The following is a 57,671-nucleotide window of genomic DNA, read 5'->3' as shown; positions in this document are numbered from 1 at the left end:
CAGGTTCAATACTACATTTATCAATCCAAGATCGGATGCCGTTACTATGCCTAATCCGGGCAGTTCTTTCGGCGGACAGGTAAAAGGTGCCCTGAATTCAATTAAACCAGGTGCAACAGTAATTTTCAAAGACATTGTAGTTGAAGGTCCTGATGGAAGACAAAAAAGTCTGGATGCAATAACATTTATAGCTAAATAGATTCATGATGAAACAATTTCTATACACTATTATTTTGCTGTTTTTAGGAACAGCATCTTTTGCCCAGACCCCGGTTTCGGCAGCAGGTACTCCTGTTCTTAAAAAGACAAAGATCAAAACACCTCCTAAGGATGGATTTTATGCCAGAAGAGATGTTGATAGTAGTGTAATGGTTCCTATGGCCGATGTAAGAGAGGAAGATGTATATTATTCCAAAAGGGTTTGGCGGGAAATTGATCTGCGTGATACGATCAACTCCATACTCAATGCAGATAAGTCAAAACTGATAGAAATATTGATGGATGCTGTAGCTAATGAAGAACTGACCGTTTATTCTGCCAAGGATACTGCTGCCGGAAAACTGCTGGAAGACAATGATGCTTTTAAAATCGCTCTGTCTGCTCAGGATGCCCTGAGGAGTGCAAGAGGAACCTCTGAGGGTGATGCTGATGCAACCGGTAAGATCGGAGCTCCTATTATGAAACGTTTAAGACCTGATGAGTTTATGAAATACAGGATCAAAGAAGATTGGATCCTTGACATTAAAAGATCTGTATTTGAGCCGCGTATTATAGGGATAGCACCAATGAAACTGGTAGAAGGTAACTGGCAGCCCGTGTTCTGGATCTATTATGATGACGCAAGACCACTGCTGAGCAAGTCGCGATTGATTAATCCTAACAATGATGCTTCTGTGCTTACCTATGATGATTTTTTCATCAGACGCCTGTTCTCCAGTAATATTGTAAAGGAAACCAATCCGGCTAATAAAACGATCATCGAAATCCTGGATCAGAAAGACCCTAAAGATCCGAGGAAATTGTATGAGTCTGAACGGATAAAGAAAGGTATGTCAGACTACGAACAGAGTTTGTGGGAATACTAGAAAAATAAATTAAAAGCAAAAGGCCCTGGTATTAGCGGGGCCTTTTGCTTTTAAATATCTTTTGCGCTGAAGAAGGCCAGCAGCGTTTTTACCTGGCTTTTGTTAAGTATCTTTTCCAGCTCGGCCTCCGGGGCTTCTTTGATTTTCTTTACCGACTTAAACTGTCGCAACAGTTTGTCTGCCGTAGTCTTACCAATTCCGGGAATAGCCTCCAATTCTGTTTTCAGCGTACCCTGATCCCTTTTCTTTCTGTGGAAGGTAATGCCAAAGCGGTGGGCCTCATCGCGGAGCTGCTGAATTACTTTCAGGGTTTCTGATTTCTTATCCAGATGCAGTGGATAGCTGTCACCAGGATAGTATAATTCTTCCAGACGTTTGGCAATACCGATAACCGTAACTTTTTTATCTATCCCTAATTTCTTCAGACTGGTCACAGCAGAGGATAGCTGGCCTTTACCGCCGTCAATGATGATCAGCTGAGGCAATGACTCCTCTTCTTCCAGCATTCGCTTGTATCGCCTGTAAACAGCTTCTTCCATCGTAGCGAAATCGTTGGGGCCTTCTACCGTTTTTACGTTAAAATGCCTATAATCCTTTTTTGAGGGTTTAGCATCTTTAAATACCACGATTGCAGAAACAGGGTAGGCACCCTGGAAGTTAGAGTTATCAAAACATTCGATATGTACCGGAAGCTGTGTCAGCATCAGGTCTTTCTGCATCTGTGTTAAAATACGGTCGGTACGCAGATCAGGATTTAGTTTTTCATATTGATTGAGCTTTTCACGTCTGAAGAAAAGCACATTTTTATGGGAGAGTTCCAGCAGGTTTTTCTTTTCACCCAGCTTTGGAACGGTAAATTTTAAATTTTCATCTGTTAGGGTGATCTCAAAAGGAACGATGATCTCCCTGGACGTGCTGTTAAACTTGGTTCTGAATTCGGTAATCGCAATGGTCAGCAGTTCTTCATCAGATTCATCCAGACGCTTTTTGATCTCTATGGTCTGTGTCTGAATGATACTGCCATTCATGATCTTCAGGTAATTCACAAAAGCATAACGTTCATCAGAAGCAATGCTCACTACATCTACGTTGGTAATCGAGCTGTTTACCACGGTAGACTTGCTCTGGTATTTCTCCAGCACCAGTAATTTTTTCTGGTACTGATGTGCATATTCAAAATTAAGGTCGGCTACTGCGTCTTTGATGATCTGTTTTACATCCCTGATTACATTTCCGATTTTACCATTGAGGATATCTTTGATCTCTTCAATGTTTTTGTCATAATCAGGGTGCATCTGGTAAGCCTGGCAGGGCCCTTTACAATTGCCTATCTGGTATTCCAGGCAAACCTTAAATTTCCCTGCGCTGATATTATCGTCAGTTAATGGCAGATTACAGGTACGCAGCGGGTATGTTTCTTTGATCAGGTCGAGGATGGTATGCATCATCCCTACAGAAGCATAAGGTCCAAAATAGGTAGAGCCGTCCTTTATCATTTTCCTGGTCCAGTAAATACGTGGAAAAGGTTCTTTTTTAATGATGATCCAGGGATAGGTTTTATCATCCTTGAGCATGATATTATACCTTGGCTGGTGTTTCTTGATCAGACTGTTTTCCAGCAGCCAGGCATCAATCTCTGTATCCACGATGGTAAACGTGATCTTACGGATCTTGGAAACCAGTACCCTGGTCTTGCCGTTCATCTGGTTATCCTGATTAAAATAAGAACCTACACGGTTCCTCAGGTCCTTAGCTTTCCCGATATATATAAGCGTATCTTCCTGGTCCCAGTATTGATAAACACCGGGACGGTGGGGGATATCGGTTAATGCCTGTTTGTAATCAAAAATGCTCATCTAAAACCCTAACTTCTGATCCAGTGCTGTAGTGTCTGCCTGCTGCTGCTGATATTGGTTACAATCGTAAGTGATGGATACACCGCCTTTAGGCTTTTCAAAATCGGCCTTGCTGATCTTTAATTTTGGATTAGCATATACCCTTTTCAAAAAGTCCCCGAATATAGGCATGGCGGTTTTGGCACCTTCACCCTGATTGGTGTTAATAAAATGGAATGCACGGTCTTCACAGCCTGTCCATACCCCTGCAACCAGATCAGGAGTGATTCCAACAAACCATCCGTCGGAGTTGTTTTGTGTAGTTCCGGTTTTACCTCCAACCGGGGTTTTAATACCATATTTACTGATCAGCGGATAGCCGAAACCACCGGTTACTACACCTTCCAGCATCCTCGTCATCACAAAGGCAACCTCTTCATTCATCGCCGGATGTTTCTGCGGGGTTTGTGCAAAGAGGACAACCCCATTTTTATCTTCGATCCTTAAAATATAGGTAGGCTGTGTCCATATCCCTTTATTGGCAAACACACTATAGGCGCCAACCATATCGAATACCGAAGCATCAAACGTTCCAAGGGCAATAGAAGGATAAGCGGGAACATTAGAAGTGATTCCCATTCTCTTTGCCAGGGTGGCTACTGCTGTCGGGCCAACCTGTTTCATTAAATAGGCGGCAATAAAGTTTTGTGAATAGGCCAGTGCCTTTTGCAGTGTAAGATAACCCGGAATGGTACCTCCAGATTTTGGTGTCCATGGTGTGCCTCCCGGAACATCTATGGTTACCGGCTCGTTGAGTACCTGATAACATGGTGAATAACCGTTTTCTATTGCTACAGAATAGGTAAAGGGCTTTGCTGTTGAACCTACCTGTCTGGTTCCCATTTTTACCTGGTCATATTTAAAATGCTCATAATTGATACCGCCCACCCAGGCTTTAACATAACCTGTTTTCGGGTCCATAGCCATCATTGCATTTCTGAGCAGCATTTTATAATATTTCACCGAATCAACGGGTTTCATCAGCGTATCAATATCTCCTTTCCAGGTAAAAATGCTCATGTCTGTAGGCGTATTAAAATCAGTCTTGATCTCTGCTTCTGATTTCCCTTCCAGCTGTAAAGCTTTATAACGGTCGGACCTTTTTATACCCTGTTCAATCTGCAGTTCTTTGCCTTCAAAGGGATCTCTGCCTTTCCAGCTTTTCAGGAACGTTGCCTGAAGCACTTTCATGGCTTCTTTTTGTGCAGCTTCTGCATATATCTGCATATCATAATTGATCGTGGTGATTACCCTCAATCCATCCCTGTCCAGGTCGTAAGGGCTGCCATCTGCTTTAACAATAGAACGTTCCTGGAAGATCCTCTTGATATCATTTTTAAGCACCGCCCTAAAATAAGGGGCAATTCCGTCGTTTACTGTTGCGGCACTGAATACTAGTCCGAGTGGTTTCTCTTTTTCTTCATCGAACTGTTGTTGGGTCAGCACATCTTCCTTCACCATATTGGCCATTACCGTATTACGGCGTGCCAATGATCTTTCAGGGTTACGGGTAGGAGAGTAACGGGTAATTCCTTTTTGCAGTCCTACCAGCGTAGCTGCCTGGCTAACGGTAAGCTGATCTGGGGTAGTATTAAAATATACCCTTGCCGCCGATTTGATCCCATAGGCCTGGTTCCCAAAATCCACTGTATTCAGGTACATGGTAATGATTTCTTCTTTGGTATAATTGCGTTCTAACTTTACTGCGACGATCCATTCCTGGAACTTTTGCATTACGCGTTTAAAAAAATTACGCTGACGGCCTTCTTCAGAAAATAAGTTTAAGGCAAGTTGCTGAGTAATGGTACTTGCACCCTGTTTTTTGCCGATCAGGTTATAAAAAATGATAGTAAAAGTACGTTTGAAATCAATTCCTGAGTGTTCTTTAAAACGGGTATCTTCAGTTGATATCAGTGCATTGATCACATTCGGGGAGATCTGGGAATAAGTTACATTGGAGCGGTTTTGAACAAAATAAGTACCCAATACCCTTTTATCCTCTGTAAGGATTTCTGTAGCCTGGTTACTTTTCGGATGTTCAATATCCCTGAAGGGAGGGAGTGCACCAAACAGACCGAAGCCAATAGCCACAATAAACAATGAAAAGATGATCAGTCCCCCAATGAAAAACTTCCAGAGTGTAAGGTTATATTGTTTTATCTCTGCAGCTGAAATATTTTTGGTCATTTTTAATAGTGGTTTTTGTAGAAATCTAAGTATTGAGTTAGAAGGGTCTTACTCTGGAGCTTATCGAAATTTTCCTTACTGATAATAAAGCTGGAATATATACCTGCAGGAACTTTCATGATTTGCTTTAATTGCGGAGTAATACCGTACGCATAACTTTTTGCGTCTGCAAAACTACTAAAGTTCCCAATATATATGAGTTGGTCGTTGTCAAATTCTGTTAATTGGTGCTTAAGTCCCGCATCTGCGTAATTTCCACGGTTAAACTGACCGATCCCAAAACGGGAAGAGCTCAGTGTTAAACTGGCATCTTCCACATCAATCACAAAGTAATAGATGGCAGAAGGGGCGGTACTGAATATTTTATCGGTATTAACAGCAACTACGGGGGCAGCAACTTTGGCATCCGGGGTCAGTTCTTCTTTTTTAGCCGCAGCTACTTTTTCAACAGGTGTTGCTGTTTCATTGACAACAGGCGGTACAGTATTGTCGTGAATAGGTTTTTCAAAAGCAGTAAAGAAACGTTGATCTGCGGGGTTGAAGTCGGGCAGGGCAAATCTTCTGGCTCTGAATTCATCCATATGCGCCGCAATGTAGGCCAGGTGATTCTTTACCAGCGGAGTGATGAGCTTATCATCGGGATAAGAGGTCACAATCATTTTAAAGGCAGTGACCAGGCTGTCTACCATATGAGTTCTGCCAATGGAAATTGCTTTTAAATAGTTAAGCTGAGGGTTAAGCTGGTTAGCCGGATATTGAGCAGTGGTTTGTGAAACATCGGCAATCACTTCCGGGAAAGCTTTCTTTTCATACTGGTCGAATATCAGGTTATACTTTTTGAGAACCAGAGCTTCCATTTCCGATTGTTTGGCTGAATAACCCGGGTCGAGAATGGTTTTTGCATAATTACTTGATGGAAACTGAGCCAGAAGCAGTGCCTTATACTTTGATGAATTTGCGGGATCTGATTTTTTAAAATTGAGATAAAGGCTATAATAAATGGAAGCCAGGTGATTGTTATCGGGGAAGCGGTTAAGTACCAGCTGATAAATTCTGGTAGCTTCTTCCCTGTCATCCAGTTCCTGCTGATAAAAAATAGCCATCTCGTAATAAGAATCAATGATCTTTTGATTGGAAACGATCAGCATTTCCGGTGTAAGGGGTATAGCGGACAAATACCTGTTCACCAAAGTATCAGTGCCTGCTGATTTTGAAGGCTGCTTCTGACGAAGCGGCTGGTTGCTGTCTTCCACTTTGGCGACTTGTTCGGACGTATTTTGTGAAGAAGACTTTTGGCTTTGCCGCCAGTTATCTTCTTGTTTTCTGGTACCCCATCGGGTAACGAAATCGGTATAACCTTTGCTCATGGCCGCGCTGTTATTGAAATAAAAGGCACCTTTTGGTTCAGTCGCGCTATTATTATTTTTTCCTGCATCAGGGAAAAGGTTTTCTCTGTAGGTGCCGGTATTCATGGTGTTTATTACTGCTTTTTTTGCAGTCATTTTTTTAATTCTCGCCAGACGTTCTTCGGGGCTTAGTTTCACCATCGACTGTAACGTGTCTTGCATGGCAATCGCTTCATAACGTGTGCTAATATATTCCAGGTTCCTGCTTTTTTTAATAATCTGTGCATAACCAGGATAGTTTTTAGGCATTGTATTTACCGTACTATCATAATATAACTTCGCCTGCAGGAAATTTCTAAAGCGGGAGAAATTTAAATTGGCGAGCCTTAAGTAAGAAAGTCCTTTTTGATAATTATTCTTCAGGCTTTTTCTTAAGGATAGTTTATAATATTTTTCTGCGTTGATATAATCTTCATCGCTGGCATAACTTTCCGCCACCTGGAAATAGATCTGGTCATTATATTCCAGGTTTTTATCATCCCTTAACAGGGCTAACAATTGTTTTTTCCTGTTTAACTTCTCGCCATTTAATAAACCATTAATTTTAATCCTGTTGAGATTGGCGTTGAAATACAATTCAAAACCTGCATTGCTGTTTTGAACTTTCAGGTAATTGGCCAGTGCTTTCTGTTCATTTTTCTGATGTTCATAGAGCTGCGCGAGAATATAAGTCCAGCGTATCCGGTTGCGTTTAAGCGGTGTTTCCCTGACAGCCCTTTCCAACAGCTGAATCGCGTCGTCATAACGCTCCTGGTAAATGTACATCTGGGCAATGGTGGCCAGTGGTTCGGAAGTGTTACTTTTTACCGATGGGATACTGGTATAAACGGTATCGAGTAACAGAGCTGCAGCTCGGAGATCATCCAGCTGCATCAGGCTTCTGGCTTTCCAGTTCTGAGCTGTCAATAACACCTCCGGGTTGGCCGGATAGGTTTTTGCGGTATAATCGAAAAACTCTTCGGCAATAAAATAATTGGATTTGAAATAGTTTGCCTTACCCAACAAGAGATAAGCATCATCTATATAATTACTGTAAACCTTGTCGGCAATAATAGCCTGGGCTTTAACAATGATTTTATCTAAGGCTTTATCATTTAAAGAAGGGCTAAAAACAGTTGAGGCGCTAAATTTCTCAGGATCTGTAAATACCGGCAGAATCTCATTATAATTGTCCTTATAGGTATCGTTAAGTTGTTGTCCGTAATTTTCGAGTATGACCTTAGAATTGTAGATGTAATTGTAGCGGGCAGTTAAATTTTGCATTCCTCTGCTCATTGCCGTATCTTTAGGAGTGCTGCAGGCTGCCAGGCAACATGTTCCTATGAAAAGTGAGAGTAAGCGCGTTATGAGATGGCTAGAATTCTTCAAAGATTGTAGATTGAGTCAACATTCAAATTAGATATAATATAGCAAAAATATTCTATTAATCAGCATTTTCTAACAAATATATATTTTTTTGCAAGCGTACAACTATGAGTGATCAACAAAAAGGGAAAGGTAAAAATAACTTTGCTGCATATTCGGGAATGGGTTTCCAGATGCTGGCCATCATCGGTGTATTTACATTTGCGGGATATAAAATAGATGCCCATAGAAATACCCATAAGCCCATATTTACGGCTTTGCTTGGGGTAATTGGAGTTGTGATTTCCCTGTATCAGGTAATCAAACAGTTGAGCAGCAAAGATTAACAAGTTGATTCATCTGTTAAATTTTATACTTTTGTAAAAAAAACAGTTTTGAGTCTATCCAAATTTACCCTGTATTACCTGATCTATACACTGATCCTTGCCGGGGTGGCCTATGCGCTGCCTCAATTATTTCCGCAGGTAAATTTAGTAGTTAAAAAATTCTGGCTGGTATTCTGCTTTATTGGGGGACTTACTTATATCGCTTATATCACGGCTTATTTCGGTATTAAAATGGACCCACAGGCCGGTGTAATGGCAATTATGGGGTCAATAGTTTTGAAAATGATCTTTTCTTTAGCTTTCGTGCTGATTTACAGCCTGAATAGCAAGGAAAAGGGGATAGTTTTCGCGCTCAACTTTTTTTCTCTATATTTATTGTTCAGCTTCTTTGAAATATACTCCCTGTTGTGTAACTTGCGCCACCAAAATAATAAGTAAAAATCTGCCAGTAAATGGATTGTAGCCACGTTTTTGATTTTAAAGTTAATCGGATAATTGTTGTTTTCACGCTTTTTTTAGCGTTTTTCTTTGTAACACCCTTGTTATATGCACAAGGAGACACATTGAAGACAACAAGTGCCGCACACGCCGAACCAGCGGCAGAGAAGAAATTTAACCTGGGTAAGTTTGCTTTGCATCACGTAGCTGATTCGCATAGCTGGCATGTTATAGGCGACTATACCATTGGCCTTCCTGTGCTGTTATATACACCAGGCGGACTGGTTACTTTCAGCTCTACTGAGTTTCACGGAGATGATGAAGCGAAGGTAGTTGTAGAAAAGAACGGACAACGTTTTGTGAAAAGACATGAAAAGATTTATTATGCATCTGCAACAGCCAATGAATCGGGTGAATATGCAGAAGTTGATGCAGCAGATCATGTAAAGAATGTACGTCCTTTAGACTTTTCAATCACTAAAAACGTTTGCACGCTTTTGCTTTCTGTAGTGGTTATGCTTGCTATATTCCTTAAAGTAGCCAATGGTTATAAATTAAGGGCTGGTAAATCGCCTAAGGGGTTACAGTCATGGCTGGAGCCGCTAATCTTATTTGTTCGTGATGATATCGCTAAGCCTAATTTAGGTCATAAATACGAACGTTTTATGCCTTACCTGCTGACCGTATTTTTCTTTATCTGGTTTAACAATATGCTGGGATTGATTCCTTTCCTTCCGGGAGGAGCCAATTTAACTGGAAATATTTCAATCACAGTAGTATTAGCTACTATTACTTTCCTTATCATCAATTTCAATGGTAACAAATATTACTGGAAACATATCTTTACACCTGATGTGCCATGGTGGTTATACATCGTTCTGGTACCTGTAGAGATCATCGGTATATTTACCAAGCCTATTGCATTGGCCATACGTTTATTTGCAAACATCACTGCCGGCCACATCCTGGTATTAGCACTGATTGGTCTGATCTTCGTTTTTAACTCCGTTTTTGTTTCGTTTGTATCTGTTCCATTCGCCTTATTCATTTATGGAATAGAGTTGCTGGTAGCATTTATACAAGCTTTTATATTTACCATACTATCTGCACTGTTTATTGGCATGGCGATAGAAGAACACCACTAATTAGAATTTTTAACAATTAATATATAGAATCATGATTACAGGAAGTATTGCTGCAATTGGTGCTGGATTAGCCGCTATCGGCGCAGGTATGGGTATCGGAAAAATCGGTAGCTCAGCTATGGAAGGTATTGCTCGTCAGCCAGAAGCAGCCTCTAAAATTCAAACTGCGATGTTGATCGCTGCTGCATTCGTTGAAGCAGTTGCTCTTTTCGCGGTAGTAGTTGCATTAGTGTAACTAAAAAATGGTATTGTACTTTGTAGGGTTGCTACAAAGTACATCCTTTTGTTAAAAAAAAAGATTTACATATAATATAAGAGATGGAATTATTATTACCGGAGATTGGTTTAGTTATTTTTCAGACAATAGCATTTCTATTGTTACTGTTTGTGTTAGCCAAATTTGCATGGAAACCTATTTTAGGAGCGATCAAAGAACGTGAACACACGATTGATGAAGCTTTAAATCAGGCTGAACTTGCAAAACAGGAAATGGTACGTTTAGCGGCACAGAATGAAGAGTCTATGAAAGTAGCCCGCGCAGAAAGAGATCAGATCCTGAAAGAAGCGAAAACATTAAAGGATGCAATCGTTAACGAGGCAAAACATCAGGCACATACTGAAGGCGCTAAATTAATCGAAAAAGCAAAAATTGAGATTGAAAATCAAAAGAAAGCTGCTCTGGCTGAATTGAAAAATCAGGTTTCAACATTATCAATTGAGATCGCTGAACGCGTATTACGCAGTCAGCTGTCTGACAAGGTTAAACAACAGGAGTTGGTTGCCGGCTTGTTGAAAGATGTTGAACTGAATTAATTCCAGCCACTCTAATTAAATATAACATGTCAGAAAATAAAGCAGCATCAAGATACGCCAAAGCATTAATTGACCTGGCTACGGAACAAAATTCTTTAGCAGAGATCAAAAATGATATGGTTCTTATTGAAAATGTGATTAACCAGAACAGTGAATTGGAAACAATTCTTCAGAACCCGGTTATTCCTTTGGATAAAAAATCTGCAATCTTAGATGGGATCTTCGGTAAAAGCGTTCATTCGGTAACCAGGTTATATCTGAAACTGGTTGTGAGCAAAGGCCGTTCAGCCATCTTATTTGATACCACTAAAGCTTTCATCAGACAGTATAATGTGATCAAAGGTATTGTGACTGCTGAGGTTACTTCTGCTATCACATTGACTGAGGCAAACAAAGCGGAAATCGTTGCTGTAGTTAAAAAAGAAATTGGCGCACAGGAAGTGATCATCAAAGAGAAAGTTGATGAGAAACTGATCGGTGGTTTTATTTTGAAAGTTGGCGACAGACAATTTGATGCCAGTATAGCTGGTAGTCTACATAAATTAAAGCAGGAATTAGCCCACGGTGTGGTTTAATTCATTAATCATTTACAGAATTACAAAAGAAATAATATAAAATTATGGTAGAGGTAAGACCAGACGAAGTATCGGCAATTATCAGGCAACAATTGTCGGGCTTTAAATCAGAAGCCGAACTTGAAGAAGTTGGTACCGTATTACAAGTGGGTGATGGTATTGCCCGTATTTATGGTTTAACTAAAGTTCAATCAGGTGAGCTTGTTGAATTTGAAAATGGCCTGCAAGGTATTGTTTTGAACCTTGAAGAAGATAATGTTGGTGTGGTTCTTTTAGGCCCGTCAAGCATGATCAAAGAAGGTGATACAATTAAACGTACCAAGAAAATTGCCTCTATTCAAGTTGGTGAAGGTATGTTGGGCCGTGTGGTAAACACACTGGGCGAACCTATCGATGGTAAAGGACCAATCATTGGCAAGACTTATGAAATGCCGATCGAGCGTAAAGCTCCTGGGGTAATCTTCCGTCAGCCGGTTAATGAGCCTTTGCAAACAGGTATCAAAGCTATTGATGCGATGATCCCTATCGGCCGTGGTCAGCGTGAGCTGGTTATTGGTGACCGTCAGACTGGTAAAAGTGCCGTTTGTATCGATACCATCATCAACCAAAAAGAATTTTATGATGCAGGAAATCCTGTATTATGTATATATGTTGCTTGTGGCCAGAAAGCAAGTACTGTTGCACAGGTTGTACGTACTTTAGAAGAAAACGGCGCAATGGCTTATACCGTTGTTGTTTCTGCTTCGGCTGCTGATCCTGCTCCATTACAGTTTTATGCTCCATTCTCTGGTGCAGCTATTGGTGAGTACTTCCGTGATACAGGTCGCCCCGCACTGATTGTTTATGATGATTTGTCTAAACAAGCTGTTGCTTACCGTGAGGTTTCTTTATTGTTACGTCGTCCACCGGGACGTGAGGCTTATCCTGGAGACGTGTTCTACCTGCACAGTCGTTTATTAGAGCGTGCAGCTAAGATCAACTCTAATGATGATATCGCACAGAAAATGAACGACCTTCCTGAATCTATTAGAAGCATTGTAAAAGGCGGTGGTTCATTAACAGCTCTTCCAATCATTGAAACACAAGCGGGTGACGTTTCTGCTTATATTCCAACTAACGTGATCTCGATCACTGACGGGCAGATATTCTTAGAATCTAACTTGTTCAACGCCGGTGTACGTCCAGCTATTAACGTAGGTATCTCGGTATCACGTGTAGGTGGTAATGCACAGATTAAATCAATGAAAAAAGTAGCTGGTACGTTGAAACTGGATCAGGCACAATACCGTGAATTAGAGGCTTTCTCTAAATTCGGTTCTGATTTGGATGCAGCAACTAAATCTGTTCTGGACAAAGGCGCAAGAAACGTTGAGATCTTAAAACAAGGTCAGTTCTCTCCAATGTCTGTTGAGAAACAAGTAGCGATCATCTATATTGGTACTAAAAACCTGATGCGTGCGGTTCCTGTAAATAAAATCAGAGCGTTTGAAGCTGAGTATTTACAACAACTGGAATTACGTCACCCTGAAACATTAGCTGCTTTAAAAGCTGGTAAACTGGATGATACCATCACAGGTGTATTAGAAACTGTAGCTAAAGAGCTTGCTGGTAAATACTAATTAAAAGGAAGAAGATTAAAAAGAATGGCTAATTTAAAAGAAGTAAGAATTCGTATATCATCGGTGCAGTCTACGCAGCAGATTACCAAAGCCATGAAAATGGTTTCGGCAGCAAAGCTGAAGCGTGCAACCAATGCTATTATACAGTTACGTCCGTATGCTACGAAGCTTAAAGAGATCTTAGGGAATCTTTCTGCCAACCTGGAAGGATCTTCATCCCCATACATACAGGAACGCGAACCCAATAAGGTATTGGTAGTAGTGGTTTCTTCTAACCGTGGTTTAGCAGGTGCATTCAATATGAATGTAATTAAAGCAACCAACAATCTGATTGCAGAGAAATACAGCGAGCAGTACAAAAAGGGTAATGTGAGTATCATCTCTATCGGTAAAAAATCCCAGGATTTTTACGAGAAGAGAAGTTACAATGTGATTGGAAACAATAACGCTGTTTATAACGCATTAACCTTTGAAAACGTTACAAAAATCACAGATGCCATCATGGCCGGCTTCAAAAAAGGCGACTTTGATAAAGTAGAATTGGTTTATAATGGTTTCAAGAATGCAGCGGTACAAATCCTGACTACAGAGCAATTGCTTCCATTGCCAAAAACAGTGACTACCAAAGAAGAGTCTAAACATCAGATAGATTATATTCTGGAACCTTCACAAGAGGAAATCGTTAAGGAATTAATTCCTAAGTCGATTAAGATTCAGTTATATAAAGCGGTATTGGATTCTCATGCAGCAGAACATGGTGCAAGGATGACTTCAATGGATAAAGCAACTGAAAATGCTGGTGATCTTTTAAAAGCGTTAAAACTTTCTTACAACCAGGCACGTCAGGCTGCAATTACTACAGAACTTACAGAGATTGTAAGTGGTGCCGCGGCGCTGAACGGATAATTTATCCTGTTAATTTATTGGAAGGGCTGTCTCAAAAAGACGGCCCTTTTTTTATTTTATACTATACTTGATATACACCCGTTTTTTCGGGAAGGTGGTTCTTATTTCGCTTTGTTTTCAAAAGGCTTTGGGAGGTCATTGATAGGTCTTTGGAAAGGGGTTGGTTTATCCCCGGGATAAACCAACCCCTTTCCAAAGACCTGTCAACAACTTTAGACGATCTGTTCAAGTCAAAATCAAAATAAAACCAGATCCGTTTACCTTTGCTGAAAATCTCTATTTTTGTTAAAAGATCTTCCTATGACTAAAAACATTCTTTTTATAGCTGTGGCTTTTTTACTTCCCCTTGGTGTAGTTGCACAGTTAAGTCCAACTGCCCAGGCAGCAAGAGACTATACCATTGCAGTAGCCTGGCAGCAGCGTTCGGGCGAATACAGGGCTCTTTCTTTCCAGGCTTATAACTTTGCCAGGCTTTCATTAAAAGAACGGTTAAAAACCCCGGGATCGTCAAAACCCAATTGTGTGGTAGTGGATATTGACGAGACTATCCTTGACAATTCTGCTTTCCAGGGACATGAGATCAAAAAGGGGGTTTCATTTGAGCCGAAGGACTGGACAGAGTGGACTAAACTGGCAGCGGCCGATACCGTACCCGGAGCGCTGGAGTTTTTAAAATATGCAGCCTCCCAGCAGGTGGAAACGTTTTATATTACCAACCGTGATGCGGCCGACTATAAAGGGACCTTACTTAATTTACAGCGTTTTGGTTTTCCTTTTGCTGATGAAACACACCTGGTGGTAAAGACCTCCGGCTCTGATAAAGAACCGCGCAGACAGCAGGTATTGGCGAAATATAATATACTCTTACTTTGCGGGGATAACCTCAGTGATTTTTCCAATGTCTTTTACAGGGAAGGAAAAAATGTAACCGAAGAAGTGAATAAGGCGAAACTGGAATTTGGGACGCACTTTATTGTGTTACCTAATCCAATGTATGGCGATTGGGAGAAACTGCTTTATAAAGAGGGAAAAGCTGATGAACAAGAAAAGGCGAGAGAACGTCTTGACGGGCTAAAAGGATATTAAAAGAAATAATCTCTGATAACATGCTTTTATTGTTGAAATAATATTAATTTTGCTCACGAATTTAAACATAAGAAAATGGAGCCAACGTCAGAACATAACACTAAAAGCATGCAAAAGGCAAATGAAACGTCAATATATGTCCAAATAATTATTGGTGTATTGGTGGCTCTCGTAGGTGTTTTTCTTCGTTTTGCATTTGACTCGTCAATGTTATCCTTAGTATCATGGATTATTTTATTTGTCGGTGCAATCATCAGCATCAGAGCGGTATTCAAAATATTAGACTCGTCTAACTAAAAATATTTTTAGAAAGCCCTTCGATAGTTTTATCGAAGGGCTTTTTTGTACCCGCTATTTTAATCTTTTCTGGTTGTCTTTAGCAAAAGCATCCCATCCGGAATAAGACTTGCCTGTACCGGCAGAAGATACCCTTTGGAAAGAATGGCAAACTGCTACCGCCAGCCCATCAGTTGCATCCAGAAACTCAGGTGTTTCCTTGAAATTTAATAAGCGCTGCAGCATAGCAGCAACCTGCTCTTTTCCTGCGCTACCATTACCTGTAATAGATTGTTTAATCTTCCTTGGCGCATATTCCGTGATCGGAACGTCTCTCGATAATGCAGCCGCCATGGCAATTCCCTGTGCCCGGCCTAATTTTAGCATTACCTGTATATTTTTTCCATAGAAAGGCGCTTCCAATGCCATTACATCCGGTTTATACTCATCTACCAACCCAACTGTTTTTGAAAAGATCCGTTGTAATTTTAAAAAATGGTCGTCTAAATGGTCCATCTTTACTACACCCATGGCAATCAGCTCTATTTTACTTCCCCGCTCCAAGATCACCCCGTATCCCATTACGGCAGTACCCGGGTCAATGCCCATGATCACACGTTCCTTTTTTCCAACCAACATAGAACAATATTAAGCATATTTGCATGAAATAAAAGAAACGATAAATTGATAGCTAAATATAAAGGTATATTTTCCAATGTGCTAAAGGTGACGATAGTCCTTTTTGCATTCTGGTTTATCTACAAAAAGCTAACTTCCAATACCAATTTAAAAGACTTCAGGTACGTTTTATCCGGTATTCCGCGTATGCAGACTATCGCGGTGATCTCTTTGGTTTTTTTTCTGATGCTGGTGAACTGGGGGCTGGAAGCCGTAAAATGGAAGCGGCTGATCAGGCAGGTGGAACAGCTCACGCTCTGGCGGTCTATAGAATCTGTTTTCTGTGGTCTTACCTGGGCGGTGTTCACTCCAAACAGGATTGGTGAATATGGAGGAAGGGTGTTTTTTCTGTCTCCAAAACGAAGGGTAATAGGCATCGTAGCCATGGCTGTGGGAAATATCGGCCAGATGGTGCTGACCAATATTTTTGGCGCTATTTCTCTTTGTATATTTATTTACAGGTACGTTCATCTGGATTACCGGCTGAATTATGCCGTAATGGCCCTGGCGGCCATGTTCTGTCTGTTTTTTCTGATTTTCTTCTTTAACATCCAATGGTTAAACGGCTTGCTGCTTTCCATGCGTTTTACCAGGAAGTATAAAAAATTCTATAGCATCCTGGGGCGGTACCAGAAAAAGGAACTGCTCAAAATATTATTACTCTGCCTGGCACGTTATGTGGTCTTCAGCACCCAGTATTTTATCATGTTTTACTGGCTGGTAGCAGATATACATTACCTGGATATCCTGATGATGGTCTGCATTTTGTTTTTTGTGCAATCCACTTTACCTTCCCTTGATTTGTTTGATATTGGTGTAAGAAGTGTAACCGCGTCTTATTTTTTTAGCTTTGTGACCAAACAGGATGTTGCCGTGATTGCATGTACTGCAAGCATCTGGCTCATTAATATTATTATTCCTGCTATATTGGGCTCATATTTTGTTTTTAAATTAAATTTCTTTGGAAATATTCATCGTCGTTAGTTATCTGTCTGCATTTTTAACCCTCGTTTATCTGTTTGTTGTTTTTGGTTTTATCCGTGGATGGCATAAACTGGTACCCTTTTTATATAAAGAGACCAAAGGCACTACTGCTGTTTCGATCATTATAGCAGCAAGAAATGAGGCCGATGGTATCCATCGTACTATTGAAGCCCTGCTGGCACAGGATTATGATAAAACACTAACGGAGATTATCTTTATTGATGACCATTCTACAGATAACACCGCCAGGATCATCAGTTCTTATGCCGCTGAGGGGATCAAACTGATTTCACTGAAAGAAGATAAAGCTTTAAATTCATATAAGAAAAAGGCTATTCAGACAGCTATAGGGCAGTGTGAAGGTAGTTTGATCATTACTACAGATGCTGATTGCAGAATGGGGACAAAGTGGCTTAAAACGATTGTAGCCTTCTATGAAGAGAAGCAGTATAAGATGATCTCTTCGCCCGTGGCATACGATGAGGAAAAGAGTTTTTTTGAAAGGGCACAATCCCTTGAATTTCTTTATCTGATTGGTTTAGGCGCTTCCACCATTGGCAATAAACAGCCCTCTACTTGTAATGGGGCAAATTTAGCCTATGAGCGCGCTGCTTTTTATGAAGTGGGCGGATTCCAGGGAATAGATGACCTGGCCTCCGGAGATGATGAATTATTGCTGCATAAAATGGCCGCCAGGTACAATAACCACATCGGCTTTTTGAAAAATACAGACGCACTCGTTTATACACATGCTAAACCTAACCTAAAAGAGTTTCTGCAGCAGCGCAAACGATGGGCCTCAAAAAGTACGCGTTATAAAAACAAATCCATCATTGTGCTGGGTGTATTCATCTGGTTCTTCAATTTGAGTATCCTGCTGAACCTGGTTGCCGGTATCTTTTTTATAGGTTATCTTAAAATCGTTTTTGCACAGCTGATACTTAAGATTTTTGCAGAATTTGTATTCCTAACCGATGTCACCAAATTTGCTAAAAGAAGAAGCCTGCTGGTCTTGCTGCCCTTTTTGAATGTGCTGCATGTGCTTTATATTATTTATATTGGGGTGGCTGGAAATTCGGGGAAATATAACTGGAAGGACAGAATGGTTAAATAATGGAAAGAAGCGACAGTCCTGCAAAAAGAATATGGGTTAGGTTTAAAAAAAATAAACCTGCCTTCGGAGGCTTGTTATTCATTATTGTAATGCTAATGATGGGTATTTTGGGATACCTGATCACGCCCGACCAAACACCCATGGCCAATACCATGCACCTGCAGTTAAGCAATAAAAAACCAGGACGCAGTTTCACTTTTTTTATCATCAGCGTTAATCCTAACATCAGCAAAGTTAATCTACTGGAGAAAATGCTTTACGGACAGGAAGCAAATTTCAAAAGTATTCCCATAACCGGCTATAAAATTGCTGGCAATCGTATCATCACAAAAGAATACATAGGGGATGATGAAGAAGCAACAGAGAGCAATAGCTACCTTATCAAAGGGAGTTCAAAAGAATTTCTTCACCAGCATGTTTACCAGCAGACTTTCTGGCTCGGAACAGACGGATATGGAAGGGATCTGCTCAGCCGTTTGATCCTGGGTATCCGCGTATCACTTTCTGTAGGTTTGCTTGCCGTTATCATTTCTATGAGCATAGGCTTGAGCTTAGGCGCCATGGCCGGATACTTTGGGGGAATGACCGATTCCGTGATCGGCTGGTTCATGAACGTGATCTGGTCGCTGCCTTCTTTACTCCTGGTTATAGCCATCTCTTTTGCCCTGGGCAAAGGGTTCTGGCAGATATTTATTGCTGTAGGCTTATCCACCTGGGTAGATGTGGCCCGTTTGGTACGCGGGCAGGTGATGGCCATCAAAGAAGCTGAATTTGTAGAAGCTGCTAAAGCATTGGGTTTTTCTTCCTCCCGGATATTGATCAGGCATATTCTGCCTAACATTGCCGGGCCGGTACTGGTGATCGCCTCCGCAAATTTTGCTGCCGCTATCCTGCTTGAAACCGGGCTGAGCTTTCTGGGGTTTGGTGCCCAGCCGCCAATGCCCAGCTGGGGAACCATGATCAAAGAAAATTATGGTTATATCGTTATGGATGCTGCCTACCTGGCCATTTTGCCCGGAATGGCTATTATGCTTACTGTTTATGCTTTTAATTTAATGGCCATCGGGCTGCGTGATGCCTTTGATGTAAAATCCCGGGATATCACAGTTTAATATTTTTTTTAACTTTACGGAATGCTATTAAATTGTTTTCAACTTGAATTTATTGAAGCAGGCTGTGATGAGGCAGGAAGAGGCTGTCTGGCCGGACCTGTATACGCGGCCGCGGTAATTCTGCCTCCCGATTTTATTGCGGGAGAGCTGGATGATTCGAAAAAACTGACGCATAAACAGCGTGTTTCCTTAAGACAGATCATTGAAAGGGAAGCTGTGGCCTGGGCTGTGGCTTCAGTAGATAACAATGAGATCGATGAAATCAATATCCTGAATGCGTCTTTCCTGGCTATGCACCGGGCGATAGCCAAGTTAGCTGTTCAGCCCCGTTACTTAAGTATAGATGGAAACCGTTTTAAAGCTTATCCGGATATCCCGCATAGCTGTATCATCAAGGGTGACGGGAAATACCTGAACATTGCTGCAGCCTCTATACTGGCCAAAACACATCGGGATGAATTTATGGACAACCTGGCTGATGAATATCCTGTTTATCAGTGGAAGCAAAATAAAGGTTACCCAACTAAAGTGCACCGTTCGGCAGCTTTATTTCACGGCTTAACACCATACCACCGTAAAACTTTCTCTATAAGTGATCCTGATCTAATTCTCGTTTCAGATAATGAGCTATAATTTGTATTTTCACCTTATTGAAAGCGTTAATACTCAGCAACCGTGTTCCCTTTCCACCCAACAGCGGCTATCCTATTGTAGTTTATAACACAATAAAAGGACTGCTAAATTTGGGTGTAGATATTACTTTGTTCAGTATTAACACCCACAGGCACCGTGTAGACGTAGATGATATTTATGATCCCGTTTTTGAACGTATCAAATTTTACTCTTTTGATATAGATACAGAGGTTAATTTATGGGGCGCTTTTTTCAATATCTTCTCTAACGAGTCTTATAATGTTTCCCGCTTTTATGATAGCCGGGCGGCAGAAATGCTCGAAAATATTCTTCATGAAAGTGAATTTGACATTATTCAGTTTGAAGGATTGTTTGTTGTCCCTTACCTGGAAGTCATTAAACGTAACAGTGAAGCCAAACTGATTTACCGCGCACATAATATAGTTTTTGATGTATGGGAACGCCTGGCGGCTTCTGAGCGCTTTACACCCAGGCGCAGGTATCTTCAGTTCCTGGCGCGCAGGTTAAAGGTTTATGAAACAGATCAGCTGAACCGCTTCCACCAGATCTTTGCTATCAGTGAGCCCGATCGTCAGAATATCCTTCATTTTGGATGTGAAACCTGTCTGGATGTTTTTCCTGTAGCGCTGGATTTCGAAAAGTATGTGATTGATACCAAAAAAACAAGTTTCCCTACACTATTCCACATTGGGGCGATGGACTGGAGGCCAAATAAAGAAGGACTGGAATGGTTTATCGATGAGATCTGGCCTGATATAGAAAAATTAAACAGTGAACTCCGGTTTTACATCGCCGGTAAAAGTATGCAGCAGCACTTTTACGATTATGATTCTGATAACCTGGTGGTAGAAGGGGAGGTGGTTGATGCCGTTGAGTTTATGAATTCCAAGGCCATTATGATTGTACCCTTACTTTCCGGGAGCGGTATGCGGGTAAAGATCCTGGAGGGAATGGCCATGAAAAAATGTGTGATTGCTACCACTTACGCAGCTGAAGGACTTAACTATGAAAACGGGAAAGATATCCTGATTGCTGATACAGCAGATGAGTTTTACCGCTGTATCCTGCAGTGTGTCACCCATCCTAACCGCTGGAGGGAAATAGGAGAGAATGCACGTAAAACGGTTGAGCGCGACCATGATCTGCTATCCATTTCGAAACGCATGCTGAATGTGTATCACCGATTAGTAAATGGATAATATTTATGTACTTTTGCTCACAATTTTTAAGAGCAACAGCAAATGAAGAATACCGCACTAACAGATAAACACATTTCATTGGGAGCCAAAATGGTTCCATTTGCAGGATACAATATGCCCGTTCAGTACGAAGGCATCAATGCAGAACATGCCACCGTCAGAAAAGCCGTAGGCGTTTTTGATGTGAGCCATATGGGAGAATTTATTCTTAAAGGTGAAAATGCACTGGACCTGATCCAACGTGTGATCAGTAATGATGCTTCAAAATTATATGATGGTAAAGTTCAATATGCTTATCTTCCTAACGAAGATGGCGGTATTGTAGATGATTTACTGGTTTACCGCATCGATGAAAAAAGCTATATGCTGGTAGTAAATGCTTCCAACATAGAGAAAGACTGGAACTGGATACAGAAATTCAATACCCAAGATGTTGAAATGCATAATATCTCTGATAAAACTTCATTGTTAGCTGTTCAGGGGCCAAAAGCTGCTGAAGCACTGCAAGGCTTAACAGATATCGATCTGGCCTCTATGGAGTATTATACTTTTACCAAAGGCACCTTTGCCGGTGTAGAAAATGTTATAGTTTCTGCTACAGGTTATACCGGTGCAGGAGGTTTTGAGATCTATTGCGACAATGAACATGCTGCTAAAGTTTGGGATGCCATCTTTGAAGCAGGAGCACCTTTTAATATCAAACCTATTGGTTTAGGCGCAAGGGATACTTTACGTTTGGAAATGGGTTTCTGTTTATATGGAAATGATATTGATGATACTACGTCACCAATAGAAGCCGGTTTAGGCTGGGTTACCAAATTCACCAAAACATTTACCAATTCTGCTGCTTTGCTTGCTGAAAAGGAAGCCGGTGTGAAACGCAGACTGATCGGTTTTGAAATGATAGACCGTGGTATTCCGCGTCATGATTATGAGATCGTTGATGAAGCAGGAAATGTAATTGGAAAAGTAACTTCAGGTACACAATCGCCTTCTTTACAGAAGGCCATTGGAATGGGTTACGTAGCCAAAGAAAATGCCAAAGAAGGAGCTGATATCTATATCAGTATCCGTAACAATAACATTAAAGCCAAAGTAGTAAAATTCCCTTTTTATAAATAACCTGCCGCGTCCCCTGATATGCCAAGAAAGATAGAAGTTTGTTTAAGTCCCGCGCTGATTGATTTGTATGCTATTGAAGATAGCATTGTAGTGGTGATTGATATTTTGAGGGCAACTTCATCTATCGTTTATGGAATAGATAACGGGGCAAAGGCAATTATCCCTGTAGCACAGGTAGAAGACTGCCTGGCTTATGCAGGTTGTGGTTATTTACTGGCAGCTGAACGAAATGGGGAAGTAGTCGAAGGATATGATTTCGGCAATTCCCCATTTTCTTATACTGCCGAAAAGGTTAAAGACAAAACAGTAGTGCTCACCACTACTAATGGTACCAAAGCTTTGCATCTGGCCAGAAGCAGGGCAAGCCAGGTAGTGATCGGTTCTTTTCTGAACTTGCAGTCGCTGTGCGATTGGTTAAGTGCACAGGAAAAAGATGTATTGCTGTTATGCGCAGGATGGAAAGATCAGCCCAACCTGGAGGATACGATCTTTGCTGGTGCGGTGATCAGGGAAATACATTCCAGCTTTACTGAATTCGATGATGCAGGTGTTGCAGCACAGGATTTATACGCATTGGCTAAAGATGACCTGAGAGCTTATGTAGGTAAATCTTCTCATAGCAAACGTATGGAAGCCCTGAATATTGAAGAAGATATTGTTTTCTGTTTACAGCTAAATGTCTGCACGGCTATCCCTGTGCTGGAAGGAGATGAACTCGTGGCTTTAAAAAAAGATCTTTAAGACTGTTCTGTCAGCAACTTCGTTATTTTCTCGTTGTGTTTAATGGTTTTCAGCGTTTCTTCGTAGGCCAGCCAATAGATCGTTTCTGCTTTTTTCATATCGAAAGTACTGATCTCTCCCATACCATGAGGTTCAATCAATACATCACAGAAAGCAGCTTTTTGTTCCATATCCTTATTGGTGGTCATCAAGGTAGCCCTGTTAACCAGTGAACCAATGCTCGGAATGCTTTTGATAGGTTTCAAATGGTTACAGGCAGAACCAATAATAAAATCACAGTCTTTTAACAGCGGCTCCACAGGAAAGTTATTCAGTATTCCTCCGTCCATATACATCTGATCGCCAATCATAATCGGCCTGAATATCCCGGGAAGGCAACAGGAGGCCTGGATAGCTTTAATTAGTGGACCCTGGGTAAAATATTCGAGTTTGCCTTCGCTGAAGTTGGTCACAGCAATAGTTAGCGGAATTTTTAAAGCCTCTATCCTGTCATCAGGAAAGTAATTTTTCAGTAACTGTGAAGTGTGTTCAATACCAATTAATCCGAGGGAACCGACAGCAGGACGTATAAAGCGCAGTAAACTTGTTTTGATAAAGATCTCCAAGGCTTCTTCGGGATCTATTCCTGCGGCATAAAAGGCACCTACAATAGAGCCGGCGCTTGTTCCGCTAATGTGGCTGAATTTTATTCCGGCATTAATGAGTGCTTTTAGCACACCCAAATGTGCAATTCCCCTGATCCCACCACCAGACAGTACAATTCCTACTTTCGCCATAACTTACTTATTATTGGTTTTGGGTTTATATTTTGCGCCACTCAGTATCTTTTGTGCATCCTGTTCTGCCATTAGTTCCTGCAGGGTAACCTTTGGATTTTCGGCCATGTATTTTCTCACCATCTGCCAGCCTATCCAAACGCCAAGCTTGGGGGCCGATTCATTTTTTAGCCCTATACCGGGAGTGAAGGGAGCTTCCGTCAGGTACATCTGTATTTTCTGGTAGTCGGTTTCAAAAAGCAGGTTGTTCTCCATAAAATATGCCCAGATGTCTCCTTCAAAAGTTTTACACCAGGTGAGCTGTTTATCAGTATATCCTATTTTTATAGAATCCGGTAGTTTATCATCTAATACTTTATCCATGAAGTACAGGATCTTTCCGTTTTCTACCATTTTTGAAAGCAGTGAATGGTTATCATCTTTTTGAGGGAACAGTTGTTCCCTGGCAAATGTTTCGGTTACTCTTGGAACAATATACTGAGGTGTAAACCTTCTGGACAGATACAAGGGTACGCTTTCCACAATGGCCCTGTAAAACCTGCTGTTTTTTCCCAAGAACATATCCAGTCCTATGCCCATATAGTTATCTCCAATAGGCATCTGGACCGAAAAACCAGAAACAAAGGCGATGAACTGAGGTACTTTAACCTCCGGATAGTAGTATTTGATATACTTAAAGGTTTGGCTAAGATCTTTTTCTATGGAACGCATATCCCGGAACACGCTATCAGCATCATGGTTTAAGTCCGAATAGGCCTGATCTTTATATAAAGTAGCCAGGATCTGCGGTCCGTTATAAGTTTGATCGCCCACCATTCTGTGGATATAATCGCCATAGAAATAAGGATATTTTTTTTGAAGAAAAAGATCTGTTTCGGGAATGCTTTTATGCTTTCCTGCAAATAGATCCTTGTCAAACCGTTCAATTTTTATATCTACCTGGATGTTGTCTACATTGGGCTTATTCCCCTGCTTGCAGGAAATAAATGTAAGTACACACAGAAAAATTAGATAAATTTGGGAATGTTTTACGTTATAGGTCATTAACAGCAAATATAAACAGATCAGGGATGAAACCTATATCAGTTTGTAACTTACAAAAAGTAATACTCAACTGGTGCAAGCTTCACAACCTTTTACCGCCGAAAGCCGGCCGACAAACAGTAAAACACGGATTACTTATATCAATCGAATACTTATGAAAAAATTATATATAGGACTGCTACTTTCCATTTTAACTACTACAGCCTTTGCACAATTTGGGGCGGGACCTGATTATGGCTTTAGATTAGGCTTAATGGCTAATCCAACTATAGGCTGGGTAAAACCGGAAAGCGGTACCAGCAATGGAGCTAATTTGGGATTTTCCTATGGTTTAATGGCAGATTTCAATTTTACCAGAAATTATAGTTTTTCTACGGGACTGAGCATTACTACAATTAATGGAAAAAGTACTGAAATTAATCCAAGTCCTTTTTATGATGCGGTTACTTATCCAAATCCTACACCCTATGATTTGAAGTATATGTTGCAGTACATAGAGATTCCATTAACCTTAAAACTAAAGACAGAGAAAATTGGGCTGATCAAATGGTACGGTCAGTTTGGTCTTTCCAATGGCTTCCTAACCAGTGCAAAGGAAGACGTTTCGGTTAATGAGAAAAGTATTGTACAGGATGCACACGTCACTAAAAATATTAATTTTTACCGCGCTGGTTTAATTATTGGCGGCGGACTGGAATACGATGTGGCAAGAAGTACCAGTGTCACTACAGGATTAACGTATAATAACGGGTTCACTAATATTTCCAGTAACTCTAACAGTAGCGTACGTAATCATTATATAGCCATAAATTTCGGGGTTTTCTTTTAACAGGACATGAAGATATCATTAGCGCAACTCAATTACCATATTGGGAATTTTGAAAGTAATACAAAAAAGATCATAGAACATATTGCACTGGCAAAAGCCGAAGGGGCCGACCTGGTTGTTTTTGCCGAGCTGGCAGTTTGCGGATATCCTCCGCGCGATTTTCTGGAATTTGATGAGTTTATTTCGCTTTGCGAAGAAGCCGCTGTACAGATCGCTGAACATTGTATGGGCATTGCCTGTATCATTGGTCTGCCGGTCAGAAATGATTTCATTGCAGGTAAAGACCTGTACAACGGGGCTTATTTTATAGAAGAAGGACAGGTAAAGGCAGTTATCAGAAAGGCTCTGCTGCCCAATTACGATGTTTTCGACGAATACCGTTATTTCGAGCCGGCTACCCAGTTTGAGTGTATAGATTTTAAAGGCACCCGTATCGCATTAACAATCTGTGAGGATCTGTGGAATATCAATAATAATCCGTTATATGTTTCCAATCCTATGGATGTGCTGATCACTCAGGAACCTGATGTGATGATCAATATTGCAGCTTCTCCGTTTTCTTATCAGCATGATGACGAACGTTTGGCCGTGTTGTCCGGGAATGCTAAAAAATACAAGCTTCCACTCTTGTATGTAAACCAGATAGGTGCACAGACAGAGATCATCTTTGATGGCGGTTCTATGGTATTTGATCAGCAGGGTAACCTCCTGGATGAAATGCCTTATTTTAAGGAGCATTTAAGGACGTATACGTTAACCGGACGCAATATTGAAGGTTATTCTCCAATCGAGCATGTTATAGTGCCTGATATTGAGCAAATCCATGATGCACTGGTGATGGGAATCAAAGATTATTTCAGTAAATCAGGTTTTTCAAAAGCAGTGCTGGGTTTATCTGGCGGTATAGATTCTGCTATTGTATGTGCACTGGCCTGCCGTGCCCTTGGCCCGGAGAATGTAATGGCGGTATTAATGCCTTCAAAATATTCTTCAGACCATTCCATTAAGGATGCCATGGACCTGGTAGAAAATTTTGGCTGTAAACATGAAATCATAGCGATTAAGGAAGCAGCCGATGCTTTTGATAGTATGCTGGCGAATGCTTTTAATGGTCTTGCTTTTAACCTGACGGAGGAGAATATCCAGGCAAGAACCCGTGGGATCGTTGTTATGGCGATGTCCAATAAGTTTGGCTATATTCTGCTGAATACGTCTAATAAGAGTGAATGTGCTGTAGGTTATGGAACTTTATATGGAGATATGTGCGGGGCGATAGGCGTGATTGGAGATGTATATAAAACACAGATCTATGAACTAGCACATTATATCAATAAGGATGGCGAGGTTATTCCTGAAAATACGATCGTTAAGCCGCCTTCTGCGGAGCTAAGACCTGGTCAGAAGGATTCTGATTCCCTGCCTGATTATGATACGCTGGATGCTATCTTATATCAGTTTATTGAGCTGAAGAAAAGTTCAAGGGATATTATTGCCCTGGGTTATGAAGAAACTTTGGTTCGCAGGATTATCAAAATGGTAAATGCGGCTGAGTTTAAACGTTACCAGACTCCTCCAATTCTTCGTGTTTCTCCAAAAGCTTTTGGTATGGGACGCAGGATGCCGATTGTTGGAAAGTACCTGGCTTAGATTTTTTTTTCTAAAGATCATCCAGCCTGGAAAAGGATATACCTCTTTTCTGACTGCGCCCCTTTGAAGGAAGGGCCAATGTCAGAAAAGAGGTATATCCTTTTCTAAGAGAAATTCTCAGGTTTTTCCACCAGCAGGGTGCTTACCTTTCATTTTTATTAGTTCCTGAAATTTTAGTCAATTCTCTCTCGAAATCACTTTCAAAACTGTTGTCTTGTATGATGCGGAATTTATCATATTCTTTTTCAGCCAGCTGTAAGGCTACATCATGTTTTATTTTTCCTGCATCTTTTAATACCTGGTATTCGTTAAATTGTAAAAAAGCATCTAACTTTTGAATCCAGTTTTCCATTTTCATAGGAATCTGCCGTGCAGCCTGGTTCTCTGCATAGTCTAAATACATACTTACAATTCGTTCCAGATCTTTAATCTCTTTTTCTATCAGGTAGTTTTTCGCAGTACCGATATCACCTTTTAATATCTTGCCATCTGGTGCATTTTTAAACGTTTGCAATCCCATATTTGGCTGGGTAGCATCTGCTCTTTCAGCAATGATCTGTGCTGCTGTTTTGCCTGATATTGCGTAATGTAATTTGTTCTGAACTGTTTTGAAGAATGTCTGAGTAATTTCGGCATCCTTTAGATAGTCAATGCTGCACTGTTCGTATATATCAGTTATTTTTAAGTAAAATCTACGTTCACTGGCGCGGATCTCACGAATACGCTGTAAGAGTTCATCAAAGTAATCTTTGCCAAACTTCTTTCCTTGTTTTAAACGCTCATCATCAAGTACAAAACCTTTGATGATAAATTCACGAAGTAATTTTGTTGCCCAAATGCGGAATTGGGTAGCTTGAAAGCTGTTTACCCGATAGCCAACAGCTATAATCGCATCTAAACTATAGAACTTTGTTTTATAATTTTTGCCGTCACTGGCAGTTGTCGAGGATTCCTCGATAACTGAATTTTGATCTAATTCACCCTCGGCAAATATTCTTTTAAGATGCAAGGAAATATTATCGACAGAACAGCCATATAGTTCACTCATTCTTTTTTGAGTGAGCCAGAAAGTCTCATCATTAAAAATAACTTGTATTTTTACATTTCCTTTTGGTGAACTATAAAATATGATGTCTGAATATTGTTGTGAATTGTCGTTTTCCATTACTGATTTAATCTCGGATTATCTGCTAAATAATTCTAGTGAACCTCTAAGGCAACACGTTTCAAATCTATGTATTATCTTTTAAATTAAAAAATAAATTTTATAATGAATTTTAATTCTTAATTGTTTTCTTTTTGATGAAAGTTTTATACGGAATCAGTAATGCTAATGCAATTCCTACAATGCTCAACAACTGAGCAATAAGATCACCTCCCTTTACATAAGTTGTTAACTGATCATTCAGGTTAATATCCATTTTCAAGGCGTCACGTGTCCACCAGGTTGATCTTTTGATGATATCTCCACGTTCATTGATAAAACCAGAGATACCTGTATTGGCAGATCTTACTACCCATCTTCTGGTTTCTATCGCACGTAGTTTAGCGTATAAAAAATGCTGGTCTTTACCGGTAGTATTTCCCCACCAGCCATCATTGGTGATGATTGCGATAAACTGAGCGCCATTCTTTACCGACTCGCCAATCCAGCCGCCCCACAAGGATTCGTAACAGATCACAGGAGCTACACCAACACCGTTTTGAGAATAAAAAACGCCGGGATGATCCTGCCATCCCCAGCCAGAAACTGTTCCTCCTAAACCGGAAAATACCGGAGCGAGGAAAGATAAGGCTCTCGGAAAAGGCATCTTTTCTACGCCTGGAACCAGTTTTGATTTATGATAGAATTGTACGTTGGCCGAATTCTCTACCTGCATCGCAGAGTTGAAATTGTCATAGTACATTTTACTGTTTTCGTCATACTTGGCTGAAAGTGTGAGTTTCTCATTGTACCACTTTAAACTTTCGATACCGGTGATCACTGAGCCATTTTTGTATTTGTTCAGGAAGCTCTGCACATCCATAAACTCAGGGGTGGTACGTACACTTTCTTCAGTCGCATAACTGGGTATAGCTGTTTCAGGCCAGATAAAATACTCTGTATTGGGTTGTGCTACGGAATCGGATAATTTTGTCAGTGTTTTTAACTGGTTCATGGTAGAGATACCGCCCATCTTTTCATAGGGATCGATATTAGGCTGTACCACAACTACATTAACCGGCATCACTTTTTCGGTATATCCATAATACTTGATCAGGGAAATACCTGTCGGGATAATGAGAAATAACAACCAGGCCAGTGCAGGCCTGATCTTTGGGTATCCTGTTTTTGACCGGTAGCTTTTGTAAGCTTCAAAAGCAAGGATATTGCTAACCATGATCCATACAGAACCGCCATATACGCCGGTAACTTCATACCATTGCGCCAGCTGATGCATTCCGGCCAAACCATTGCCCAAACTCATCCAGGGGAACGCCAGGTCCCAGGTAGCGTGTAAATATTCCATTCCAACCCAAAAACTTACCAATGCGAGGTAAGAAAGGCCTTTACTTCGGGTAAATAACTTAAACCTATAATGCAGCCAGAAAGCGAAAGTCATTAACAAAGCACCTAGTCCGTAGGGGATAAGGGATATTAAAAATGCGACAACTGGACTATTGAAAGCACTGATTGCGTTGTATACCCAATAGATACAGGCTGTATTCCAAACCAGGAACGTTAAGCCTGAAGTCAGAAATACCTTTTTGCCGGTTTTCTTTTCTCCCTTCAGGATGATCTCGTCCAGTGCAATGAACAAAGGAACAAGGCCGATCAGTAAGATTGGGGCTGTAATAATATGTGGAGGCCAGGCCAGCCATAACAGGAATGCACTTAATAAGGCAAGTAGCAGGGGGTGTTTAAATTTCATCTAAGGGGTTGTGGAACTAGAAACTATCTAATATATCGGCTTTTTTTGCCTCGTACTCGTCCTGGGTAATCAGCTGTTTATCGTAGAGCGTTTTTAGCTTTCTTAATTTAAGCGTGGTTTCATCTTCCTGTTCTTCAAGGGGTGCCGGGGCAGGAGGGATGTAAACTGGTGCGGCAGGAATTTCTTCAGCTTTGATTTCCTCAACCGGGATTTCGATGGTAGCTGTAGCTACAGGCTGTTGCTGCGCCCTTTTATCTTCCAGCTCATCTTGTCTCAGTTGCTCTTTGTACCCTTCCAGCTGCTCGTAGGCTGCCTGGTATAATTTGCGCGCTTGTACCTTTGGAATATATTCAGTAATAATATTTTCACCGTGCTGCGGTACGCAGATAAACTTAGAACCAAACAGTTCTTCCTTAAAGGAGATCTCCTTGATGCTTTTCCAGGAAATGTCTTTAAAATTCATCGTGATGCCAAAGTTGGCAGGCTCACAATAAAAAATGCGTTTGTTGCTCACCGCAATACAATCAGGGAGGAGATTAACGGCAGGTTTTTTTTGTACAGCCAGATAAATCAGCTCCTCATTGGTGGTTAGCATATCATTTAGTTTACCCAAAACTTTTTCTACAGCTTTAGGATCCTGCTCATCGCTTAAAAATCTATCTATCAATATCATCCTTTTATAATTAATGTAATCAAAACCTTTACCGGGTAATAGGGCAACTTTGCAAGTTTCAGCAGAGTTGAAGATCAACTGCTTACAGATGAAAGCTAATCCTTCTCGTAAGTGCGTTTTTCCTTTTTGGTTTCCTCTTTACCGGCAACACAAATTACGAATTCGCCCTTTAATATATTGTTTTCAAAATGTGATTTTATTTCTGTTAAAGTACCTCTTACGGTTTCCTCATAGAGTTTGGTCAGTTCACGACTTACTGACGCCTGCCTTTCTTCGCCAAAAAACTGGGCAAATTCCTCTAAGGTCTTCAATAAACGGTGCGGGCTTTCGTAGAGTACAATCGTTCTTTCTTCATCGGCCAGCTTTTTCAGACGGGTTTGCCGTCCTTTTTTTACGGGTAAAAAGCCTTCAAATACAAAAGCGTCCGTAGGCAGACCAGAATTAACGAGTGCCGGTACAAAGGCTGTAGCGCCGGGAAGGCATTCTACAGGCAGGTCATGTTTCAACACTTCCCTAACCAGGAAAAAGCCTGGGTCTGAGATCGCAGGCGTCCCTGCATCAGAAATCAGGGCTACATTTTTCCCTTCCTTCAGGAACTTAACAATCTCTGAAGTAGCCTGATGCTCATTGTGCTGGTGATGCGAATAGGCTTTTTTCTCTATGCCGAAATGCTTTAATAAAGGGGCACTTGTGCGGGTATCTTCAGCCAGGATCACATCGGCTTCTTTCAGTATACGAACTGCCCTGAAGGTCATGTCCTCCAGGTTTCCGATAGGTGTAGGAACCAGAAATAGTTTACCGCCCATATTATTCTCCAAACTCTTGTTATATTTGTTAAAAAAATTAAATAATGCTGCAAGTTAACTATATCCGTGAAAATAGAGAGAAAGTTTTAGAACGCTTAAGTGTCCGTAATTTTAAACAGCCTGAACTGGTGGATGAAATTATCAAATTTGATGAAGAACGCAGACAGACTCAAACTTCGCTGGATAATCTATCGGCTATTGCCAATGCCAACGCCAAACTCGTGGGCGAATTGATGCGCAATGGTAAAAAAGAAGAAGCTGAAGCGGCTAAAACACAAACTGCCACTAACAAAGAACAGATGAAAACCTTATCTGATCAGCTGGCTGTAGTAGAATTACACTTACATCAGGCATTGGTACAATTACCAAATTTACCGGGAGAGCTGGTGCCTGCAGGGATTACTCCTGAAGAAAACGAAGTGACTTATTTGCATGGCAGTCCTGCAGAATTGCATGCAGATGCAAAACCGCACTGGGAACTAACTGCTAAATATGATATTATAGATTTTGAACTGGGAACTAAAATTACCGGTGCCGGATTCCCTGTTTATAAAGGTAAGGGCGCACGTTTACAGCGCGCGCTGATTAACTTCTTCCTGGACCGTGCTACTGCTGCCGGATACCGGGAAATGCAGGTGCCGCTAATGGTGAACGAAGCTTCAGGTTTCGGGACAGGTCAGCTGCCGGATAAAGAAGGGCAGATGTACCATTCTACAGTAGATAACCTGTACCTGATCCCAACAGCTGAGGTACCGGTGACCAATCTTTACCGCGATGTGATCCTGAAGGAAGAGGAATTACCCATCAAAAATACGGCTTATACACCATGTTTCCGTCGTGAGGCAGGTTCATATGGTGCGCATGTGCGCGGGTTAAACCGTTTGCACCAGTTTGATAAAGTAGAATTGGTACAGGTGGTACATCCGGATACATCTTATGCCGTGCTGGAAGATATGAGTACTTATGTACAATCATTATTGCAGGACCTTGGCTTACATTACCGCGTATTGCGTTTATGCGGTGGCGATATGGGCTTTACTTCCGCCATGACGTATGATATGGAAGTATGGAGTGCTGCACAGCAACGCTGGCTGGAAGTATCTTCAGTATCTAATTTCGAAGCTTACCAGACAAACCGTTTGAAATTAAGATATAAAGGTGCAACAGGAAAAACACAGTTGGCGCATACCTTAAACGGAAGCGCTTTAGCTTTACCACGTATCGTGGCGGCTATTCTGGAGAACTACCAGAGTGCTGATGGCATTCGGATTCCTGAAGTATTAATCCCTTATACAGGATTTGACAGGATTGATTAATCCATTAACCTGATCAGATACAAAAAAAGCTTCTCCAGTTTAAGGAGAAGCTTTTTTTATTTGGAATGATCTGCTGATTATAAAATCAGGATCAGTAATAGGATAATGATGATGATTGCACCAACAGAAAGATAGATACCACCACCCATTGCACGGGCATGTTGTTTCATTTCTTTCAATTCTTTACGCAATTCTCTTTTCTCAGTTCTTGATAAATGAGATTTGTCCATTGCTCTGATTTCTTCAACACGGTTAGTGATTTTTTGAAGTTCAGCTTTTTGCTCAGCAGTCATTTCAACTTTTTCTTTAGTCGTAGCAGCAGAAACTGTATTGACACTAAGACCTAACATAAAGATTAAGGCGAAGGAGTAGATTAATTTTTTCATAGCGCTTTTGATTTGATTTTTAATGATGTGTAATTTGAGTGTAAATAACAAAAAACCTACCAAAACTATTGGTAGGTTTATAATTCCTGTTTTACAATTGATTTTTCGGCGATTATCAGACTTAATGTTTTTTAATCGCTTTAATAAACATACAAAATCTAAAAAATCGTCTATTCTAGTGGTCGTTATTTGATTTCAAACACTGTGTTCATTACGTAGCTCAGTTTGATTTTTTTGAAGTCTATCTCAGGGGATGGAGCACTTATTGCAATGCCTGCAGTTTTTGCCATCAGCATATTGGTACGGTACATAGGCTGAGGAAAAGATTCGTTATTTTGTTCCTGTATATCAATTACACTACCCAGTTGACCTCCCAGGGCTTCAACTAAATAAGTAGCTTTTGCTTTAGCGGCCAGCAACGCCTTAATTTTCAGTTCTTTTTTTAAGCTTTCAATTTTTGAATAGTCATAGCTGTCGATGTTGGTATAAGCTATTCCCTTAGCGTCGATAGCTTCCTCAATTGCATTCCATTTGTTGAGATCATTCACTTTTAAGCGGTATTGTTTGCTGGCCAGGAAATCAGGATTTTTCTTTTTTTCTGCTGCGGTATTATAGCCGGATAAATTACTGATCGTCAGGTCTTCTTTAGGAATGCCTGCATCTTGTATTGCGCTATACAATTGGTTCTCCAACTCACGGATCTCTACTTTTTTCTTACTGTTGCCATCTTTAAGATATTCTTTCAGTGAAATGCTGATATAGATAATATCAGGGGTTACTTCTGCTTCTGCAGTTCCGCTAACGGTTATTTTTTTACGCAGGTCTGCTTGTTGTGCCATCACGCCAATGCTGAAAAAGGCAACAAAGGCAAGAGTTAATAGATGTTTCATAATTGTTTTTATTTGTGTGTAATTACAGAATAGATGTAAAAATCATACCGTTTCCATACGGGAAGGTAAAGAGAATTTAACTGACATAAAAAAAGCGCCTGCAGATTTGCAGGCGCCCTAATCTTTTTGAGTATTAATTTTAATCTTCTATTACTTCGTTATTGGGTCCGATCTCTTCTACTACTTCTTCTTTGAAATAGCTTTTCTGAAAGATCAGGATAGCGATCACGCCTACGGATATAGCAGCATCCGCAACGTTAAATACCGGTCTGAAGAAAATATAATCTTCTCCGCCCCATATCGGAACCCATTTGGGAAATATGCCTTCCATGATAGGGAAGTAAAACATGTCTACTACCCTTCCGTGAAACAATCCTTCATAATGATATATTTTGCCGTAGATCACAGAGTCAATAATATTACCCAATGCCCCGGCAAAGATCAATGCTACATTGAGGATTAGCCCCCTGTGGTACTTATGTTTAATCAGGTAATGTAATCCGTAGCCGATACCGGCTACCGCGGCAATTCTGAATAGCGATAAAGCCAGCTTTCCAAATTCACCGCCAAACTCCATTCCGAAGGCCATACCATTGTTTTCTGTAAAATGTATAATGAACCAATTACCAATGATTTTGAATTCCTGGCCGATATACATGTTTGCTTTAATCCAGGTCTTCAAAGCCTGATCGGCAAGCAGCACCAGGAAAATCACCAGTAAAGGTTTAGTATAGCCTTTCATTATGCCTGCTTCAATTTAGCTTCCATGCTTAACGTAGCATGCGGTACTGCACGCAGACGTTCTTTTTGGATCAGTTTACCTGTTTCACGGCAAATACCATACGTTTTATTTTCAATGCGTACCAGCGCAGCTTCTAAGTTGTCAATAAATTTTTTCTGACGTGCTGCCAGTTGGTTTAATTGTTCTTTCTCCATGGTAGCCGATCCGTCTTCAAGCGTTTTATAAGTGCCCGAAGTATCTTCAGTTCCATTGGAATTAGGACTGCTTAATGAATTTGTTAAAGAAAGAAACTCTTCCCTTGCCATACGAAGTTTGTCCTGGATCAGGTCTTTGAATTCCTGAAGCTCATTGTCTGAGTAACGTGTTTTTATAGGGTTTTCCATAATTAATTATTGTTTTGCAATCAAAATCTGTAGTTCAACTTCATCGATCACGATCTTGTTTCCATTCTCTAAATCAGCCACCAGATTAATCTCGTCGGCTAAAATTTCTGCGCAAATGTAGGCTTTATTCCGGGCTACAGCTGCGCTGATCAAATTATCATTTTGTAAACTCACCGTAATGCGGTCAGTCACTTCAAAATTCAGTTCCTTTCTTAAGTTCTGAATTCTGTTAATCAATTCCCTCGACAAACCTTCTTCTTTCAGTTCTGCTGTGATCGTTACGTCCAGCGCCACCGTCAGGTTGCCCAGGTTGGTTACCTGCCATCCGGGGATGTCTTCTGCAATGATCTCTACATCTTCCAATGAGACCTCATAAGCAGTACCCGGTACCTGGTAGGTTCCTTCCGCTTCAAACCTGCTTAAAGCCTCCTGATCCATGCTGCTGATGCTTTCTGCAACCAGTTTCATGTCCTTTCCAACCTTTGGTCCGAGGGCCTTAAAATTAGGTTTTATCTTTTTCTTGATAAAGCCTGCAGTGTCCGTAATATACTCAATATTTTTAATGTTTGTTTCCGACAAAATAATTTCTTTAACCAGCTCTATTCTGCTTTCAAAGGCCTTATCGAGTACCGGGATCAGGATTTTTGCCAATGGCTGGCGCACATTGATGCTGGATTTCTTCCTCAGCGATAATACCATCGAAGAGATGTCCTGTGCCAGGTGCATACGTTCGTTCAGTTCAGTATCAATTAAGGATACATCACCCTCGGTCCATAAGCTCAAATGCACCGATTGTTCTGCCTTTGCCGGTTTGTTCACTGTCAAATTAAGGTACAGCCAGTCTGCAAAAAATGGTGCAATAGGCGACATTAACTGAGACACACTCATCAAACAGGTATACAGTGTTTCATAAGCCGCTTTTTTATCGGCAGTCATTTCACCTTTCCAGAAACGGCGGCGGGACAAGCGGATATACCAGTTACTCAAGTGTTCATCTACGAACGATTGTATAGCCCTTGCTGCTTTAGTCGGCTCGTAGGTATTGTAACTTTCGTCAACCTCATTGATCAGAGTTTGCAACAGGGATAAGATCCAGCGGTCTAATTCACTGCGGTCCTGAACAGGTGTTTCATTGTTTTCATCGATCTCAAATTTATCAATGTTGGCATATAAAGCAAAAAACGCATAGGTATTATACAGTGTTCCAAAGAACTTGCGTCTTACTTCATCAAGGCCTTCGGTATTAAATTTAAGGTTATCCCACGGAGAAGCATTACTGATCATGTACCATCTGGTTGCATCAGCGCTATAAGTGTCAATTGTATGGAATGGGTCAACGCCATTGCCTAAACGTTTAGACATCTTGTTGCCATTTTTATCCAGCACCAAACCATTGGATACGACATTTTTATAAGCGATACCTTTATTGCCGATACGCTCATTGATCGCTTTGATCTCATCGCTGGTCTCACTCAGCATTACCGCAATGGCATGCAGGGTAAAGAACCATCCGCGAGTTTGATCTACTCCCTCAGCGATAAAATCTGCCGGATAAGCGTTTTCAAATTCTTCTTTATTTTCAAAAGGGAAATGCCATTGTGCATAAGGCATGGCACCACTGTCAAACCAAACGTCGATCAGGTCAAGTTCACGTGTCATCTTTTCTCCGTTAGAAGAAACTAAGATCACATCATCCACAAAAGGGCGGTGCATATCTTTCAGTTCAAAAGCGGCATCCATAAAACCTGTTTCAACAGATTTTTTGATCTCTGCATTCAGTTCTGCGATAGAGCCGATACATTTCTCTTCCGTGCCATCTTCTGTTCTCCAGATAGGTAGCGGCGTTCCCCAATACCTTGAACGGGATAAATTCCAGTCCACCAGGTTTTCCAGCCAGTTTCCAAAACGGCCGGTTCCTGTAGCTTCAGGTTTCCAGTTGATGGTTTTGTTCAAGGCTACCATCTTTTCTTTTACCGCAGTGGTTTTGATAAACCAGCTGTCCAGAGGGTAGTATAAGATTGGTTTATCAGTTCTCCAGCAATGCGGATAACTGTGTTCGTATTTCTTAACGTCGAATGCTTTGTTGTCTTCCTTCAGTTTGATGGCGAGCAATACATCGGTTGATTTGAAATCTGCCGCTTTACGCTCTTCATCACTGTAGTATTCTTCTTTTACATAACGGCCGGCAAAGTCTGTTACTTCATCTACAAATTTACCTTGTTTGTTTACCAGTGGAACTTCATTTCCCTGCTCATCTTTAAGCATGACAGAGGGCACGCCATTTTCTTTGGCAACCCGGAAATCGTCTGCTCCAAAAGCACCGGCAATATGTACGATACCTGTTCCGTCTTCTGTTGTTACATAATCCGCAGGAATCACGCGGAATGCTTTTTCCTGTAGTTCAGGAGTTGTAACGTAATCCATTAGCTGGTGATAACGAAGGCCTACCAGGTCTTTACCTGTAAACTCAGCGGTGATTGTCCAGGGGATTAACTTATCGGTTTCCTTAAAATCTTCAAAAGAAAGGTTCTCTGCATCTTTTTTAAAATGTTTACCCACCAGGTCTTTCGCCAGCACTACATTTACAGGAAGGAAAGTATAAGGGTTGAAAGTTTTAACTTTTACATAGGCTATTTTTTCACCAACAGCCAGGGCACTGTTTGAAGGCAATGTCCATGGAGTAGTGGTCCAGGCGATAATAGCGGTATCCTCGGTATCGTTTTCAAACAATACCGGCATTAAAGCATGCTGCTGATCCTTTTTAAGGAAAAACTGTGCAGTGATAGAAGTATCTTTCAGCATCTTATAGGTGCCCGGCTGGTTTAGCTCATGAGAGCTTAACCCTGTTCCTGCGGCAGGAGAATAAGGCTGTATGGTATATCCTTTATACAAAAGACCTTTATCGTAGAAGGTCTTTAAGATCCACCAAAGAGACTCTATATATTCGTTTTCGTAGGTGATATAAGGTTTCTCCAGATCTACCCAATAACCCATTTTTTCTGTCAGATCGTTCCAGATATCGGTATAACGCATTACTTCTTCACGGCAGGCCGCGTTATATTCTTCAACGGTGATCCTGGTGCCGATGTCAATTTTGGTAATGCCTAATTTTTTTTCTACCGCTAATTCGATAGGTAACCCATGGGTATCCCATCCTCCTTTACGTTTTACCTGGAAACCTTTAAGGGTTTTATAACGACAGAAAATATCTTTTATCGCACGGGCCATAACGTGGTGAATACCAGGCATGCCGTTAGCTGAAGGCGGGCCTTCATAAAAAGTAAAAGGGTTAGATTTTGACCGGGTAGAAATGCTTTTTTCAAAGATGTTTTCCGCTTTCCAAAACTCTAGTATCTCTTTACCTATTTTAGGTAGTTCTAATTGTTTAAATTCCCTATACATCAATCCAGTATCTTAAAAAAATAAGGATGCAAAGTTACGCAATAAGAATGAAAAATGGTAGTTATGTCACGAAATACATTGGCGGCTAAAAACTTAAACTGATTTGATTTTTGTTCATTATCTTTGAGGAATATAAAATTAACGTTTTAATCTCCCGGCCATGATCAAAGTACTTAAACTTCAGAAAGCATTACTTTCTATTATTCTGGGCGTCATTGCGCTGGTGGTTTATATTATCATGAGCGAAAAGAAGATGCATGACAGTAAATATGTCCTTGAAGCTTCAGGGCTATTGCTGATGCTGGGAGGCCTTCTTTTTCTTTATCCAATCCTGTTTTCAAGAAAAGATAAAGAAGGGTGTATAGAGCTTGATCCCGAAGTCCCTATCGAAGAACGTGCTGAAGTAGAAAATTAGTTTTAATGCTTCCGAATGTTCAATCAACATCCGTTTACCAGGTTAAAATTGCATTTGGGTAATATTTTGCTAGTTTAAATTAAGAATAGTACACCTTTATATTGATTTAAAGATCAAATTTACAGGTATGGCCTATCCTAAGAGTTTACCTTATATTATCGCTAACGAAGCTGCTGAACGTTTCAGCTTCTACGGTATGCGTTCTATACTTACTACTTTTCTTGTTCTGCAGTTCTTTAATCCTTCGCTTAATCCTGCTATGCAGGGTGTTGCAGAAGCAAAGGCGAATGAAGCGACCCATTTTTTTGTTTCATTGGCCTATGCCGTGCCTTTTTTGGGTGCAATAATGGCCGATTGGTTTTTTGGAAAGTATAAAGTGATCCTCTGGATTTCTATTGTTTATTGTATCGGGCATTTGTTGTTGTCCCTGTATGATACGCAGCTGGATATCTTCAGGTTCGGGCTGATCCTGATTGCCGTAGGTGCAGGAGGAATTAAATCCTGTGTTTCGGCTAATGTGGGCGACCAGTTCACGGCAGAGAATAGCCATCTGCTGTCGAAGGTTTATGGCTGGTTCTATTTCAGCATTAATGCCGGATCTGCCTTATCTACACTGCTTATCCCTATTATTTATTCGGTTTACGGTCCCAAATGGGCATTTGGTATCCCGGGGGTACTGATGGCCATCGCTACGGTGATTTTTGTTTTAGGGCGTAATACTTATGTTCGTGTTCCTCCTACAGGGGTTAAAAAGGATAATTTTGTTTTTATCTCGGTCTATGCACTCAGTCATTTTTACGAGAAGAAAAAAGGGGAATCGCTGCTGGATGTAGCCAAGCAGAAGTTTAATCCTCAAAAAGTAGAAGATATTAAAGCAGCGTACCGTGTGATCGGAGTATTTAGTTTTATCCCTATTTTTTGGTCTATGTGGGATCAGAACTTATCGGAATGGGTGTTACAGGCCGGTAAGCTGGACCGTCATATTTTCGGTTATGAACTGCTGCCGCAACAGATACAAACTGTAAACCCTTTCTTTTTGTTACTGCTCATTCCTGTATTTAATTACCTGATCTATCCTTTCTTTGAGCGGATAGGCATAAAAACTACTCCTTTACGTCGTATAGGCGGCGGATTAGTGGTAATGGCTTTTACTTTTGTGGTGATTGCACTGGTACAAACAGGCGTGGATCATGGATCGCATCCCACCATCTGGTGGCAGGTATTTGCCTATTTCTTTCTCGCTGCAGCGGAAGTAATGGTGTCTATCACTTGCCTGGAGTATGCCTATACGCAGGCTCCTGCTTCTATGAAAAGTACCATGGGCGCTATCTGGTTACTGACCATTGCCATTGGCAATGTTTTTACAGCACTCATCAACCACAGCATTTCCAATCATGGCTTCTTTGCTTCCCTGAGCGGAGCAACCTATTACTGGTTTTTTATTGGCTTGCTGGTGGCTGTAATTTTGATCTATCTGATTGTTTCTCCAAGAATTAAGGAGCAAAGTTATCTCACTGCCTGATCAGGCCTTTTATCCGAAGGCTAACGTATCGTAAAAAATATATAATGGTTTTATAATTATACGCACATAGGAGTTGGCATTAAGCTGATTCTAAACTAATCTTTGCAGGTATAGTAATATCTTATGTTTTATCTGTTTCAGCACTTTATTGTCCCGTTAAAGTGCTCTATGGGGCAATATGCTGTCATTATAGGTTAAAATGTTACTTATTTACTGAGATTATATGGCTAACTTGGGTCTCCCGATTGGGAAAAATCTGTAACCTCCGTTCGTCGCGAAGTTTTAACATTGACGGCAGGATAAAAATAATAATATATGTTTTCAAAAGAAGTTTATCAGCAAAGAAGAAACGCACTCAAAGCAACTATAGGAGAGGGGATTATCATTCTTCCTGGAAATGAAGAAAGTGGTATGAACTATAAGGATAATCTATACCCCTTTCGTCAGGACAGTTGTTTCCTGTATTTTACGGGAATTGACAGGCCTGACCTTTGTTTTATCATCGATATTGACAATGACCAGGAGATACTTTTTGGTGATGAAGCCACAGTAGAAGATATTGTATGGACAGGTCCTCAGGTAGCGATAGCCGATCTGGCCGAGTTATCGGGAATTGCCTTTACAAGAACAAAAATTGAAGTGGAAAGTGCTTTAAGAGGTGGCAGAACGGTACATTTTCTTCCTCCTTACCGTGCCGAAGCAGCAGTAAAACTCAGTGCCTGGGGATTAACAGGCACTCCTTCTGTTCCTTTGATCAAAGCTATAGTTGCACAAAGGTCTATCAAAACTGCGGTAGAGATCACAGAGATCGAAAAAGCAGTCGCCATCAGTGCGCTGATGCATGAAAAGGCCATGGAGATTAGCGTAGCTGGATTGTCGGAAAATTATATTGCCGGTCAGCTGCAGGCTGTAGCCATCGCAGGCGGTGGAAATTTAGCCTTCCCGGTTATCCTGACAGTAAATGGTCAGTTTTTGCACAATCATGCCAGTGCCAATGTGATTCAGAATGGCCAGATGGTATTGTGTGACAGCGGTGCAGAAAATAATATGCATTATGCAGGTGACCTCACCAGGACTTTTCCCGTAAGCGGAACTTTTACCCCATTACAGCAGGATGTATATAACATTGTATTAAATGCACATCAAAAAGCTGCGGCAGCTTTAAAACCAGGCATTTTATTTAAAGATGTTCATCTACTGGCCTGCGAACAGCTGGCTATAGGGTTAAAGGACCTGGGTTTGATGAAAGGTGATCCTAAAGAAGCCGTTGCAGCTGGTGCACACGCACTGTTCTTTCAATGCGGCCTGGGCCATATGATGGGACTGGATGTACATGATATGGAAAATCTGGGAGAAGAATATGTAGGTTATACAGAAGAACTGAAAAAGAGCACCCAGTTTGGGTTAAAATCCCTGCGTTTGGGAAGATCACTGGAAGCAGGTTTTGTGCTGACCATAGAGCCCGGATTATACTTTGTTCCAGACCTGATCGATGCCTGGTCGGCAGAAAAAAGACATGAAGATTTTATCAATTATGCACAGGTAGAACAGTTTAAAAATTTCGGAGGCATCAGGGTGGAAGAAGATTTTCTGGTTACTGATAGTGGCAGCAGGCTTTTAGGACCCCCTCTGGCTAAGACCGTTGAAGAAATACATGCGTTTTTGAAACGTTAACGTTTTGTTAAAATTGAACTGATATGCGGTAATTTACAGTTAAAATTCAATTTAATCAACCTCTATTTTTGAAAGAAAAAACTCAGTGTATGAATAAAGATTTTTGGGCGGGTGTATTCCCTGCAGTAACGACTAAATTTACATCAGAAGAAGAGCTTGATCTGGTTGCTTGTAATAAAGGAATTGAAGCACAACTTGAAGCGGGTGTTAATGGTATAGTTATCGGCGGTTCTCTAGGTGAAGCCAGCACATTGACAGAAGACGAAAAATTTGCATTACTGGCGGAAACGGTTAAAACTGTTGCAGGAAGGGTTCCTGTAATTTTCAGTATCGCTGAACAAGCTACTAAAGTAGCCTTATCTCATGCTAAAAAAGCAGAAGAACTGGGTGCTTCAGGATTAATGGTTCTTCCTCCGTTACGTTATTATGCTTCAGCTGATGAAACTGTAACTTATTTTGCAACCATCGCAAAAAGTACTGTTCTTCCTATCATGATCTATAATAACCCGGTAGATTATAAAATCCATGTTACTTTAGATATGTTCGGAGAACTGGAACAATATGCAAACATTGCAGCAGTAAAAGAGTCTACACGTGATATCAGTAATATAACCAGAATGCTAAACCGTTTTGGAGATCGCTTTAAAATTTTCACAGGTGTTGATCCTTTAGCTTTAGAAAGTATTGTGGCTGGTGCCCATGGATGGGTTGCTGGTTTAGTAGATGCCTTCCCTAAAGAAACAGTAGCCATCTTCCGTTTGGTAAAAGCAGGAAGAATTGATGAAGCTATTGCTATTAACCGCTGGTTCATGCCATTGCTTGACCTTGATATTAATGCTAAATTGGTACAATATATTAAATTGGCAGAAGTTGCTACAGGTACTGGAACAGAACATGTACGCGCTCCACGTCTTAAACTGACTGGCGCAGAACGCGAACAGATACTTAAAGTAATTAACGATGGCGTAGCGGCAAGACCGGCATTACCTGCAGACAGCTGGGGTGTTGTGGAAACAGTGAGCTAATCACATTATTTAACAAATTAGAATGAACGGACGGAATTTAATAGGAAACGGGTATGCTGAAGCAAACACTGCAGCATTTAAGGCAATTAATCCACTAACAGGCGAAACGCTTGAAGGTGATTTTTTTCCTGCCCGGCAGAAGGATGTAGATGAAGCGTTAAAATATGCTGTAAATGCATTTACAGCATATAAGAATATTGATAAAGACCGTAAGGCTGCATTTTTGCGCGCCATTGCCAATGAAATTCTTGCCCTGGGTGATGAACTGATTGAGCGTACTTGTGCAGAAAGCGGTTTGCCAGCCGGCAGGATTCAAGGGGAAAGAGGCAGGACCGTTGGTCAGCTGAATTTGTTTGCCGACCTGGTAGCTGAAGGATCATGGGTAGATGCTATTATTGACAGTGCGGCGCCCGACAGACAGCCTATGCCTAAACCTGATACCAGAAGAATGCTGGTTGCCATGGGCCCTGTAGTGGTTTTTGGCGCAAGTAATTTTCCACTGGCGTTTTCTGTGGCGGGCGGAGATACCGCTTCGGCACTGGCTTCAGGATGTCCTGTTGTGGTAAAAGCACATTCTGCACATCCGGGTACAAGTGCCCTGGTCGGTGCGGCCATACAAAAAGCAGCTATTGCTACCGGAATGCCTGAAGGGGTATTCTCTATGTTGTTTGACAGTGGATATGAGATCGGCGAGTTGCTGGTTAAACACCCAAAAACTAAAGCGGTTACTTTTACAGGATCGTTTAAAGGAGGAATGGCGCTGACTAAGATTGCTAATGAAAGGGCTGAACCTATTCCTGTATTTGCAGAAATGGGCAGTATCAATCCAGTGATCTTATTACCGGAAGCATTGGAAGCAAGAGCAGAGAAAATCGCTGAGCAATACGCTGTTTCAATTACCGGAAGTGCAGGTCAGTTGTGCACACAACCTGGTTTATTGCTGGGTATCACTTCTCCCGAATTAACTTTGTTTAAAGAAACCCTGGCAGAAAAAGTTGCAGAAATTGCTTCTTCAACAATGCTTACTCCGGGGATCTGTAAAAACTTCCAGTCGCTTTCTGGCGGCATGCTGGAAGAAAAAGAAGTAACGTTGGTGGCGAAATCATCAAAAACAGCAGAAGGTGCCCAAAATCAGGCTTTAGCTACCATAGCTGAAGTTTCTGCAAAAGCTTTTTTGGCTAACCCTAAGCTGAAAGAAGAAGTTTTCGGACCATGGTCATTACTAGTAGTGGCTGAAGATGCTGCTGAACTGGAAGCTGTTCTGGAACATGTGGGCGGTCAGTTAACACTTACTGTGATGGCAGAAGATAACGAACTGCTTACCTATAAATCATTATTGGAGAAAGCAGAAGATATTACCGGACGTATTTTGTTAAACGGTGTACCTACAGGTGTTGAGGTTTGTGCTTCAATGCAGCATGGAGGTCCTTTCCCGGCCACTAACGACAGTCGTTTTACTTCCGTAGGCAGCACAGCGATACATCGTTTTGTACGCCCGCTAACCTGGCAGAACTGGGATAAAAAATTATTGCCTCCGGCTTTACAGGATGGAAATCCGCTGAATATCTGGAGACTGGTAGATAATACAATGACAAAATAAATATATGTCGAGCAAAACATTTTTCTGCATAGATGCGCATACCTGTGGCAACCCGGTAAGACTTGTTGCCGGAGGAGGCCCTAACCTGGTTGGGGATACCATGAGCGATAAAAGACAGCATTTTTTAAAAGAGTACGACTGGATCAGGCAGGGCCTGATGTATGAACCCCGTGGTCATGATATGATGTCGGGCAGCATTCTTTATCCGCCTCACAATCCTGAGAATGACGTTGCTGTTTTGTTTATTGAAACGAGTGGCTGTTTGCCTATGTGCGGACACGGAACCATTGGTACGATTACTATAGCTATTGAGGAAGGGTTAATCCTTCCTAAAGTGCCTGGAGTAGTACGGATGGAAGCACCCGCAGGATTGGTGAATATTGAGTATAAACAGGAAAACAATAAGGTTTCTTCTGTAAAATTAACCAATGTAGCTTCTTACCTGGATTCAGAAGGTTTAACTGTAGAATGTCCTGATCTGGGTACGTTAACTTTTGATGTGGCTTATGGTGGTAATTTCTATGCCATCGTTGACCCGCAGGAGAATTTTAAAGGTATCGATCATTACGCAGCAGATCAGCTGATCTCCTGGAGCAGGGTAATCCGCAAGCGCATTAATGAAGCTTATAGTTTTGTACATCCCGAAAATCCAACGATAAAGGATTGTACACATATCCTTTGGGCCGGTGACACCAAATCTCCTCAGGCGACAGCAAGAAACGCAGTGTTTTACGGTGATAAAGCTATCGACCGCTCGCCTTGCGGTACAGGTACTTCGGCACGTATGGCGCAGTGGTTTGCCAAAGGGAAGCTGAAAAAAGGTGATTCTTTTATTCACGAAAGTATCATTGGCAGTTCTTTCACTGGTAAGGTAGAAGATGTTGTTGATTTGAAAGGGCGTCAGGCTATTATCCCAAGTATTGAAGGGTGGGCAAAAGTATATGGATATAACACCATCAAAATTGATGATGATGATCCATATGCAAAAGGTTTCCAGGTACTATAAGTGCCTGAACAGGATTAGGTTTAAAATTGAGATTAAAGAATAGATGGGAAAAGCAATTGTAATAGGCGCTGGAATTATAGGTTTGAGCTCTGCTTATTATTTACAGCAATCTGGCTGGGAAGTTACGGTACTTGAAAAAGGGGATCTGTCTGATAGTGCCTCTTATGGTAATGCAGGCATGATTGTGCCAAGTCATTTTGTACCTCTTGCTGCTCCTGGTATGCTGGAGAAAGGGATAAAGTGGATGTTTGATAGTAAAAGCCCTTTTTATGTAAGGCCTTCGCTAAACCTTAACCTGGTAGGCTGGGGATTAAAGTTCATGAAAAGCGCTAACAAAGAACAGGCGGATAAAGCTGCCGTACCGCTGCGCGATATTTCTTTGTTAAGCAAAGACCTTTATGCGGGGATAACCGCAAAGATTGGTGATTTCGGGTTGACCAATAACGGAATTTTAATGCTATACAAAACAGATAAGGTTGGAGATGAAGAGTTACACATTGCAGAACAGGCGAGAAGCCTTGGTTTGGATGCCCCTTCATTAACTGCTGCAGATGTACAAAAATTACAGCCCGATCTTAAGGTTGATGTATTAGGTGGTGTTCACTACCGCTGTGATGCACACCTGAACCCAAATCAGCTGTTGCTTCTTTTAAAAGAATATTTGCAGAAAGCCGGTGTTAAAATCATTAAGAATACTGAAGTAACAAAGATCATTCAGGATAAAGGGCAGATCACTAAGCTGATTGCTGGGGAGAAAGAATATACTGCCGATCATTATGTACTGGCAGGTGGTTCATGGTCGCCTGAGATTGCTAAGCGTGCTGGTTTTAAAATTCCTCTCATGCCTGGGAAAGGTTATTCTTTCCTGATTGACGATACAAAGAAAAATATGCATATCGCAGCTTTACTTTGCGAAGCGAAGGTGTCAGTTACACCAATGGGTAACCGTATCCGCTTTGGCGGTACAATGGAGATTGATGCCATCAATGGCCGTATCAATATGAACAGGGTGAAAGGTATTGTAGAGTCCATTCCAAGATATTTCCCTGACCTGCAGCCTGAAGTACCTGCAACAAAAGATATCTGGTTTGGTTTCAGGCCATGTTCTCCGGATGGCCTCCCTTATTTAGGAAACAGTAAATCACTAAAAAACTTAACCGTGGCAACCGGTCATGGTATGATGGGCGTAAGCCTTGGTCCCGGTACCGGAAAACTGGTTAGCGAACTGATCAATGGTCAGACATTGTCCATGGATATCAAGCCCTTTTCGCCAAATCGGTTTTTATAATAAAAGATTTTCTTACACACACCCTTTAGGCGTCAAATGTTAATTTATTTGGCGCTTATTATACTTTATGTATCTTCGTACATGAAGGTTTTGCCATTTACCATACCAGTGTCTCACGATAGAACAATCATCGTTCAGACTGAGGAAATGCCTCACTTCTATACTTATCTCCATCGTCATAAGGAGATCCAGCTCACCTGGATCCAGGAGGGTGAAGGTACACTGGTGGCAGGGATGAACATGCATTTATTTAAGGCTGGCGAGATTTATCTTTTTGGCGCTAATATGCCTCATGTTTTTAAAAGTGATCCTGAGTATTTTGAACCTGACAGCACCAAACAGATCCGTACCATTACTGTTTTTTTTAACCCGAATGATAAGCTGTCAGCTTTGTTTGATTTGCCTGAGATGAAAGCCGTTCAGGCATTTCTTGAAGATTATGATTGCGGTTTTAAGGTTCCACAGGAGTTTTTTGAGGATATATCAGGAAGATTACAGGGATTGCTGAATTCTGACGGTATAGATCAGCTGATGCAGTTCCTTCAGTTGCTAAAAACGTTAAGTAATGTAAATGGACTGGAGCCGCTTACCGTAAATTCTTTTCCGCGTTCTATTAATGATAATGAGGGAATGCGCGTAGCATCAATCTATAATTATATCATACAGAATTACAATAAGCCGATTACGCTGGAAGAAGTGGCCGAGCAGGCGTATATGACCCCGCATGCTTTTTGCCGGTATTTTAAAAAACATACCCGTTATACACTGGTGAGTTTTTTAAATAAGGTAAGGATCAATGAAGCATGTAAGTTACTGATGAGCGGATCGCATAATGGTATTGCCGCTATTGCATACAGCTGCGGTTTTAACAGTATCACCAACTTTAACCGGGTTTTTAAATCGATTACGGGTAAGTCTCCAAGAAGTTACAAGGAGCAGTATTAAGATTTTCCCTTAATCAATTACTGCTCTGTGATATATTTCCTGATTTTATATTTGCACGTATTTTCTTGACAAGTCTTAGAGGGACTTCGGCAAAATCAACAATTTGCTGGTCTGAGAGATTGAGATTTTTAATTAATTTAAAATTTCATTTTCTTTCGCCCCTCTTTTAGCTTTCTTACTCCCTTCTTTTTCCCCTTTAAAATATCCCTCCATTTGGGCATCTTCTATCAATACTTCTTCAAATGTTATCATGTTCTTAATTAATTAATAGCCTTTCCATATTTAATACTCATGCGCACCTTTTTTACAAAACTTAAAGATACATCTGCATAATCAGCAATTTGTTCATTTGAAAAGCCATGTTTTATAATGAGCCGGCGCACCACATTTTCTTTTGCTTCTTTTTCCCCCTTCAGATATCCCTCCATTTGGGCATCTTCTATTAATACTTCTTCAAATGTTATCATGTTTTTAAACAATTAATTGGCAGATTTTTTAGCGCTTATGTTTGCACGCATTTTTTTTACAAAATTTAAAGAAACTTCAGCAAAATCAACGATTTGCTGATCTGATAGGCCTTCTTTTACAATACGTCTGTAAACTTCATTTTCTTTTGCCTCTCTTTTAACCTCTCTAGTTGCTTCTTTTCTCCCTTTAAAATATCCCTCCATTTGGGCATCTTCTATTAATACTTCTTCAAATGTTATCATTTCCCTGATATTCTTATTTGTCAACAAATTAACTTCAGAGTCAAATTTAACTCTTGTTTCTGAAAATTCAAAATCTATATAATAAAAAAGAAAATTCATGATCGCCCTTTGTTTATGGGCTGGTAATTTTCTGCCCAATACCAGTTTCACCATTTTAAGTTTATAAGCGAGCAACTGTTCGTCAGCTTCCAGATTGTTTTTACTGCCTTTTTTTATAAGCGCAGCTTTTGCAATTAATACGATTAACGCAAAGGGACTTGGATGGTTGATCAGTTCATGATCGTCCTGAACGGCAATTTTAAAGATATTATACTGGTACGTGAGCCGGGTACCCATGTAGTCAATTTTGAATATTCGTTTCCGTTTGATCTCGTTGGGTTCTGTGAAAATAGCATAGGCAGTAATTGACATTTTGTATTTGTCATATAACCTGTTAAAATAGGCATACATGCGCTGGCCAAAGTCTTCACTGTATTTTTCCTGTACTTCCAGATGAAGCAGGATCTGTTTTCCGTCCTTTGTAAATAACTTGATCAGTTTATCTACTATTTTGTTTTCGTATCTGCCGTTATCAGGCGGAAATTCCTGTATCAGTTCTTTATTTATAAACTCGTAACCTTTAGCCAAATCGGTAGATTGGGCCAGATTTTGATTGATAAAAAGCAGGAAATCCTCAAAAAGCAGTTCCAGTGCCGCCTTCCAAAGGGTATCTTTTTGTTTTCGCATCAGCTAAACTTAATACGAAAAGCATAAAAGGTGGTAATCCATCTTAATTATTCTTTTAAAAAAGGTGAAAGCTAATTTTAGTCAAGAATTGATTAATTATAGGTCGGTTTTTACTCTTTATTCGATTAGTTTTGGAATAACTAAACAAAAAACCAATAATGGATGAATCAAAAACATCATTTAAGCCTTCTTTAGGTCTAATGGATGCAACTATGCTTGTTGCAGGCAGTATGATCGGGTCGGGTATTTTTATCGTTAGTGCAGATATTGTAAGAAATGTAGGCAGTTCCGGCTGGCTGATCTTTGTATGGATCATTACAGGATTTATGACACTGGCTGCGGCATTGAGTTACGGGGAACTGAGTTCTATGTTTCCTAAAGCAGGCGGCCAGTATGTTTATCTAAAGGAAGCCTATAATCCACTGGTTAGTTTTTTATATGGCTGGAGCTTTTTTGCAGTGATACAAACAGCCACAATAGCAGCAGTAGGCGTAGCTTTCGCAAAGTTTACCGCTTATATTTTTCCACAGATCAGTGAAGATCTGGTGTTTGTAAACCTTGGGTTTATTACCATTTCACCTGCCCAGTTATTGTCCGTCTGCGTGATTATCTTTCTCACTTATTTGAATACCCGCGGGGTAAAGAGCGGTAAGCTGATACAGACAACTTTTACCATTGTGAAGATTTTAAGTTTAGGCGGATTGATCGTATTTGGCTTCTGGGCTTTAAAAGCAGAAATATGGAAAGCAAACTGGACCAATGCCTGGGATATTCATAAATTGTTTCCTTCGGGAAAAACAGAGGGGTATCTGATTGCACCGGCATTAGGTGCAGTAGCGGCTGCAATGGTAGGCTCTATCTTTAGTAGTGATTCATGGAATAATGTGACTTTTATAGCGGGAGAAGTGAAAAATCCGCAAAAGAATATTGGTTTAAGTTTATTCCTGGGAACTTTGATTGTAACACTGATTTATGTGATCACCAATATAATGTATACAGGCGTGCTTACGCTGCCGCAAATTGCAGGGGCAGAGAAAGACCGCGTAGCAGTAGCAGCTTCCCACATCATTTTTGGTAACGGCGGAACGATTATTATTGCGGTACTGATCATGATCTCTACGTTTGGCTGTAATAATGGGCTGATCATGGCTGGTGCACGCGTGTATTACTCTATGGCAAAAGACGGTTTGTTTTTCAAGAAAGCAGGTTCGCTCAATGAGAATGCCGTACCAGGATTTGCACTTTGGGTACAATGTCTTTTTGCCTGTGCCTGGTGTTTTAGCGGGAGGTATGGCGATCTGCTGGATATGATCTCTTTTGTGGTAGTTGGATTTTATATGCTGACCATCATTGGGATTTTTATCCTGCGTAAAAAACGTCCTGATGCAGATCGTCCTTATAGGGCTATTGGATATCCGGTATTGCCTGTCATCTATATTTTAATGGGACTGGCTTTTTGTTTATTATTGATTGTGTACAAGCCTAAGTTTACCTGGCCGGGATTGATCATTACCCTGATAGGGATACCAATTTATTATCTAATTAAACCACAAAAAGCTGCTGTTGTAAAAGATTAGTCTTGTGCTTCTAAAAATTAAGGTAGCTATTTCGGGACTGCCGGCTTGATACTCAAGCCGAAGGCCCCGAAATAGCTACCTTAATTTTTTTTAAAGATATATCCAAAGGAATTTCTAACCGTTGGCAAGAATTAACCCTTTTCATAATTTAGGATAGGAAGATATTTAAATCGCACACTGGCTAATCAGCCATCGCGTTTCTTCTATAGTTAACTGAGGTTTGAGTTGTTGTACTACATAACTATGATATTCATTCAGCCAGTCAATGTGTTTTTGTTCCAGTAATGATGTGTCTATTGCTGCGGTATCAATTAAAGCTAATGTGATCGTTTCAAACGTTAAAAACTCTGCAAACTCTGTTTTTTCATCTTCGATAGCCAGCACAAGATTTTCTATTCTTACACCATGTTTTCCGGGACGGTAAATACCAGGTTCAATGGAATTTACCATTCCTGGTTTAAATGGGACGGGCAGATTATCCGGACTGATGGATTGCGGCCCTTCATGGACGTTAAGGAAGTATCCGACGCCGTGGCCCGTACCGTGACCGTAATTGCGGCCGTGATCCCACAATGACTTACGGATGATACTATCTAGCTGATAACCGCAGGTGCCTGCAGGGAAACGGGCTGAAGATCCTTCAATTAATCCTTTCAAAACTAAAGTGTAATCAGTTTTTTCTTCTGCTGTTAGTTCACCCAGGATTACCATTCTGGTGATATCTGTTGTACCCGTATAATATTGACCACCAGAATCGATCAGGAACATTCCAACTTGTTGCAGTTCAGAATCAGTTTCCGGAGAAGGAGTATAATGGGGCAGGGCAGCATGTGCGCCATAACCGGCAATGGAGTCAAAACTCAAACCAGCAAATTCATCTTGTGCTGCCCGGAATTCAGCCAGTCTTTTAGAGGCAGATAGTTCAGTGATCTTTTCCGTACCGATAGTTTCTTTGAGCCATTTCACAAAACGGGTCATTGCTACTCCATCATTGATCATTGCTTTTCTGAAATTGGCTGTCTCAGTACTGTTCTTGATTGATTTTAGGTGGGTAGTCGGATTGATGCCGAGGATGATTTTTACGCCCTCAGGCACACTATTGTATAAGCGTGTACAATTTCTTTTCGGATCAAGGAACAAGGTTGAGCCGGCAGGTATTAAATCAATATTACTGTCTATGTCTTCATAAGGCAAAAGGGTAACGCCTGCTGCTTTCAGTTCTTCAGCTGCTTCAGTGCTAAGTTTATCCTTATTGATGAATAAAAATGTTGTATCTCCCTGGATCAGGGCGAAACTCAACACTACCGGATTACATTTTACATCTGTTCCGCGGATATTGAATAACCAGGCCAGATCATCCAGTGATGAAATGATATGTGTGGTTGCACCAAGGGCTTTCAGGGAGTGACGAAGCTCCTCCAATTTAGTGACAGTAGATTTTCCGCTATATTTCTCATCCAGTAGAAATGCCGGATTTAGTGGAAGCGCTGGTCTGTTCTCCCAAATCGGACTTAGAAAATCTGCATCAGTAACATTCAGGTGATGGGTTTTAAACAATTCAGCAAGGGTAACCGACAGCAGACTGAAATTGCAGGCAATGGTAAATTCGGGGTTTAACCACTGTATGTATTCTGGGGTATGTGGTATTTTTAATTTTACCAGCTCATACCCTGAATCTTTCAGCTGGTTTTCGGCCTGACTAAAATAGCGGGAGTCTGTCCATAATCCGGCAAAGTCTTGTGTAATGACCAATGTTCCCGCGCTGCCGGTAAAACCACTGGCAAATTCTATGCATTTGTAATGTGCCGGCAGATATTCACTCATGTGCGGATCTGCAGAATGGATTAAATAGGCATCCACTCCAGATTGTTTCATTTGCTCACGTATAGCCTTAAGCTTTTCTAAATAGGTCATATTAGTTTATAGGTGTTAAAATAGCGGTATATCCGCCGCCTGCAGCCAGATCAACAGAAAGTGTTTCCTGAGCAGTGATCTCCTTAGTGATCAGTTGATAATCGGCTGCATGTTTACTCACATTGATTCCGTCTTTTAGTATTTCGATCTTGTATTTTTTAGCATCCAGAAAGGTTAAAGGAATGGAAAAATTCCTGGCCTCCCAGTTGGTCATTCCACCAATATACCAGTTATTCCCGTTTTTCCTGGCTACAACTGCATATTCTCCGATCTTGCCTTCCAGCGCTACTGTTTGATCCCATGTGGTAGGGAAACGTGAAATATAATGGGTATAAATAGGTTCCTTTTGATAATTTGAAGGATTATCACATAACATTTGCAGCGGACTGTCATAGATCACATACATGGATGCCTGATGTGCCCTTGTTCCCCTGCTCATAGGAGAAGTCATGCTGATATGAAATTCATCTTTGTTACTGTTGATCATTGCCCCTGGTGTAAAATCCATCGGCCCCGCCACCATCCGGGTGAAAGGCAAAGTGACATCATGTTCAGGAGTAATGGTTTCTTCCCATTTGTCGTTTTCCATTCCCCTTACACCTTCGTAGTTGAGCAGGTTAGGATACTCGCGGTTTAGCCCTACAGGTTTATAGGCGCCGTGCATATCCAGCAGCAATTTCCTTTTTGCAGTAGCTGCTGCTGTTCTTTCATAAAAGTTAACCATATATTGGTCGGCCCTGGCCATATAATCTACCTTGACTCCCTTTACACCCCATTTCACATATTGATCCAGGATTTCGTCCATATGCTGATCCAGGGGCTTCCATAAGGCCCACAGGATAATACCTACTTTTTTTTCTGTAGCATAGCGGATGAGTTCTTTTAAATCCAGCTGAGGATTTGAGGCCAGCAGATCTGTTGTCGTTCTTGACCATCCTTCATCCAGGATGATATATTCCAATCCGTATGCAGCGGCAAAATCAACATAATACTTATAAGTAGCCGTATTGAGTCCTGCTTTGAAATTAACTCCATAGATATTATTGTCGTTCCACCAATCCCAGGCTACCTTTCCCGGTTTAATCCATTGGGTATCTTTCAGGATATTTGGTTTGGCGAGCTTATACACCAGCTCATTTTCCAGTAAACCTTTATCAGTAGGACTGATAATCACTGTTCTCCAGGGATAAGTCCTGTCGCCAGTTGTTTTTGCAGTATAAGCGGCTTTTTTAACGATAATTTCTGTACGGTCTGATTTTCCTTTTGGTTTTGTTTCAAGGATTACCTTTGGAAAGTTTCCTTTTAAGCTATTGCCGCCAGTACCAAAAAGAAAGAGATTGGGGTAATCATGAAGATCTGCCTCTGTGACTACCATTTTAGTACCTGCCGGGGTGGAAATATACAAGGGCAGATAACCATATTGTTCAGGAGGAATATCTGCGAGTTTCATCTCTTTAAAATCAGCTTCGTAATGCGACTGCAATTCCGGGTTGTTTTCTTTAGGGAGATAGACCTGGCAGTTTTCATTAAAATTGAAACTTACCACTTCATTGTTGATTTCTACTGGCTGAAGGCCAAAGTTAGTTACGAACCTATAAGCTACACCGTCATTATAAGCGCGGAATTCTATTGTATAACCGCCTTTCATTACCAGTCTGAGTTCATTGTAAACTTCAGGAATAAGTTTGCTGCGCACGGGGATTACTGCTGTAATCACCTGATTGATGGTACCGGTACTTGATTTCAAGACTACAGGAGATACGCCCAGTTCCCTCCCGTCGCCAAGTAACAGGCTCATAGGGCTGGGTTTAATCAGCAATTCCTGATTCCTTAAAACAGACCAGGAAACTTTTTTATCCGTGTTGATTTTTATAGTGATCTTTTTATCAGGTGATAAAAGCGTATAATCTTTTGCGGTGGCGGCTGTGTGTAACAGTAGGGTAAAAAGGAGAATTTTTATTGTTTTAATCATACTGCGGGAAGGTTATAATCTATAAACATACAGGATATTGAAGAATACCTGTTTTCGGAAATTAGCTTATTGTAGCACGGGATTAACAATTAAAAGGCAATAGATATATTTAAAACGGTTTAGTTGCCAGTTCTCGTAACGTAAAAAATAAGTTACAATACAGAATAATAATATGAAATGTGTTAATGTCAAAAAGAAAATATATTAACTTATATAAATATTAATAACCAACCGAAATAAACAGTATGAAAACAAACTTTAATCTATCATTGAAGAAGACTGCCCTAAGTGCAGCAAGCATTATTCTTTTATTCAGTGCGTCATGCACCAAAGAAAGCGGACCGGATAACGTAAAATCTGCTTCTGCACTTTCTTTGTCCAACAGGACTGCTAAACCAAGCGCTATTGGAACCGCTGGCCCTAAAGGAGTATGTTACATCGAAGTGAATAATTATGACTTTAGAGATGTAGGTAAGTATAAATTAACCAATGGCAGTCAGCTATTTGATGTAGGTATAATTTTCGCTGCCAATATCAACTACAATACAACAACGAAAAAAGCAACCTTATTCTTTAATACGCAAGTAACGAATGTGTTGAATAATAAAGCAACTTACATTGCACCTGTTCAGGCCAAAGGGATAAAAGTTTTGCTTTCTATTTTGGGTAACCATCAGGGGGCAGGAATCGCTAATTTTACAAGTAAGGCAGATGCTACGGCTTATGCCCAGCTTTTAAGTAATGCCGTAACTACTTACGGATTAGATGGAATTGATTTCGATGATGAATATGCAGATTATGGAACAAATAGTACTCCTCAGCCTAATGATAGTTCTTTTGTTTATCTGGTAACTGCACTGAGACAGTTAATGCCAACGAAAATTATTTCATTTTACTATATCGGCCCTGCATCAACTAAACTATCATATAATGGAGTAACTGTAGGTTCGAAGGTAAATTATGCCTGGAATCCTTATTATGGTACTTACAGTGCTCCTCCGGTTCCAGGTTTAGCTAAAAGTAACCTGGGCCCTGCAGCAATTGATATTACGAGTACAAGCGTAGCAACAGCCACTTCTTTTGCCACAAGAACAGTAGCCGACGGTTATGGTATATACTTATATTATAATTTACCAGACGCAGATTCGCATACTTATTTATCAGGTGTTTCAAATGCATTATATGGATATAGTACTGTATATAGTAGCAATTAAAGAGGCTTAACTGTATTGAAACCTAGAGGTGCCCGGTTATTCCGGGCACCTTTTATCGTTAATACATTATACAGAGGCTCTTTTTGTGAAGTAGAAAGGAACCTCTATATGTCTTCTGGAATTATCCAGTATGAGGTGGGCGGCAGATGTACCCATAAATTTGAAATCTGTAGAGATCGTAGAGATGCCATTGAGCAAAATCTTTTTTATGGGCGTCTCATTGTAAGAAATCACACCAATATCCTTTCCTATCTGAAAGCCAAGGTTCATAATTCTTTCCAGCAATACCACCAGGTCATCTTCCATTAAATTGATAAAAACTTCTCCTTCATTAATGGGGTCAATGGAAATATTATTGATAATATGGTGATTGAAGGCATACTGCTGACAAAACCTGCGAAAGCCTTTCAAAATTTCCTTTGGGAAGTAACTGTTTTTTGGGAAAATGATTTTTATAGTATGGTATTTACTTAAATGCGTGAGTGCCTGTTCCAGTGCATCATATATATTCTGTTCGAAATTCTCGTAAGCCGCGGCATATTCGCCTTCAATTCCTGATATGATCTTGTCCATCAGAATAAGTTTATGTTTAGGAATATGGTTGATGATTTCCTTTGCATACTCTTCACTATCAATAAAATGAGGAATGATCACATAATGTGAATATTCATCTTTTTGATTTGCCAGAAAGCGTTTGAATAAGGTGAAATCATTATTGTAGATATAAAAATCTACTGATACATCGTCGCCCAGGGCCTTGATGAAAGCATCATAAACAATCTTTTTGTGGGCGCTTAACTTGTTGAAAAGTAAAAATATTTTTAATTTCTGTTTGAAATTGGTATTCATGATGTAATACCCCTTGCCAGGCACAGAGTTGACAATGCCTATTTTCTTTAGGTATTTGTAGCCTCTTTCTGCAGTATCCCTTGACATTTCTAGTTTGCAGCTCAGCTCATTGATAGACGGTAATAAGCTGTCCATTCTCAGTTTGCCCTGCTCAACAGCTCTGATAATTGCAGTGGAGAGCTGTAAATATTTTGGCGTTGCAGAATATTCATCTATGCGGATATAATCAGAAAATATTGTTGTTTTCATCAGAATATATTTCTTTTTAATGGTTATGAAGCTATCATAAGCTTGTTCATTGCGGTTTTTAAGCGGTAAGCTTATGATGGTTTCATCATTCTAAATTTTAATAAAAAACTTCTTTATGAACTCAAAATAGAGTAGTTGCCAGATTCAGCTAGCGGCAAAGCACCCAGATAGTTAAAAGGTTTTAGTGAATTCTCACATTGAAAATGAAACAGTTTTATTGCTGTGTTACTTTTTTGTCCGGGGAAGGTTGAAATGTTTGGTAACAGTGAACCTGGAAATGGGATTTTCCTAAAATAAGATTTCATACAATATATATTTGGTGATGATAAAATGGCTTTCCATCCTAAACAGAAACTGCCATTAAAGTTCTATGATGTAAGGTATACATAATCAATAACTATAAGGCTAATTATTTATTTGTAAATAATTAATTGATAATAAGATGTTTAGGTT

At 40.6% G+C, this 57,671-nt stretch carries 51 protein-coding genes (1 of these 51 cut by a window edge); 31 read left to right on the top strand and 20 right to left on the bottom strand.

Annotated features, from left to right (window positions below):
- Positions 1-199 carry the final stretch of a gliding motility protein GldM gene (gldM, locus tag GSQ84_RS11015; protein ID WP_158797258.1) on the top strand. 1,340 nt of this gene lie to the left of the window's left edge, so 199 of the gene's 1,539 nt are visible here — the last part of the coding sequence; the start codon falls outside the window, past its left edge; its stop codon occupies positions 197-199.
- A 4-nt stretch (positions 200-203) separates the two neighbouring features.
- The gene (gene gldN, locus GSQ84_RS11010; RefSeq protein WP_254070829.1) at positions 204-1,085 is read left to right on the top strand and encodes a gliding motility protein GldN; all 882 of its coding nucleotides are present in this window, start codon (positions 204-206) and stop codon (positions 1,083-1,085) included.
- A gap of 50 nt (positions 1,086-1,135) precedes the next feature.
- Here the strand turns inward: gldN and uvrC are convergent, their stop codons facing one another.
- From uvrC to GSQ84_RS10995, 3 genes are read right to left on the bottom strand one after another with little or no spacing between them, the layout of a single operon-like run.
- The gene (uvrC, locus tag GSQ84_RS11005; protein WP_158797257.1) at positions 1,136-2,941 is read right to left on the bottom strand and encodes an excinuclease ABC subunit UvrC; all 1,806 of its coding nucleotides are present in this window, start codon (positions 2,939-2,941) and stop codon (positions 1,136-1,138) included.
- The gene (locus GSQ84_RS11000) at positions 2,942-5,167 is read right to left on the bottom strand and encodes a penicillin-binding protein 1A (RefSeq protein ID WP_158797256.1); all 2,226 of its coding nucleotides are present in this window, start codon (positions 5,165-5,167) and stop codon (positions 2,942-2,944) included.
- 2 nt (positions 5,168-5,169) lie between these two features.
- A complete protein-coding gene (locus GSQ84_RS10995; protein WP_254070828.1) occupies positions 5,170-7,848 on the bottom strand; it encodes a lipopolysaccharide assembly protein LapB in 2,679 nt (892 codons plus the stop codon).
- 197 nt (positions 7,849-8,045) lie between these two features.
- On the opposite strand from GSQ84_RS10995, the gene GSQ84_RS10990 reads away from it, so the two are divergent.
- The 9 genes from GSQ84_RS10990 (at position 8,046) to GSQ84_RS10950 (ending at position 14,846) form a co-directional block, all read left to right on the top strand.
- Complete coding sequence (locus GSQ84_RS10990; RefSeq protein ID WP_158797254.1) at positions 8,046-8,264, top strand: AtpZ/AtpI family protein; 219 nt, start codon at positions 8,046-8,048, stop codon at positions 8,262-8,264.
- Between the two features lie 48 nt (positions 8,265-8,312).
- A complete protein-coding gene (locus GSQ84_RS10985; protein ID WP_158797253.1) occupies positions 8,313-8,702 on the top strand; it encodes a hypothetical protein in 390 nt (129 codons plus the stop codon).
- A gap of 14 nt (positions 8,703-8,716) precedes the next feature.
- Positions 8,717-9,847, top strand: a complete 1,131-nt coding sequence (atpB, locus tag GSQ84_RS10980; protein ID WP_158797252.1) for a F0F1 ATP synthase subunit A — start codon at positions 8,717-8,719, stop codon at positions 9,845-9,847.
- 34 nt (positions 9,848-9,881) lie between these two features.
- Positions 9,882-10,082 carry an ATP synthase F0 subunit C gene (atpE, locus tag GSQ84_RS10975; protein ID WP_090555667.1) on the top strand — a complete coding sequence of 67 codons (201 nt, stop codon included), beginning with the start codon at positions 9,882-9,884 and terminating at the stop codon, positions 10,080-10,082.
- An 83-nt stretch (positions 10,083-10,165) separates the two neighbouring features.
- Positions 10,166-10,660 (top strand): F0F1 ATP synthase subunit B, encoded by a 495-nt coding sequence (atpF, locus tag GSQ84_RS10970; RefSeq protein WP_158797251.1) that lies wholly within the window; start codon positions 10,166-10,168, stop codon positions 10,658-10,660.
- A 26-nt stretch (positions 10,661-10,686) separates the two neighbouring features.
- Complete coding sequence (gene atpH, locus GSQ84_RS10965; protein WP_158797250.1) at positions 10,687-11,235, top strand: ATP synthase F1 subunit delta; 549 nt, start codon at positions 10,687-10,689, stop codon at positions 11,233-11,235.
- Positions 11,236-11,279: 44 nt separating this feature from the next.
- Positions 11,280-12,854, top strand: a complete 1,575-nt coding sequence (atpA, locus tag GSQ84_RS10960) for a F0F1 ATP synthase subunit alpha (RefSeq protein ID WP_158797249.1) — start codon at positions 11,280-11,282, stop codon at positions 12,852-12,854.
- Positions 12,855-12,878: 24 nt separating this feature from the next.
- The gene (gene atpG / locus GSQ84_RS10955) at positions 12,879-13,760 is read left to right on the top strand and encodes an ATP synthase F1 subunit gamma (protein ID WP_158797248.1); all 882 of its coding nucleotides are present in this window, start codon (positions 12,879-12,881) and stop codon (positions 13,758-13,760) included.
- Between the two features lie 300 nt (positions 13,761-14,060).
- A complete protein-coding gene (locus GSQ84_RS10950; RefSeq protein ID WP_158797247.1) occupies positions 14,061-14,846 on the top strand; it encodes a 5'-nucleotidase, lipoprotein e(P4) family in 786 nt (261 codons plus the stop codon).
- A 351-nt stretch (positions 14,847-15,197) separates the two neighbouring features.
- On the opposite strand, the gene ruvC is transcribed toward GSQ84_RS10950, so the two are convergent.
- Entirely contained in the window at positions 15,198-15,761 is a 564-nt protein-coding gene (gene ruvC / locus GSQ84_RS10945; protein ID WP_158797246.1) for a crossover junction endodeoxyribonuclease RuvC, read from the bottom strand.
- 45 nt (positions 15,762-15,806) lie between these two features.
- On the opposite strand from ruvC, the gene GSQ84_RS10940 reads away from it, so the two are divergent.
- Genes GSQ84_RS10940 through GSQ84_RS10910 form a run of 7 tightly spaced genes read left to right on the top strand, consistent with a single transcriptional unit; the run spans position 15,807 to position 22,726 of the window.
- A complete protein-coding gene (locus tag GSQ84_RS10940) occupies positions 15,807-16,784 on the top strand; it encodes a hypothetical protein (RefSeq protein ID WP_158797245.1) in 978 nt (325 codons plus the stop codon).
- Positions 16,762-17,898 (top strand): glycosyltransferase, encoded by a 1,137-nt coding sequence (locus tag GSQ84_RS10935; protein WP_158797244.1) that lies wholly within the window; start codon positions 16,762-16,764, stop codon positions 17,896-17,898. The genes GSQ84_RS10940 and GSQ84_RS10935 overlap by 23 nt, the downstream gene beginning before the upstream one ends.
- The gene (locus tag GSQ84_RS10930) at positions 17,898-19,010 is read left to right on the top strand and encodes an ABC transporter permease (protein WP_158797243.1); all 1,113 of its coding nucleotides are present in this window, start codon (positions 17,898-17,900) and stop codon (positions 19,008-19,010) included. Before GSQ84_RS10935 ends, GSQ84_RS10930 begins: the two co-directional genes overlap by 1 nt.
- Before the next feature lie 21 nt (positions 19,011-19,031).
- Complete coding sequence (locus GSQ84_RS10925; RefSeq protein WP_158797242.1) at positions 19,032-19,643, top strand: ribonuclease HII; 612 nt, start codon at positions 19,032-19,034, stop codon at positions 19,641-19,643.
- Between the two features lie 17 nt (positions 19,644-19,660).
- Positions 19,661-20,863, top strand: coding sequence for a glycosyltransferase family 4 protein (locus GSQ84_RS10920; protein ID WP_158797241.1), 1,203 nt, complete (start codon positions 19,661-19,663; stop codon positions 20,861-20,863).
- Positions 20,864-20,905: 42 nt separating this feature from the next.
- A complete protein-coding gene (gene gcvT / locus GSQ84_RS10915; RefSeq protein WP_158797240.1) occupies positions 20,906-21,985 on the top strand; it encodes a glycine cleavage system aminomethyltransferase GcvT in 1,080 nt (359 codons plus the stop codon).
- Positions 21,986-22,003: 18 nt separating this feature from the next.
- Entirely contained in the window at positions 22,004-22,726 is a 723-nt protein-coding gene (locus GSQ84_RS10910; RefSeq protein WP_158797239.1) for a 2-phosphosulfolactate phosphatase, read from the top strand.
- On the opposite strand, the gene GSQ84_RS10905 is transcribed toward GSQ84_RS10910, so the two are convergent.
- Both GSQ84_RS10905 and gldB read right to left on the bottom strand, forming a co-directional pair.
- Positions 22,723-23,502, bottom strand: coding sequence for a patatin-like phospholipase family protein (locus GSQ84_RS10905; RefSeq protein WP_158797238.1), 780 nt, complete (start codon positions 23,500-23,502; stop codon positions 22,723-22,725). The genes GSQ84_RS10910 and GSQ84_RS10905 overlap by 4 nt on opposite strands.
- Before the next feature lie 3 nt (positions 23,503-23,505).
- Positions 23,506-24,546, bottom strand: a complete 1,041-nt coding sequence (gene gldB / locus GSQ84_RS10900) for a gliding motility lipoprotein GldB (RefSeq protein WP_158797237.1) — start codon at positions 24,544-24,546, stop codon at positions 23,506-23,508.
- Between the two features lie 154 nt (positions 24,547-24,700).
- On the opposite strand from gldB, the gene GSQ84_RS10895 reads away from it, so the two are divergent.
- Together GSQ84_RS10895 and GSQ84_RS10890 are read left to right on the top strand one after the other, a co-directional pair.
- Positions 24,701-25,375: a porin family protein gene (locus GSQ84_RS10895; RefSeq protein WP_158797236.1), complete on the top strand. Its 675-nt coding sequence runs from the start codon at positions 24,701-24,703 to the stop codon at positions 25,373-25,375.
- 6 nt (positions 25,376-25,381) lie between these two features.
- Positions 25,382-27,022 (top strand): NAD+ synthase, encoded by a 1,641-nt coding sequence (locus GSQ84_RS10890; RefSeq protein WP_158797235.1) that lies wholly within the window; start codon positions 25,382-25,384, stop codon positions 27,020-27,022.
- Positions 27,023-27,164: 142 nt separating this feature from the next.
- On the opposite strand, the gene GSQ84_RS10885 is transcribed toward GSQ84_RS10890, so the two are convergent.
- The 4 genes from GSQ84_RS10885 to rsmI all read right to left on the bottom strand — a co-directional run bounded on the left by GSQ84_RS10885 (position 27,165) and on the right by rsmI (position 31,413).
- Entirely contained in the window at positions 27,165-28,187 is a 1,023-nt protein-coding gene (locus GSQ84_RS10885) for a virulence RhuM family protein (RefSeq protein ID WP_158797234.1), read from the bottom strand.
- A gap of 112 nt (positions 28,188-28,299) precedes the next feature.
- Positions 28,300-29,934 carry an apolipoprotein N-acyltransferase gene (gene lnt, locus GSQ84_RS10880; protein ID WP_158797233.1) on the bottom strand — a complete coding sequence of 545 codons (1,635 nt, stop codon included), beginning with the start codon at positions 29,932-29,934 and terminating at the stop codon, positions 28,300-28,302.
- A 16-nt stretch (positions 29,935-29,950) separates the two neighbouring features.
- Positions 29,951-30,607: a PH domain-containing protein gene (locus GSQ84_RS10875; protein WP_158797232.1), complete on the bottom strand. Its 657-nt coding sequence runs from the start codon at positions 30,605-30,607 to the stop codon at positions 29,951-29,953.
- A gap of 95 nt (positions 30,608-30,702) precedes the next feature.
- Positions 30,703-31,413 (bottom strand): 16S rRNA (cytidine(1402)-2'-O)-methyltransferase, encoded by a 711-nt coding sequence (gene rsmI / locus GSQ84_RS10870; protein ID WP_158797399.1) that lies wholly within the window; start codon positions 31,411-31,413, stop codon positions 30,703-30,705.
- 44 nt (positions 31,414-31,457) lie between these two features.
- On the opposite strand from rsmI, the gene serS reads away from it, so the two are divergent.
- Positions 31,458-32,729, top strand: coding sequence for a serine--tRNA ligase (gene serS / locus GSQ84_RS10865; protein ID WP_158797231.1), 1,272 nt, complete (start codon positions 31,458-31,460; stop codon positions 32,727-32,729).
- 77 nt (positions 32,730-32,806) lie between these two features.
- On the opposite strand, the gene GSQ84_RS10860 is transcribed toward serS, so the two are convergent.
- The 5 genes from GSQ84_RS10860 to ileS form a co-directional block, all read right to left on the bottom strand.
- Positions 32,807-33,115 (bottom strand): hypothetical protein, encoded by a 309-nt coding sequence (locus GSQ84_RS10860; RefSeq protein WP_158797230.1) that lies wholly within the window; start codon positions 33,113-33,115, stop codon positions 32,807-32,809.
- A gap of 185 nt (positions 33,116-33,300) precedes the next feature.
- Positions 33,301-34,005, bottom strand: a complete 705-nt coding sequence (locus tag GSQ84_RS10855) for an SIMPL domain-containing protein (RefSeq protein ID WP_158797229.1) — start codon at positions 34,003-34,005, stop codon at positions 33,301-33,303.
- A 139-nt stretch (positions 34,006-34,144) separates the two neighbouring features.
- Entirely contained in the window at positions 34,145-34,747 is a 603-nt protein-coding gene (locus GSQ84_RS10850) for a lipoprotein signal peptidase (RefSeq protein ID WP_158797228.1), read from the bottom strand.
- Positions 34,747-35,130, bottom strand: coding sequence for a TraR/DksA C4-type zinc finger protein (locus GSQ84_RS10845; RefSeq protein WP_174238644.1), 384 nt, complete (start codon positions 35,128-35,130; stop codon positions 34,747-34,749). Before GSQ84_RS10845 ends, GSQ84_RS10850 begins: the two co-directional genes overlap by 1 nt.
- Before the next feature lie 6 nt (positions 35,131-35,136).
- Positions 35,137-38,532: an isoleucine--tRNA ligase gene (gene ileS, locus GSQ84_RS10840; RefSeq protein ID WP_158797227.1), complete on the bottom strand. Its 3,396-nt coding sequence runs from the start codon at positions 38,530-38,532 to the stop codon at positions 35,137-35,139.
- 160 nt (positions 38,533-38,692) lie between these two features.
- Between ileS and GSQ84_RS10835 the strand changes: the two genes are divergently transcribed.
- From GSQ84_RS10835 to GSQ84_RS10800, 8 genes are all read left to right on the top strand, one after another.
- Positions 38,693-38,947 (top strand): isoleucyl-tRNA synthetase, encoded by a 255-nt coding sequence (locus tag GSQ84_RS10835; RefSeq protein ID WP_158797226.1) that lies wholly within the window; start codon positions 38,693-38,695, stop codon positions 38,945-38,947.
- A gap of 127 nt (positions 38,948-39,074) precedes the next feature.
- Positions 39,075-40,469: a POT family MFS transporter gene (locus tag GSQ84_RS10830; RefSeq protein WP_158797225.1), complete on the top strand. Its 1,395-nt coding sequence runs from the start codon at positions 39,075-39,077 to the stop codon at positions 40,467-40,469.
- Positions 40,470-40,784: 315 nt separating this feature from the next.
- Positions 40,785-42,143: an aminopeptidase P family protein gene (locus GSQ84_RS10825; RefSeq protein WP_158797224.1), complete on the top strand. Its 1,359-nt coding sequence runs from the start codon at positions 40,785-40,787 to the stop codon at positions 42,141-42,143.
- A gap of 89 nt (positions 42,144-42,232) precedes the next feature.
- Positions 42,233-43,168, top strand: coding sequence for a dihydrodipicolinate synthase family protein (locus tag GSQ84_RS10820; protein ID WP_158797223.1), 936 nt, complete (start codon positions 42,233-42,235; stop codon positions 43,166-43,168).
- A 22-nt stretch (positions 43,169-43,190) separates the two neighbouring features.
- Positions 43,191-44,768 (top strand): aldehyde dehydrogenase (NADP(+)), encoded by a 1,578-nt coding sequence (locus GSQ84_RS10815; protein ID WP_158797222.1) that lies wholly within the window; start codon positions 43,191-43,193, stop codon positions 44,766-44,768.
- A gap of 4 nt (positions 44,769-44,772) precedes the next feature.
- Positions 44,773-45,774, top strand: a complete 1,002-nt coding sequence (locus GSQ84_RS10810; protein ID WP_158797221.1) for a 4-hydroxyproline epimerase — start codon at positions 44,773-44,775, stop codon at positions 45,772-45,774.
- A 43-nt stretch (positions 45,775-45,817) separates the two neighbouring features.
- Complete coding sequence (locus GSQ84_RS10805) at positions 45,818-47,062, top strand: FAD-binding oxidoreductase (RefSeq protein WP_174238643.1); 1,245 nt, start codon at positions 45,818-45,820, stop codon at positions 47,060-47,062.
- 108 nt (positions 47,063-47,170) lie between these two features.
- Complete coding sequence (locus GSQ84_RS10800; protein WP_254070826.1) at positions 47,171-48,007, top strand: AraC family transcriptional regulator; 837 nt, start codon at positions 47,171-47,173, stop codon at positions 48,005-48,007.
- Between the two features lie 260 nt (positions 48,008-48,267).
- Here the strand turns inward: GSQ84_RS10800 and GSQ84_RS10795 are convergent, their stop codons facing one another.
- Positions 48,268-48,474, bottom strand: coding sequence for a hypothetical protein (locus tag GSQ84_RS10795; RefSeq protein ID WP_158797219.1), 207 nt, complete (start codon positions 48,472-48,474; stop codon positions 48,268-48,270).
- 12 nt (positions 48,475-48,486) lie between these two features.
- On the bottom strand, positions 48,487-49,443 hold the full coding sequence (locus GSQ84_RS10790) for a hypothetical protein (RefSeq protein WP_158797218.1): 957 nt from the start codon (positions 49,441-49,443) through the stop codon (positions 48,487-48,489).
- A gap of 158 nt (positions 49,444-49,601) precedes the next feature.
- Here GSQ84_RS10790 and GSQ84_RS10785 point away from each other — a divergent pair, with 158 nt between their 5' ends.
- Entirely contained in the window at positions 49,602-51,020 is a 1,419-nt protein-coding gene (locus tag GSQ84_RS10785; RefSeq protein WP_158797217.1) for an APC family permease, read from the top strand.
- Positions 51,021-51,185: 165 nt separating this feature from the next.
- On the opposite strand, the gene GSQ84_RS10780 is transcribed toward GSQ84_RS10785, so the two are convergent.
- Positions 51,186-52,934, bottom strand: a complete 1,749-nt coding sequence (locus GSQ84_RS10780) for an aminopeptidase P family protein (RefSeq protein ID WP_158797216.1) — start codon at positions 52,932-52,934, stop codon at positions 51,186-51,188.
- Position 52,935: 1 nt separating this feature from the next.
- The gene (locus tag GSQ84_RS10775; protein ID WP_158797215.1) at positions 52,936-54,906 is read right to left on the bottom strand and encodes a glycoside hydrolase family 97 protein; all 1,971 of its coding nucleotides are present in this window, start codon (positions 54,904-54,906) and stop codon (positions 52,936-52,938) included.
- A gap of 245 nt (positions 54,907-55,151) precedes the next feature.
- On the opposite strand from GSQ84_RS10775, the gene GSQ84_RS10770 reads away from it, so the two are divergent.
- Positions 55,152-56,120, top strand: a complete 969-nt coding sequence (locus GSQ84_RS10770; protein ID WP_158797214.1) for an endo-beta-N-acetylglucosaminidase H — start codon at positions 55,152-55,154, stop codon at positions 56,118-56,120.
- A gap of 66 nt (positions 56,121-56,186) precedes the next feature.
- On the opposite strand, the gene GSQ84_RS10765 is transcribed toward GSQ84_RS10770, so the two are convergent.
- A complete protein-coding gene (locus GSQ84_RS10765) occupies positions 56,187-57,218 on the bottom strand; it encodes a GntR family transcriptional regulator (RefSeq protein ID WP_158797213.1) in 1,032 nt (343 codons plus the stop codon).
- Between the last annotated feature and the right edge of the window lie 453 nt (positions 57,219-57,671).

This window comes from Pedobacter sp. L105, from assembly GCF_009765875.1.
Classification (GTDB): domain Bacteria; phylum Bacteroidota; class Bacteroidia; order Sphingobacteriales; family Sphingobacteriaceae; genus Pedobacter.
Note: the sequence above shows the minus strand (reverse complement) of the source record. Positions and strands in the feature narration are given on the sequence as shown.

Excerpts from the sequence above, each read along its gene's own strand:
- gldN (WP_254070829.1), top strand. The coding sequence starts at position 204 with ATGATGAAACAATTTCTATACACTATTATTTTGCTGTTTTTAGGAACA.
- uvrC (WP_158797257.1), bottom strand. The coding sequence starts at position 2,941 with ATGAGCATTTTTGATTACAAACAGGCATTAACCGATATCCCCCACCGT.
- GSQ84_RS11000 (WP_158797256.1), bottom strand. The coding sequence starts at position 5,167 with ATGACCAAAAATATTTCAGCTGCAGAGATAAAACAATATAACCTTACA.
- GSQ84_RS10995 (WP_254070828.1), bottom strand. The coding sequence starts at position 7,848 with ATGAGCAGAGGAATGCAAAATTTAACTGCCCGCTACAATTACATCTAC.
- GSQ84_RS10990 (WP_158797254.1), top strand. The coding sequence starts at position 8,046 with ATGAGTGATCAACAAAAAGGGAAAGGTAAAAATAACTTTGCTGCATAT.
- atpB (WP_158797252.1), top strand. The coding sequence starts at position 8,717 with ATGGATTGTAGCCACGTTTTTGATTTTAAAGTTAATCGGATAATTGTT.
- atpF (WP_158797251.1), top strand. The coding sequence starts at position 10,166 with ATGGAATTATTATTACCGGAGATTGGTTTAGTTATTTTTCAGACAATA.
- atpH (WP_158797250.1), top strand. The coding sequence starts at position 10,687 with ATGTCAGAAAATAAAGCAGCATCAAGATACGCCAAAGCATTAATTGAC.
- atpA (WP_158797249.1), top strand. The coding sequence starts at position 11,280 with ATGGTAGAGGTAAGACCAGACGAAGTATCGGCAATTATCAGGCAACAA.
- atpG (WP_158797248.1), top strand. The coding sequence starts at position 12,879 with ATGGCTAATTTAAAAGAAGTAAGAATTCGTATATCATCGGTGCAGTCT.
- GSQ84_RS10950 (WP_158797247.1), top strand. The coding sequence starts at position 14,061 with ATGACTAAAAACATTCTTTTTATAGCTGTGGCTTTTTTACTTCCCCTT.
- ruvC (WP_158797246.1), bottom strand. The coding sequence starts at position 15,761 with ATGTTGGTTGGAAAAAAGGAACGTGTGATCATGGGCATTGACCCGGGT.
- GSQ84_RS10930 (WP_158797243.1), top strand. The coding sequence starts at position 17,898 with ATGGAAAGAAGCGACAGTCCTGCAAAAAGAATATGGGTTAGGTTTAAA.
- GSQ84_RS10925 (WP_158797242.1), top strand. The coding sequence starts at position 19,032 with ATGCTATTAAATTGTTTTCAACTTGAATTTATTGAAGCAGGCTGTGAT.
- gcvT (WP_158797240.1), top strand. The coding sequence starts at position 20,906 with ATGAAGAATACCGCACTAACAGATAAACACATTTCATTGGGAGCCAAA.
- GSQ84_RS10910 (WP_158797239.1), top strand. The coding sequence starts at position 22,004 with ATGCCAAGAAAGATAGAAGTTTGTTTAAGTCCCGCGCTGATTGATTTG.
- GSQ84_RS10905 (WP_158797238.1), bottom strand. The coding sequence starts at position 23,502 with ATGGCGAAAGTAGGAATTGTACTGTCTGGTGGTGGGATCAGGGGAATT.
- gldB (WP_158797237.1), bottom strand. The coding sequence starts at position 24,546 with ATGACCTATAACGTAAAACATTCCCAAATTTATCTAATTTTTCTGTGT.
- GSQ84_RS10895 (WP_158797236.1), top strand. The coding sequence starts at position 24,701 with ATGAAAAAATTATATATAGGACTGCTACTTTCCATTTTAACTACTACA.
- GSQ84_RS10890 (WP_158797235.1), top strand. The coding sequence starts at position 25,382 with ATGAAGATATCATTAGCGCAACTCAATTACCATATTGGGAATTTTGAA.
- GSQ84_RS10885 (WP_158797234.1), bottom strand. The coding sequence starts at position 28,187 with ATGGAAAACGACAATTCACAACAATATTCAGACATCATATTTTATAGT.
- lnt (WP_158797233.1), bottom strand. The coding sequence starts at position 29,934 with ATGAAATTTAAACACCCCCTGCTACTTGCCTTATTAAGTGCATTCCTG.
- GSQ84_RS10875 (WP_158797232.1), bottom strand. The coding sequence starts at position 30,607 with ATGATATTGATAGATAGATTTTTAAGCGATGAGCAGGATCCTAAAGCT.
- rsmI (WP_158797399.1), bottom strand. The coding sequence starts at position 31,413 with ATGGGCGGTAAACTATTTCTGGTTCCTACACCTATCGGAAACCTGGAG.
- serS (WP_158797231.1), top strand. The coding sequence starts at position 31,458 with ATGCTGCAAGTTAACTATATCCGTGAAAATAGAGAGAAAGTTTTAGAA.
- GSQ84_RS10860 (WP_158797230.1), bottom strand. The coding sequence starts at position 33,115 with ATGAAAAAATTAATCTACTCCTTCGCCTTAATCTTTATGTTAGGTCTT.
- GSQ84_RS10855 (WP_158797229.1), bottom strand. The coding sequence starts at position 34,005 with ATGAAACATCTATTAACTCTTGCCTTTGTTGCCTTTTTCAGCATTGGC.
- GSQ84_RS10850 (WP_158797228.1), bottom strand. The coding sequence starts at position 34,747 with ATGAAAGGCTATACTAAACCTTTACTGGTGATTTTCCTGGTGCTGCTT.
- GSQ84_RS10845 (WP_174238644.1), bottom strand. The coding sequence starts at position 35,130 with ATGGAAAACCCTATAAAAACACGTTACTCAGACAATGAGCTTCAGGAA.
- ileS (WP_158797227.1), bottom strand. The coding sequence starts at position 38,532 with ATGTATAGGGAATTTAAACAATTAGAACTACCTAAAATAGGTAAAGAG.
- GSQ84_RS10835 (WP_158797226.1), top strand. The coding sequence starts at position 38,693 with ATGATCAAAGTACTTAAACTTCAGAAAGCATTACTTTCTATTATTCTG.
- GSQ84_RS10830 (WP_158797225.1), top strand. The coding sequence starts at position 39,075 with ATGGCCTATCCTAAGAGTTTACCTTATATTATCGCTAACGAAGCTGCT.
- GSQ84_RS10825 (WP_158797224.1), top strand. The coding sequence starts at position 40,785 with ATGTTTTCAAAAGAAGTTTATCAGCAAAGAAGAAACGCACTCAAAGCA.
- GSQ84_RS10820 (WP_158797223.1), top strand. The coding sequence starts at position 42,233 with ATGAATAAAGATTTTTGGGCGGGTGTATTCCCTGCAGTAACGACTAAA.
- GSQ84_RS10815 (WP_158797222.1), top strand. The coding sequence starts at position 43,191 with ATGAACGGACGGAATTTAATAGGAAACGGGTATGCTGAAGCAAACACT.
- GSQ84_RS10810 (WP_158797221.1), top strand. The coding sequence starts at position 44,773 with ATGTCGAGCAAAACATTTTTCTGCATAGATGCGCATACCTGTGGCAAC.
- GSQ84_RS10805 (WP_174238643.1), top strand. The coding sequence starts at position 45,818 with ATGGGAAAAGCAATTGTAATAGGCGCTGGAATTATAGGTTTGAGCTCT.
- GSQ84_RS10795 (WP_158797219.1), bottom strand. The coding sequence starts at position 48,474 with ATGATAACATTTGAAGAAGTATTAATAGAAGATGCCCAAATGGAGGGA.
- GSQ84_RS10790 (WP_158797218.1), bottom strand. The coding sequence starts at position 49,443 with ATGCGAAAACAAAAAGATACCCTTTGGAAGGCGGCACTGGAACTGCTT.
- GSQ84_RS10785 (WP_158797217.1), top strand. The coding sequence starts at position 49,602 with ATGGATGAATCAAAAACATCATTTAAGCCTTCTTTAGGTCTAATGGAT.
- GSQ84_RS10780 (WP_158797216.1), bottom strand. The coding sequence starts at position 52,934 with ATGACCTATTTAGAAAAGCTTAAGGCTATACGTGAGCAAATGAAACAA.
- GSQ84_RS10775 (WP_158797215.1), bottom strand. The coding sequence starts at position 54,906 with ATGATTAAAACAATAAAAATTCTCCTTTTTACCCTACTGTTACACACA.
- GSQ84_RS10770 (WP_158797214.1), top strand. The coding sequence starts at position 55,152 with ATGAAAACAAACTTTAATCTATCATTGAAGAAGACTGCCCTAAGTGCA.
- GSQ84_RS10765 (WP_158797213.1), bottom strand. The coding sequence starts at position 57,218 with ATGAAAACAACAATATTTTCTGATTATATCCGCATAGATGAATATTCT.